Origin of the sequence: Halorubrum amylolyticum (genome assembly GCF_004114995.1) — an archaeon.
Lineage (GTDB): Archaea > Halobacteriota > Halobacteria > Halobacteriales > Haloferacaceae > Halorubrum > Halorubrum amylolyticum.
In genome coordinates, this window is record NZ_SDJP01000024.1 from 1 (window position 1) to 45696 (window position 45696).

Sequence of the window (45696 nt, forward strand, 5' to 3'; positions counted from 1 at the left end):
CCATACGAAGAACTTCGTCGAGTCGTCAGCAATAATGAGGTTATCTCACGGGCTCACGCTGTGCCGGCTGTCGAGACCTCGGGGTAAACACATACAGAAACGTTATAAGTACGGATTGCTTTTTAACAGCCATGTCAGAGGCACAATCAGTCACTGATGGCTCAGCGGCGCGGTCCGCGGCGGACCTGACGGCGTTCCAACAGAACATCCTCGCGATCCTCGCGGAGGAGCCGATGTACGGGCTCGCGATCAAACGCGAGCTCGAGTCGTACTACGGCTCCGAGGTGAACCACGGGCGGCTCTATCCGAACCTCGACGACCTCGTCGAGGACGACCTCGTCGAGAAGAGCGAGCTCGACAAGCGAACCAACCAGTACGAGCTCACCGAGGCGGGCCACGACACGGTCCTCGGGCAGCTGGAGTGGGTGCTCGACCGGTTCGTCACCGACGAGGCCCGCGCGGACGAGGTACGCGCCCTACTCGGCGAGTAACGGCGGCCCCGATCGACGGCGTCCCGGGCGGCAACCGACATTTTGGCACACGCACGCGGCGAAAGCCGCGTACGCTCGACGCGCCGAGCGACGGCCACGTCAGCCCCTCACCTACGACTCCTCGGGGCCGTCCACGTCCGCCGCGACCGACTCGATCACGTCCAGCGACTCGCCGACGACGGCCAGCTGCTCGTCGCTCGGCCAGCCGTTCCGCGGGAGGTACTCCTCACGGAACTCCGCGCGCACGTCGGGGGGCGCGTCGTCGACCGCGCGCACGTAGTGGTTGCTCATGAACGCCGCGAAGCTCCGGGCGGTGTCGGCGTGGACCGCGTCGTGCGCGTCGGCGACCGCCTCGGCGACCGCGTCGTTGTACGCGGCGATCTCGCGGTAGCGGTCGGCGTCGCCCGGTCCCGACAGCGACACCTCGACGGCCCGGTCGGTGGTCTCGATCCGGTCGAGCCGGACCGTCCCGTCGTCCATCCACTCGTCAGGATACAACACGAGCGTGTCGTCCTCCTCGCGGAGCCGCGGAACGTAGTCGTGCTCCTCTACCAGCTCGTCGCGGCGTTCGCGGTAGAACGCGGCGGCCGCGTCGTCCTCGGTCCGCCGGGCGAGCCGGGTGAGCCGCTCCGCCTCGTCGACGGTCTCGGCCGGCACGTCGGGGACGCGGTCGTCGTCGTCGCCGTCGGCTCCGTCCGTCCCCTCGTCCTCCTCCGGCTCCTCCGCAGCCATCACTTCGCGAGCCCGTTCTTTCGCCCACTCCGGGGGCTCGTCGTTAGTTCGCGTCATCGAGTGCCTCGTTCGCCAGATCGTCGGCGCGTTCGTTTATCTCCCGCGGAACGTGGCCGATCGACCATCGGTCGAACCGCTCCAACAGCTCCCGGACGCGGACCCGCCGCTCCCGAAGTTCGGGATCGTTGGCGTTCCACTCGCCACGCACCTGCTTGACGATCAGCTGGGAGTCCCCGCGGACGTCGATCTCCTCGAAGCCGTACTCGTCGGCGGCCTCCAGCGCTCGGATCAGCGCGGCGTACTCGGCCTGGTTGTTGGTGGCGCGGCCGATCCGCTCGCCGCCCTCGGCCGCGATCCCGTCGGACGTGACCAAACACCAGCCGACCGCGGCCGGACCGGGGTTCCCGCGCGAGGCGCCGTCGAAGTAGACGTGCGCGCGTCCGCCACCCTCGCTCAGCAGGGCCGTCAGGCGGGTCGGGTCGCTCCCCTGCACGACGACCTTGTCGTCGTAGGCGACGGCGACGGCGCCGTCCCGCTCGGCGCGCCACCGCTCGTGGGCCGTGTTTCCCTCGTCGATCCGGACGCCGGCGTCCTCCAGACGGGCTCGCGCGGTCGCCGGATCGCAGTCGATCGTCGGCATTCGATCGGGTTCCGCGCCCACGGGACAAAGGGCTGTCCGTCCGGCGCGGGGGGCGCGCGATCGCCCGCCGGCGGCCCTGTGTGACAACCCACCACCCTCACGAACTTTTAAGTCAATTCGTTTGGATAGTATATAAATGCGATGACACGGCCAACCCGGCAACGGGATCACGACCGGCAGCGTGTGCGGGACGAGGACGCCGACGAGTCTGAAACCGACGCCGAGGGGGTCGAGGGGGTCGACGCCGACGAGTTGGACCCCGAGGAGTTCGACCCGGAGGAGCTCACCCGAACGGCCGACGGGGAGCTGATACACGAGGAGACGGGACTCATCGTCGAGGAGGAGCAGATCGATCCCGGTCCGGAGTGGCGTGCGTTCAACCACTCGGAGCGACAGGAGAAGTCGCGCGTCGGCGCCCCGACGACGAAGACGATGCACGACAAGGGGCTGACGACGACGATCGACTGGAAGGACAAGGACGCCTACGGCCGGTCCATCTCCTCGAAGAAGCGGTCGCAGATGCACCGCCTGCGCAAGTGGCAGGAGCGAATTCGAACGAAGGACGCCGGCGAGCGCAACCTCCAGTTCGCGCTCTCGGAGATCGACCGCATGGCCAGCGCGCTGGGGGTTCCCCGCTCCGTCCGCGAGGTCGCCTCCGTCATCTACCGACGCGCCCTCAACGAGGACCTGATCCGCGGACGATCGATCGAGGGCGTCTCCACCGCCGCCCTCTACGCCGCCTGTCGCAAGGAGGGGATTCCGCGCTCGCTCGAAGAAATTTCCGACGTGTCTCGGGTCGACCGCAAGGAGATCGGCCGGACGTACCGCTACATCTCCCAGGAGCTCGGACTGGAGATGCGCCCCGTCGACCCGAAGAAGTACGTCCCTCGCTTCTCCTCCGAACTCGAACTGAGCGAGGAGGTCCAGTCGAAGGCCAACGAGATCATCGAGACGACCGCCGACCAAGGGCTGCTCTCCGGGAAGTCCCCCACCGGATACGCGGCCGCCGCGATCTACGCCGCGTCGCTGCTGTGTAACGAGAAGAAGACCCAGCGCGAGGTCGCCGACGTCGCGCAGGTCACTGAGGTCACCATCCGCAACCGGTACCAAGAGCAGATCGAGGCGATGGGCATCCACAGCTAGGCGTCGCCGGCGCACCCGTCTTTGCCTCGCGTTGGCTCGCTCGCCAGCAACGTTCAAGCCGCCGCGTCGCAAACGATCGACGAATGCGGCTCGACGAGTTCATCGAATTCGAGGCGAACGAGCGCGCCGAGCGACGGCGCCTCGCGGCCGAAAAGGACTACGGCATCCTCGATCACCTCGACTCCTTCGAGCGGCGCTTCGAGGAGCACGTCTCCGACGACGCCGTGGTCGGCAGCGTCTCCCCCTCCATCTTCGTCGGGCGCTCGAACTACCCGAACGTCTCGACCGGGTTGCTCTCGCCCGTCGGGCGCGAGGAGCGCGCCGAGCGCTTCGAGACCTCCGCGGCGTGGTACGACGAGGGCGTCTCCATCAGCGACGTGTTCGACCGACGGACGAGCCTGCTCAACTCGACCCGCGGGGTCGACGTGGCGGACGCCGGCGCGACGGGCGGGGTGAAGTCGGTGGGGGGCGACGGCGGCCCCACCGGGAGCGTCCACGACGCGTGGGACGGCTGGCTCGGCGTTCAACGCGAGGTCGCGATCGCCGACCGCCCGGTCGACGTGGAGATCGGGCTCAACGGCACCCCCGACCTCGACTTCGATATCGGCACGCGGGACATCAAGACGCCGACCGGCCCGCGCGCCGCGGCCCGGACCGCCGACCTCGGCGAGAACCCGCACGTCCCGCGCCCGGTGAAGAAGACGCTCGAAGACGACGACTGGCGCGCCGAGGGCGCGATGACCTACCTCTACCGCCGCGGGTTCGACGTGTACGAGATCAACACCATCCTCTCCGCGGGCGCGCTCGGACGCGGGGAGAACCGCCGGCTCGTCCCGACGCGCTGGTCGATCACGGCGGTCGACGACACGGTCGGACAGTTCCTCCGCGGCGCGATCCGCGACAACCCGACGGTCGACCGGATCGAGGTCCACCGCAACGAGTACCTCGGCAACGCGTTCTGGGTGATTCTCGTGCCGGGCCGGTGGGAGTACGAGCTCGTCGAGATGAAGTCGCCCGGCTCGATCTGGAACCCCGACCCGGAGGCGGGCGTCTACCTCGCGGCCGCCAGCGAGGGCCGCGAGGGCCGGACCGGCTACGTCGAGGAGACCGCGGGCGCCTACTACGCGTCCCGGCTCGGCGTCCTCGAACACCTCGACGACCGCGGGCGACAGGCGAAGGCGCTCGTCTTACGCCACGTCTCCGACGACTACTGGGGGCCGGTCGGCGTCTGGCAGGTGCGCGAGGCGGTCCGGAACGCGTTCGAGGGCGAGTTCGGGACCGCCGAGACGTTCGGCGAGGCGGTCCGCGGCGTCGCCGAGCACCTGCCGGTCCCGCTGGGTCGCCTCCGCAGAAAGTCGACGATGGCGGCCGGACTGCAGGCGAACCTCGGCGACTTCGTCGACGCGGGGTAAACAAGCGAACGGCGCCCGATCCGGTTCCGTCGCGTTCCGATTCCACACGTACTTACCTCGCTCCGTCTCAGGAGACCGGTATGGACCTCACCGATTCGACCGCACTCGTCACCGGCGGCGCGGGGCTCGTCGGGAGCCACCTCGCCGCGCGGCTCCGCGACCGCGGCGCGACGGTCCGCGTGGCCGACGACCTCTCGAAGGGGGACCGCGACCGCGTCCCGGACGGCGTCGACTTCGTCCGGACGGATCTGACCGACTCCGACGACGTCGCCGAGGCGGTCACGGGGGACCTCGACGTCGTCTTCCACTTCGCCGCGTACACCGACACGAACTACGACGACGACCGAGAGCTGTTCGAGGCGAACACGGCGATGACGTACAACGTCTTGGAGCGAATGCACGAGGTCGGCGTCGACCGGCTCGCCTTCACCTCCTCCTCGACGGTGTACGGCGAGGCGCCGCGCCCGACGCCGGAAGAGTACGGCCCCTTGGAACCGATCTCCATCTACGGCTCCTCGAAGCTCGCCGACGAGGCGCTGATCTCGACGCACGCCCACTCGTACGGGGTTCAGTCGTGGGTGTTCCGGTTCGCGAACATCGTCGGCCCGCACCAGCGCGGCAACGTGATCCCCGACTTCGTCCAGAAGCTCGACGCCGATCCGAGCGAGCTGGAGATCCTCGGCGACGGGCGACAGGAGAAGTCGTACATGCACGTCTCCGAGTGCGTCGACGCCATCCAGCACGTCGTCGAGCACGCGGACGCGGACCTGAACGTGTACAACCTCGGGACGCGGACCACCACGTCGGTCACCGACATCGCCGACATCGTGAGCGACGAACTGGGTGTCGATCCCGAGTACGCGTACACCGGCGGCGACCGCGGCTGGACCGGCGACGTGCCGAAGATGCGCCTGTCGATCGAGAGGCTCACCGACCTCAGCTGGGAGCCGTCGATCGAGAGCGACGAGGCCGTCCGGCGGAGCGCGCGCGAACTGATCGACGAGATCGTCTGAGACGGATACGTCGTTGACGTTGATGACTGCAGGGTGAACTGCTCCACCTTCTCGGTCGCTCGCTTATACGTAGTTGATGCCGGATCGACGGTGAACACCGCCAAAGCCCCACCCGCACCGCAACCGCACCACCGGAAGACGTTCCTGCCCGCTTCGCAGCGCAGGCTGCGACTTCCGTGCTCCCGCTCGCTTCGCTCGCGGGACCGCAGCCTCACCCTCCCCAGCCTCGCCGCTCGCGCTTATCAGCGCTCGCCGGCACGCGCCACCGCAAGTCTAGCGCGCGCCCTGTCCGTCCTCCTCTCGCGCCACGCTTCGGAAGGGCCTTTTAGGCCGACCCACGAACGGACGGTATGTTCCGGCAGTTCCGGTCGGAGGTGGCCGACGCGCTCGGCGCCGCGCTCGACGCGTTGGACCTCCCGACCGACGACCTCGGCATCGAACGCCCGCCCGACGACATGGACGCGACGCTCGCCTCCAGCGTCGCCTTCCGGCTCGCGGGCGAGGTCGGCGACGCGCCCCCGAACGTGGCCGTGACGGTCGCCGACGCGATCTCCGTCGCCGACGCCGACTACCTCGATTCGGTCGACACCGCCGGCCCGTACGTCAACTTCCACGCCGGCGAGCGCTACCTCGCCGACACGCTCGACGCGGCCGCCCCCGACCCGGGCTACGGCGCGCTCCCCAACCGCGACACCTCCGTCGTCGTCGAGCACACGAGCGCGAACCCGACCGGCCCGGTCCACGTCGGCCGCGCACGTAACCCCGTCGTCGGCGACGCGGTCGCGAACCTCATGGAGTACGCGGGCTACGACGTGGACCGCCACTACTACGTCAACGACGCGGGCCGCCAGATGGCGGTGTTCACATGGGCGTACGAGCGATTCGACGAGTCGGACTTGGAGGAAGAGCCCGCCCGCGACCGCGCCGAGTACGACCTCGTGCGCTACTACCGCAAGGGGAACGCGTATCTGGAGGAGGCGGAGCCCGACGCCGTCGAGGCCGCGGAAGAGGAGATTTCCTCCATCCTGCAGGGGCTCGAAGCCGGCGACGAGGAGACGTACGAGCGCGTCGGCGAGGTCGTCGACACGGTGCTCGGCGGGATGAAGGACTGCCTCGCCCGCCTCCCCGCGGAGTTCGACGAGTTCGTCAAGGAGACGCGGTTCATGCGCGACGACTCGACCGACGAGATCGCGGCCCGGCTCAAGGAGACCGACCACGCCGTCTACGAGGAGGACGCGTGGCAGTTGGAGCTCGACGACTGGGGGATCGACAAGAACCTCGTCTTCCTGCGCTCCGACGACACGAGCCTCTACACCACCCGCGATCTGGCCCACCACGAGTGGAAGTTCGACAATTACGACCGCGCCGTCACCGTGCTCGGCGAGGACCACAAGCTGCAGGCCGACCAGCTCGACGCGGCCCTCGAACTCCTCGGCAACGACGTCGACCGGCTCGGCCACGTCATCTACTCGTACGTGAACCTCCCCGAGGGGAAGATGTCCACCCGGAAGGGGACCGGCGTGATGCTCGACGACCTGCTCGACGAGGCGATCGACCGCGCCCGCGAGGCGGTCGAGAGCCGGATGGACGACCGCATCCGCGACGACGACCTCACCGAGGCGGACGTCGAGCGCATCGCCCATCAGGTCGGCATCGGCGCGGTCCGGTACGACATCGTCTCGAAGCAGCCCGCGAAGGCGATCACCTTCGAGTGGGAGGACGCGCTCGACTTCGAGGGGCAGTCCGCCCCGTTCGTCCAGTACGTCCACGCGCGCTGTTGCGGCATCCTCAACGAGGCGGCCGACGCCGGGGTCGAGGTGCCGGGCGTGACGGGGGGCGCTGGCGGGGTCGACGACGTCGTCGACGCCGACGCCCTCGACGTCGACGCCGCGGCCTTCGAGACCGAGGCGGCCCGCGACCTCCTCCGCGAGGTCGCCCGCTTCCCGGCCGCGATCGAGGCGGCGGCGGACGATCTGGAGCCGCACACGATCGCCACGTTCACCCGCGAGTTCGCCGACGCGTACAACGCGTTCTACCGAGAGTGTCCGGTCGTGACCGCCGACGACGCGGAGCTCCGGGCCGCCCGCGTGGCGCTCGTCGCGGCCGCGAAGCACACGATGGCGAATGCCCTCGACGTGCTCGGGGTCGAGGCGCCGGAGTCGATGTAGGAGCGGTACTACTGGGTTCGGTTCTGCTCGGATACTGACGGATCGACGGCAAACACCGTCAAAGCCCCAGCCGCTCGGCTATACATATCTGACCGAAGATCGACGGCAAACACCGTCAAAGCCCCAGCCGCTCGGCTATACATATCTGACCGAAGATCGACGGCAAACACCGTCAAAGCCCCAGCCGCTCGGCTATACATATCTGACCGAAGATCGACGGCAAACACCGTCAAAGCCCCAGCCGCGAGGCCGCAGTACGCTCGTTGCGCTCCTCGTTCGCTCCGCTCGCTGCGGTGCTTCCGTCGCCTACTGCGGCCTCGCGGCTGCCCCTTTGAATCCCACCCGACCGCACAGCACCGCAGCCTCACGCCTCCCCAGCCTCGCGGCTCGTTCGGGGCTCCCTTCGGTCGCCCGCATCACTCGCCGCGTCCCTCGCGCGTGCACCTCGCGCCCGGTGGGCGCTCGGCGGCACGCGCCACCGCAGTTGGTTCATAAACAATCGTGCGTTTAGTGATCCGTGCGACCCGGTACCGTCGCGCTGACGGGGAGGTCAAAGCTTACTTACACGCACGCCGCCGTATTTAGGGTAATGAGTAGCGACGCCAAAGAGGCGAGCGAGGACCGGCGGAAGTACGAGTTCCGCAAGGTCATCGAGGAGCTCCGCGATTTCGAGGGCTCCGGCACGCAGCTCGTCACCATCTACATCCCCGAAGACCGGCAGATATCCGACGTGGTCGCCCACGTCACACAGGAGCACAGCGAGGCGTCCAACATCAAGTCCAAACAGACTCGGACGGCCGTCCAAGACGCGCTCACGTCGATCAAAGACCGTCTCCGCTACTACGATACCTTCCCGCCCGAGAACGGGATCGTGATCTTCTCCGGAGCGATCGACGCCGGCGGCGGCCAGACCGACATGGTCACCAAGACGCTGGAGTCGCCGCCCCAGCCCGTCGAGTCCTTCCGGTACCACTGCGACTCCGCGTTCCTCACCGAGCCGCTCGAACACATGCTGGAGGACTCCGGACTGTTCGGGCTCATCGTCCTCGACCGCCGCGAGGCCAACGTCGGCTGGCTGAAGGGCAAGCGGGTCGAGCCCGTCAAGTCCGCCTCCTCGCTCGTCCCCGGCAAACAGCGGAAAGGGGGCCAGTCCGCCCAGCGGTTCGCCCGCCTCCGCCTCGAAGCGATCGACAATTTCTATCAGGAGGTCGCGGGGATGGCCAACGACCTGTTCGTCGACAAGCGTCACGAACTCGACGGTATCCTCGTCGGCGGTCCCTCGCCGACGAAAGACGAGTTCCTCGACGGCGACTACCTCCACCACGAACTGCAGGACACGGTGCTCGGCAAGTTCGACGTGGCGTACACCGACGAGTCCGGGCTGAAGGACCTCGTCGACAACGCCAGCGAGGCGCTGGCCGATCAGGAGATAGTCGAGGACAAACGCCACATGGAGGAGTTCTTCGAGAACCTCAACACCGGCGAGGAGGCCACCTACGGCTTCGAGCAGACTCGTCGGAACCTCATCATGGGCTCGGTCGACCGCCTGCTCATCTCCGAGGACCTCCGGTCCGACGTGGTCGTCTACGAGTGCCCGAACGACCACGAGGAGTACGAGGTGATCGACGCACGACACTCGACGCCGTCTCACGAGTGCTCCGAGTGCGGCGAGGAGTCCGACGTCGACGAGCGCGAGGACGTGATCGAACATCTAATGGCGATCGCCGAACAGCGCGGAACCGACACCAAGTTCATCTCCACCGACTTCGAGAAGGGCGAGCAGCTTCTCGACGCGTTCGGCGGAATTGCGGGTATCCTCCGCTACTCGACTGGCGTGTAAACAGACGAGTCAAAACCTCCTCTCTTCGCTCTCTCCCGTCTACTGCTCCGGCTCGGCGGGCGCCGCCGCGATCTCCAGGCACGCGCAGGCGTCCGTCTCGGGGTCGAAGCAGTCGGGGCACTCCGGCTGGCGGTCGATGATCGTGTCGAGTCGCTCGGCGACGGTGTCGTCGATGACCGCCTCCAGCTCGCGGGCCTCGTCGCGGAAATCCTCGACCGCGAGCACGTTCGCGAGGAAGCGCTCGATGATACAGTAGGTCTGGAGCGCGTCGCGCGCCCGCACGATCCCGTCGTCGGTGAGGCGGACCCCCTTGTACTTCTCGTGCTCCGCGAGCCCGCGCTCCTCGAGCTTCCCGATCATCTCGTTGGCGCTCGCCGGGCTGACGCCGAGCGAATCGGCGATCGATCCGGTCGATGCGGGACCGTCCTCCTGCTTCTGTACGACGTATATCGTCTTGAGGTACTGGTCTGCGGTGTTCACGGCTTCCCTCCGTCGGCGCTCGTCGTCGGTTCGGTCCTCCGATTCATCGTCGCTCCATGACCGCCGTTACCTCGCTGACTCCCTCGGCCTCGTCTTCCCGGATCGTCCGCAGTTCGTCGACGAGCGCCGCGCGGTCGATCGAGAACTCGGCGTCCGACTCCTCGATCGCCTGAATGAGGTCGTCGTAGAACTTGTAGGCGGTCTCCTCGTTGCATAGCTGGTCGTACAACACGCCGTCGAAGTCCTCGGGGCGCGTCCGGCCGTACCGCGCGTCCACGAGCGACTCGATCTCGTCGAACGGGACGCTGTCGACGCCGAGCCCCTCGATGAGCGACTCCAGGCGTTGGCGGTGTTCGGCCGACTCCTCGGCGGCGTCCGCGAGCAGCGCCTCGATCTCCTCGTCCAGTTCGGCGTCGAGGCTCTGGTAGTGGTGGTGCGCCCGCGCCTCAACCACTTCCTCCAGCACGATCCCGATCTGTAGCAGCCGGGCGAGCTGGTCGTCCGAGGCGATCCGCTGGCTCACGCTCACGGCGACCACCCGTCACCGTTCGATACGACCCTTCGCATACACGTCATCTCTAACGTAGTCCGACTTAAGGGGTTCCCCTTCGATCGCCGTCTGATCGCGAGTGACGCGCCTCGGGGCCCTTGGACGCGGAAAAACAGCAAACGGAAATCGACCCGTCCCGTGGCGTCCGCGATTACTGCAGACGCTCGAAGACGAGCTCCTCGACGTCGTCGCGGAACTCGTCGACGGCGATCTCCTCTAACACGGGGACGAAGAAGCCCTCGACGAGCATGTTCCGCGCCGTGTGTGAGTCGATCGAGCGACTCTCGAGGTAGAACAGGTCCTCGGCGTCGACCTGTCCAACCGTCGCGGAGTGGGACGCCTCGGTGTCGTGGTTGTGGATGATCAGTTTCGGCGACGCGTCGGCTTCGGCGTCGTCCGACAGCATCAGCGTGTTCTCGCGCTGGTAGCTGGAGGTGTTCCACGCGTCGTTGCCGACGTCCTGAACCCCCTCGTACACGGAGCGGGCCACGTCGTCGAGCACGCCGCGCGTGACCAGGTCGGCGGTCGTGTGCTCGGCCTGGTGCCAGACGCGGGCGTTGATGTCGAAGTGCTGGTCCTCCGTGCCGAAGAACGTCCCGACGATCTGACTCTCGGCGCCGTCGCCGTTCAGCTCCGACTCGACGTCCGAGCGGGTCAGCTTCGATCCGAAGTTGCTCTCGATCCAGTCGACGGTGCCGTACGTGCCCACGTCGGCGCGCTTCAGCGAGTAGGTGTACGTGTCGTCGTCGAGGTTCTGGAGCGAGCCGAACTGGACGCTCGCGTTCTCGCCCGCCGCGATCTCGACGAGGTTCGAGAAGTACCGGTCGTCGCCGACGCCCTCCGAGGCGGCGGCGTCGCGGTCGCCCGACTCGATCGATTCGAGGATCGTCACCGACGACGACTCCTCGGCGACGACGAGCGTCTGGCTGAACAGCGAGCGGGAGTTCATCTCCGCGCGCACCGTCACGTCCTCGACGTCGACGCCCTCGGGGACGTAGACGAACGTCCCGGTCGTGAACAGCGCGACCGACAGGGCGGTGAGGTAGTTGTGCTCGGGGTCGAGCACCGAGCCGAAGTTCGCCTCGATGATGTCGCCGTACTCGTCGAACGCCTCGGTAAAGGGGAGGACGACGACCTCGTCGTCGCCGACCGACCGCTCCGTGGCGTCCGACTGGTTCAGCGGATCGACCAGCGACTCGAAGTCGAGCGCCTCCAGATCGGTCCAGCGCCGCCCGGGCGTCTGGATCACGTCCGGCAGGTCGGCCGTCTCCAGCGCCGAAAGCGCGTTCAGACGGGTCTCCAAGAGCCACTCGGGCTCGTCGCGTTCCTCGGCGATGCGTCGTACCGTGTCCTCAGAGAGGCTCTCGATTGCTTGCGTGCTCATGTTATCCGAGCGAGCCCTCCATCTCCAGCTCGACGAGCCGGTTGAGCTCGACGGCGTACTCGATGGGCAGCTCCTCCGTGATGGGCTCGATGAAGCCCGAAACGATCATCTGCTTGGCGTCGTCGTCGTCCAGCCCGCGCGACTGCAGGTAGAAGATGTCTTCGTCGCCGATTTTCCCGACGGTCGCCTCGTGGGCGACGTCGACCTTCGACTCGTTGATCTCCATGTACGGCATGGTGTCGGAGGTCGACTCGTTGTCGAACATCAGCGCGTCGCACTCGACGGCGGTCGAGGAGTTCTCGGCGCCGTCGGCGATGTGGACGAGCCCGCGGTAGTTCGTGCGGCCGCCGTCCTTCGAGATGGACTTCGACTCGATGGTCGATTTGGTGTCGGGCGCGTTGTGGTACACCTTCGCGCCGGTGTCGATGTCCTGGCCCTCGCCCGCGAAGGCGATGGTGATGTGGTTGTCGGAGGCGCCGCGTCCCTTCAGGATCGTCGAGGGGTACAGCATCGTCGCCTTCGACCCCATCGACCCGGAGATCCACTCCATGCGCCCGCCCTTCTCGGCGATGGCGCGCTTGGTGTTCAGGTTGTACGTGTTCTTCGACCAGTTCTGGACGGTCGAGTACTGGACGTGCGCGTCCTCGCCGACGAACACCTCGACGCCGCCGGAGTGGAGGTTGAACGCCGAGTACTTCGGGGCGGAACAGCCCTCGATGTAGTGGACCTCGGAGCTCTCCTCGGCGATGATGAGCGTGTGCTCGAACTGCCCCATCCCCTCGGAGTTCATCCGGAAGTACGCCTGCACCGGCATGTCGACGGTGGTGTTCTCCGGCACGTAGACGAACGAGCCGCCGGACCAGATCGCGCCGTGGAGCGCGGCGAACTTGTTGTCGCTCGGGGGAACGCACTTCGTCATGAAGTGCTCGCGGACGATCTCCTCGTGCTCCTGGACGGCCTCGTCCATGTTACAGAAGATGACGCCCTTCTCCTCCCACCGCTCCTGCATGTTCTGGTAGACGACCTCCGACTCGTACTGCGCGCCGACGCCGGAGAGCGCGTTCTTCTCGGCCTCCGGGATGCCCAGCTTGTCGAAGGTGTCTTTGATCTCGTCCGGGAGTTCGGTCCAGTCGTCGACGCCGGCGCGGACGTCGACATCCGGCCGGATGTACGGGATGATCTCGTCGACGTCGACCTCGCTCAGGTCCGGCTGTCCGGGCCAGTCGGTCGGCATCGGCATCTTCTGGAACTGTTCCAGCGCGCGCAGGCGCCGCTCCAGCATCCACTCCGGCTCGTCTTTGTCCTCCGAGATGACGCGGACCGTCTCCTCGGTGAGACCCTTCTCGGTCTGGAAGGCGGATTTCTCCTCCTTCTTGAACTCGAAGCGGGCCTCGGTGTCTGTCTCCTTCAGTTCGTCCTGTTGTGAGCTCATAGTATGGTGTTACGTTGTTCCGGACTTACGTGTATCGCGTGACTGGATTCGGTTACGCGGCCTCGAACGCGTCCTCGCGGACCCAATCGTACCCCTTGTCCTCGAGCTTCTCGGCGAGCTCCGCGCCGCCGCTTTTGACGACCTCGCCGTCCAACATGACGTGGACGTGGTCGGGCTCGACGTAGTCGAGAATCCGCTGGTAGTGCGTGATCTGGAGGACGCCCGTCCCCTGCTCGTCGCGGAGCGCGTTGATCCCCTTCGAGACGTCCTGCAGCCGGTCGATGTCCAGCCCGGAGTCGATCTCGTCGAGCACCGCGACCGCGGGCTCTAACATCGCCGCCTGCAGCACCTCGTTCTGCTTCTTCTCGCCGCCGGAGAAGCCGGCGTTGAGGTAGCGCTGCATGAACTTCTCGTCCATGTCGAGCAGCTCCATCTTCTCCGAGAGGATCTCCTGGAACTCGGCGACGCCGATCTCGCCGTCGTCCGCGGGACCCTCCATCGGGGAAGTCTCGTAGCCCTCGTCGTCCTCGTCCGCGTCCGCGTCGGTTTCCGCTTCCTCCTCTTCGTCTTCGAACAGCTCCTCGCGCTCGTCCGCTTTGGCGTTGAGCGCCTGCCGGAGGAAGTTCGTCATGGTGACGCCCTCGATCTCCGCCGGGTACTGGAACCCGAGGAAGATCCCGAGCGCGGCGCGCTCGTTGGGTTCGAGCTCCAGCAGCTCCCAGTGGTAGTCCTCGTCGTCGAGCTCGGCGTCGATGTCGGCGATGTCCTCCTCCTTGAGATGAAGGAGGATCTCGCCGCCGGTGACCTCGTACGCGGGGTGGCCGGCGATGACCTTCGCGAGCGTCGACTTCCCGGAGCCGTTCGGACCCATCAGTGCGTGGATGTCCCCGGACTCGACGGTCAGGTCGACCCCCCGAAGAATGCGTTCGCCGTCCTCTTCCGCCACTCGCGCGTGAAGATCGTTGATTTCGAGAGTTGCCATGTGTATTCTCGTTCCTCGTGTTCGAACAGTGGTGACTTGGCGGGTTAATGGTTACGCATCTCCCCGTAGAATCTCCCGAGATCGGCAAGAATTTTTCTCGACGATCGAAAATCGGTTTTAAGAAGTCGTTTTAGACTCCAGACCGGATCACATGAAGGAGCCGAGTCCGGTCTGCTCTTGGCCCGTCTTGACCTCCTCCCACGACATTCCGAGCGCCTCGATGACGCGCTCGATCGGCCCCTGAAGCGTCTTGTCCAGCATCTTCTCCCAGTCGACCTCGAACTCGTCGGGGACCTGATCGGCGTACTCGAAGCAGATCACGTCCGGATCGCGCTTGAACTCCCCGTACAGGTGGTCGCGCTGCGGGTCGAGCCCCTTCTCCGCTTCCATCCGCTCCCAGAAGTCGGGATGGACCTTCTCGATGTACAGCCGCTTCGGCTTCGACCCGCTGCCGAAGTTGGTCCCGAGCATGAGGTTCGCGTACTTCGCCCCGCGCACCTGCGCCGTCGGCGTCTCGTAGGCATCGAGCTTCTTCCCGATTCCGCCCGGGATCCCGATCTCGTCGAGGTCGATATCGCCGTCGAGCACTTCGGCGATCACGTCCACGAGGTACGACTTCACCTCCTCTAGGTCCTCGTCGATGTCGTCGCCGGTCACGATCGTCTCGATGACGCTCTGTTGCACCTCCTTCGTGATCTGTGCGATGTCCGAGCGCTTGTACTCGAAGCCGGTGATGTCGATGTCGTCGACGTCTTTCCCCTCCTTCCAGACGATGTGGCCCGCGTACCGCTTCTTCTTGCCGGCCTGGAAGAAGCGCCGATAGAGCTTCTCGAACTCGATCTGGAAGCGGTGATCGTCCGCGTTCAGCTCCTCCCGCGCGAAGTCGTCGTACCGCTCGTTGATGTGGTCCGCTATCTCGAAGGAGGTATCGATCGCCTCTTGTTTGTCCACCTCTTGGCCGAGAGACAACATGACCGAATCAGTGTTGTGGAGGACGATACCGCCGACGCCATCGACGAAATTCTCGTTGTCGGCGACGCTGAGATCGTACACGTAGCCGTCGTGATCTACCTCCTCGACGACCGGGTCTCGTCCGCCCCGGTAGTAGTCACACGCTCGAATCGTGTAGCTGTCCTTCGCATCCCGGTACTTGAGCGAGTGTTTTCTCTCGCGCTGGGTGAGCAGCATGGACAGGCCGGCGGCGAGTTCCCGGCTAGCCGTCTCGAAGTCGAAGTTCCGCTCGCAGTACTCGGCCGAGTACCGCGGGAATTCGCGTGAGCCGTCGCCCTCAACGAGTACGTCGACGAAGAGCTGTTGGAGATCGTCGGGGAGATTGAACACGAACCCGGGAATACGTTTCCCGCGTGATGTCCGTCCAGCAAACCCGCGGAAGAAGACCGCCGACAGCTCGTTCATCATCTGGAGCTTGCGGGTGGTGTCGTCGTACGTGACGGACTGCTCGCCGTCCTCGGTTTCGTACGCTACCGTGCGCTCCGGTGCCGCGTCGGATGCGACGATACCTGCGGTCGCTCCCTCGAACAGTCGATTGTAGTCCTCGTGAAGACCTTCCAACCACTCCTCGCGCGACTCAGCGATACTCGCACCGAATTTCGAATCAGTCGTCTCGATGGTCGAGGCGCTTCCCTCGGTTACGTACGCCGCGAGTAATCGGACGAGAGATCGGCCCTCTTTCGAGCGGAGATCGATGTGTCGGCGCACCTTCACTCCCTTCTCGATGGCGTCGTGGTGCTCGTGTCCGAACCAGACCCACTCGTCGTCCGCGTGAACCCGTTTGGTTTTCGACTCAGCGTTTTCACTGCCGACGCTGCGGCCGTCCTCGTACTCTCGAACATAGCCGTCTAACACCTCGTACACGTCGATCGTGTCGACGGTGTCTACCTCTGGGAGGCCCGGGACTCGAACCGGCTCTTCGACGTCTTCGGGAGCCGTCTCGACGAACTCGCCACCGTCGTCGACGACGTAGGAGTGGTCCCGTGTCGTCGTCGATTCACCGAGCTTGTGTTGGAGGTTGACCACTGGTTTGTCCGTCTCGTGCCGGATCGCCCGTTCGATCGGCTTCCACTCCGGTTCGCCGTCGGCGGAGAGGGACAGCGCCTCCCACCCCGGAAGCTGTCTCCTGTCTTTTTCGAGGGTGTTCGACGCGACAGGTCCTCCGTCGGCCGTGACGACGACCTCCGCAGTCACGTCCCGGTCGGCTCGCTCGAAGAGATCTTCGATGGGAAGGATTCGAACGCTCCCGTCCGGATCTCGGACGACGACTGGCCGATCGCCGGTGACGCTGTCCCCATATGTAACTTCTCTGTTGAGTTCACTGGTTACGTCGGCGGTGAAATCGATCACCTCACGATTGGTAGAAGTGACGCCAGCGCTCATCTCGCGGTCGTACAGACGGAATCGATCCCATCCGAAAACGCCGTATAAGCTGTTCATCAAAACCTTGACAGCTCCCTGCTGACGGTCGTACTGTTCGTACGCCTCCGTCCCCGGTTCGTGTTCGTTTCGGAGGGCCTTCTTTTCCTCTCGCTCGTCGAGCAGTTCGTTCACCATCTCCCGAATGATGCCGTCGGGCGTCTTGCGGAAATGAACGCCTGTCGGCGTCTGATACGTCTCCCCGTCGTACTTCTCGGGATCGACCTTCGTCTCGGGCGACGCGTTGATGGTCACCATCGACATGGGGTATAAGGACTGACCGACCCACTGTAGATGGCCGTTCCGCCCCGCTAACACAACGTGATTGTCCGCTGCCGTGATACAGTGGACCTGACCGTCGTGCTGTTCTGTTGTTGTGTTCCGCTTGTGCATCGATCCCTCCTTCCCGATCGATACGTACCAGGTTCCGTCCGATTGTTCCGAAACAGTTGGCTTCTCGCCGCATCGTATCGCGAGCCGGACGATATCCGTCTTCAACTGATCGCTTTTCGTCCAGAACTTTCGGAGACCGCTCTCGGTTCGGCTGCCGTCGCCGTTCACCATCGTTTCGAGGAGAACCTCCAAGTGGCTCGCGTCGAGTTCGAAGACCCACTGGGGGAGTCGTTTTTCGTCGTAGCCGTCGCCACAATGCTCGATAAACCAGTCGTGAAGATTGCGATTGGAGACGGTGTAGCGGTCCTCGCCGACGTTGTAGTTCAACCGCATTCGATCCAGAAGCTCCTCGATCGCCGATCGCCCGGCCTCGTTCTGCTGGTGGAGAACGATCCCGGGAACGCCTCGAACGAAGCTACCCTCGGTCACGAACCATCCGATAAGTTCGAGCCAGTCGTCCATCTCGAACGAGAGCGGCGTTTCCGCGTGTCCCCTATCGTACTTCAGAAACACCTCGTCAGCCTGTGTCTCGATCTGCTCGCGATTGTCTCGAAACGCCTCTAGTGGGATCAGATATTTTCCGGTCCTCTTGTCGGTCGCTGCGAGTCGTGACGTACCGTTCGCCCAGTCGAGTTCGGACTCGACGCCACCGGGTATCGCAGCGCGAAACGCGGAGAGTCCGTCGTGTGCGTAGACCACCACGTTCCCGTCGTTAAGGTCCTCGAACAACCGGAACCGGTCACGCTTCGCGCCGGCCATCGGCTGGTGATTGGGGAACGCAAACCGCTCGGTATCCGGGATGTCCCTGTACTCTCGGAGTTCGAAGTCGTCGGGATCGAGACCATCCCACCCGCGGTTTTTCGAGACGAGGAACCGGTGGTTCTCGGTTAGTTTCAAATCGTGGGTATTCCCTGAGACGTGGTGTAGCTCGCCGTACTGATTGTTGTACGATTGCGTGTCGACGACCGGTTTCACCTCGCACTCGAACGTCTGGGGATTGAGCGTGTACACCCGATCGCCCACGCTCAGGTCCCGGATGTTCCGAAGCCCTCCCGGAGTCGCGACATCGGTGTCGCCGCTGAAGCACTTCAAGTCCAGTACGCTCACCATCTCTCGGACCCCGGAGATCGGGTCGAACACCGCGCCGCCCTCGAAATCCTCGCTTTCCTGCTGTCCTTTCGACGGGAGCGCGAAGGTTCCGTACGCCATGTGGAGTACGTACATGTCGACCGCGTCGCCCGGCGTCGTCGCGTCTTCCAGTTTACAGCCGACGATCTTCCTGGCTTCGTCCCAGAAGGCGATCACGTCCTGCTTTCGGTCGATCTCGACGCACAGCTCCACGTCGCGGATGCTGTACTCCAGTAAGCGCTCGGGGTCCTGCTCCCAGAGGTCGCCGATGTCGCCGGTGTAGCGCTCCTTGCCGACGCCGAGTTCGCGCTCGCCGACGGCGTCGAGGCGATACGACTCCAGCTCCGTGAACATCGTGCGCTTGTAGGCGTACAGGAGGTCGAAGACGACCCGGCCCTTGATGTCGGGGCCGCCCCACCCGGAGCGCCACACTTCGCCGATCCGGGAGAGGCGGTCGACGGAAAGGTCGTACTGGCTCCCGTCGTCGAGCACCTCCAACCGGTCGAGGACGTACGGCGCGTCGAAGTCCTCGAAGTTCCACCCCGTCAGCAGGTCCGGATCCGTCTCGTCGAGGTACTCGACGAACGCGTCGAGCATCGCGGCCTCCTCGTCGAAGGTGCGGACTTCGAAGTCGATCTCCCCGTCCTCGTCGTCCACGATCCCCTCGTAGCCCGGGAGGTCTTCGGGCGGCGGGATCTCGGCCTCCGGCGCGTCGTACAGCCAGACGACGTACTGGTCGTCGTAGGAGTCGTGGCTGGTGAGACAGATGATCGGCTCCTCGCCGTTCTCGGGGAAGCCGCGCCGGTCGTCGACCTCGATGTCGAAGGTGTTCACCCGCATCTCGGCGTCGACCTCGGCGGGTTCGAGGTGCCCCTCGTGGACCTGAATCGTCCCCTCCTCGTCGTCGAGCCGGCGCTCCTCCACGCGGATGCCGCCGTTGAGCCCGTTGTCGATCAGGAAGCGGTTCGGGAAGAGGATGTCCGCCTCGAAGGTCGTCGCGAAGTCGTCGCGGATGCTCCCCACGTCGCGGGGCGTCCGGGTGACGATCCGGGTGAGCGACTCGCCGCGGATGCTCTCGTACCCCTCGCCCTCGACGTTCTCCTCGCGCGTTCCGATCACCACGTCGTACTCCTCGACCGGGTCCCGGTCGAGTTCGGCCGTGGGGACGTAGAAGTACGGCTCGACGCCCAGCACGCGGAGGTGTTCGACGGTGTCGTCTTCGGCGTCGTCGACGTGCTCCGCCGGTCGCCGGCCGAACACGTGGACGACCGGGTATTCGTCGCTCCCGTACCCCTCGACGGCGTAGTCGATCTGCGTGATCATCAGCTCGACGGTCCCGGTCGACTTCGGGAACTTCGCCTCGTCGACGTCGACCACGTCGCTGACGTGTCCGCGTCCGCCGCCGGCGACGGCGGCCGCCTCCTGTGCGGCCAGCTCCTCCCGTTCGGCCTCCGTGCTGTCTCCCGCCCCGTCGTCCGCCTCCCCGGACGACGAGAAATCCGACAGCCCCGACTGAGTCATACCAGTGCTTCGGCGCACCCGGCTAAAAAACTCGGCTTTCGGGTGCGGCGAGGAGTCCCGGCACGGAAAGGCATATAATGTGTGACGGCATACCACGCTCTATGTCTTCGGACCCACGTTCCGAACCGAGGGTGGCTCGCCCGGTCGATCGCGACGAGGTCGACGCCGAGGTGGAGGTGTACGAGGACGACGGGAACGTGGTGCTTTTCGACGCCGCGAACCCCCTCGCGTGGGTCGAGGCGAGCCGAACGGTCCGGCTGGCCGATGCGATCTGACGGCGGTCGTTCCTCTCGTCATCTCGCCCGTCACCGACCCGTAGCCGCGGCTCGCGGGTCGAATTGGGACGGAACCCCTTTGCCTCGTCCCCGCGTACCCCCTCCGTGTTCAGCCTCGACGAGGACGACGAGGGCGAGGTCTCCTTCGGCGAGAGCTCCGACGCCGAGCGGGAGATGACGCCCGAGGTTCCGAAGGCGCCCTCGGTGAAGACGTTCGACGACGGCGGCGACTTCGAGGACGCGAGCGACGTCGACTCGGGGACGCTCCGCGCGTTCGTCGTCGCCGTCATCTACGCCAACGCCGCCGTGCTCCTCGTCGCGCTCGGCCCGATGCTGTGGTTCTTCGAGGGCCGGTCGCGGATCGGTCCGGCCCTGTTCGTCGCCGGGCTCCTCGCGGGCGTTCGGACCTACCAGACGTATCGGTCGTGGAAGCGTTCGCGGGATGCGGACGACGCCGACTCTGCCGACGATCCGGACGCCGACTCCGCCAGCGATTCGGAGCCCGCCTCCGGTTCCGACGCGGAGCCCCCGGAAGCGTAATGCCCGCGCGACCGCTTTTCCCGATCCATGCAGACGGTTCGTGACGCGGCCGGCGAGACGTACCTCCTCGTGAAACGCTCCGCCGAGTCGAGCCGTATTCGGGACCCGGCCACCGGCGAGGAGCGGTACGTCGACAACGACCAGCTTTCGGTCGTCGACGGCGAGTCGCCGCTCGCGACCGCGGCCTCGGGCGTGCCGGCCCCGGTCCGGCGGACGCTCGGGGCGGTCCGCGACGACCGGTCGCTCGGCCTCCTCGCGGTGGTCGTCGACGAGGGACCGATCGCCGCGATCGACCTCCTCGACGCGGTCGACATGTGCGAGTCCGACCTCCACGGGACGATCGCGGAGTTCCGCGCGGCTGGCCTGATCGAGGAGGTCGACGTTGCGGGCCGGCGCGGCTACGAGGCGGCGCCGGTCGCGGTCGACGCGCTCGGGTTGTTGCGGGGCGACGCGGGCGACGAGTAATTCGCGCCCGAGCGCGATCTGTCGCTGTTCGGTGGTGTTAGTTCCTTATCCCTGCTCGGCCGAGCGCTCGCCTCGCGCCTCCCCAACCTCGGCGGTCGGGTCGGCGCGGCACCGCCCGCGCCGACCCGCCGCCTCCACCGGAAATCAGAGATTTCCGAGCCCCCGTTCGCTCCGCTCACGGGGACCTCGCGGGCTGTCTCGCGGCCGGTGGGCGCTCGCAGGCGCGCCAACGTGGCTGAACTGGATTCGTCGTCAACAGTGGTGAGTCCGCGCTCAATCGTCGGCGAGCTCGGCGACGTCGAGCGTAGCGGCGTCCTCCCGGCGCACCGTCGACCGGTTCGAGCGCGGGTCCTTCTCCACCGTCACCAGCTCGTCAGCCGCGCCCACCAGCTCGTCGTCGTGGCTGACGATGAGGATCTGGCGCACGCCGAAGCCGCGCATCTCCTCGACGAGGCGGACGAGCCGAGAGACGTGCCCCGAGTCGAGGAAGACGGTCGGCTCGTCGAGGATGAGCGGCGGGGTCGGCGCCGCGCCCTCGATCCCCTCCGAGAGCAGCCGGTAGATCGCACAGCGTAGCGAGAGATTGAACAGCGCGCGCTCGCCCCCGGAGAGCTGCTCGGGGTCGAGGGGCTCGCCGTCCTTCTGGTAGACGGTGAGGACGTACTCGCCGTCCAGCTCGATGTGCGAGTAGGCGTCGTTGCCGTAGACGAGGTCGAACGTCTCGTTGAGGGTGCGCTCCAGCTCGGCGACGTTGCGCTGGCGCAGTTCCGCCCGGAGGTCGCCGTACATCGCCTCCAGCTCGCTCGTCTCCTCGTGGAGCCCTTCGAGGGCGTCCACCCGCTCTGCGAGCGACTCACGCTCGTCGCGGAGGGTCTCCAACTCCCGGATCTCGCCGTTGACCCCGCCGATCGCGTTCTCCAGCTCGGTTCGGCGCTCCGCGAGCCGGTCGATCTCGCCGTCGACCTTCTCGAGATACTCCTCGGCCGTCTCCTTTTTCCCCCTCGCCTCCTCGACCGCGCCCTCGTCGACGGCGTCGGCGAGCTCGTCGCGGCGCTGGCGCTTGTCGGCGAGCCGGTCGCGACGCTCGTCGTTCACCTCGCTCAGGTTCTCCCGCTTCTCGCGGCGCCGCTCGATCTCGTCTTCCGCGTCCGCGACCGCTGAGAGCCGCTTTTCGGTCGCGGCCACCGCCTCACGGGCGTCGTCGACCGCCGCGAGCGCGTCTTCGAGTTCCGCCACGCGCGCCGCGGCCTCCTCGGCCTCCCCGCGCTTCCGGGCGGCGACATCGCGGGTCTCTTCGGCCTCCTCGCGGAGGTCGGCGGCGCGCTCGCGCTTCTCCGCTACCGCCTCCCGCTTCCGCTCCGCCGCCGCGCGCTTCTCCTCGACCCGCTCTTCGAGCATCTCGACCGTCTCGTCGATCTCGTCGAGCCGATCCGCCGCGTTCACGAGCTCATTCAGCTCCGCGATCCGGTCGTCGAGGTCGCTCTCTCGCTCGCGAGCGTCCTCAAGCTCCGTCTCCAGCTCGGCGACGCGCTCGCGGTCCTCGTCGATCCCGCTCGCGTGCGGCGAGTCCTCGACCGGCTGGCCGCACTCGGGACACTTCCCCGCCGCGAGCAGCTTTTCGGCCTCCTCGACGCGCTCGCGGGCGTTCTTCAGCTCCGCCGACAGCTCTGCGATCCGCTCTCGGACCTCGCCGCGCTGCTCGCGAAGCGCCTCGCGCTCATCCGCCACGCCGTCGCGGTCGATGTCGGCGGCGGCGGCCGCGAACTGCTCGCGAAGTGACGCCGCCTCCTCGCGAAGCTCCTCGATCGAGGACTCGCGCTCGGCGGCCTCGTCCGCGGCCGCCTCGGCCTCGTCATCGAGATCATCGGCCTCGGTCTCGACCTCTGCGGCGCGTTCGGCGCGGTCGTCGGCCTTTTCTGCGAGGTTCGTCGCTTGATTGCGGAGCGCCTCGGCGCTCACTCGCTCGTCGTCGAGCTCTTCGCGGACCGTCTCCTCGCGGTCGTCGAGTTCGGCGCGCCGGGCCGCGATGGCCTCCTCGCTCGCCGCGTCGAGCCCGGCGTCGTCGAGCCCGGCGTCGATCGCGGTCTCGATCTCCTCGATCCGCTCGCGGGCCTCGCGGATCGCGTCGCGGTGCTCGTCGCGCTCGCGTTCGGTCGCCCGGATCGTCGCTTCGATCTCGGAGATCGCCGACTCGACAGACTCCAGCGTCTCCCGCTTCTCCGCGTGGGTCGACAGCGTCTCGGCGGCCGCCTCGCGGGTCTCCTTCGCCTGTTCGCGCTGGGTCTCGTAGCGATCGATCTCGTCGGTGACCTCCGAGAGGTCGCTTTCGAGTGCGTTGAGCCGATCGTGGAGGTCCTTCTCTTCTTTCTCGGCGATCTGGTCGTCGAGCTGGTCGAGCCGCCCGCGGCGATTCTCCAGTACGTCCTCGACGCCGAGCCGGGCGTCGCCGGCGCGCTCGCGGTACTCCTCCAGCTTCCCGAGCTGGAGCAGGTCGTCGATAGTGTCCTGCCGCTCGCGGGGGGTGGCGTTGATCAGCTTATTCACCTCCCCCTGCCGGACGTACGCGCAGTTGACGAACGCCTCGGCGTCCATCCGGAGGAGCTCGGTGACGAACTCCCGCACCGCCCGGGCGCCGTCGCGGGTCACGTCGCTCCCGTCCGTCGCTTCGAGCGTGCACTGGTGGTCGATCCGGCCGTCGTACGCCTTGAGCCGCCGCTCGATGTGGTAGGAGACGCTGTCGTGGGTGAACCACAGGTCGACTTCGGTCTCCTCCTCGCCGTTCGTGATCACGTCTCCGAGGGTCCCGTCGAGCGCCTTCGACCCGTAGAGCGCGAAGAAGCAGGCCTCCAACAGCGAGGACTTTCCGCTCCCGTTGAGCCCGTGGATAACCGTGACGCCCTCGGTCAGCCGGAGGTCGGCGTCGCCGTACGGCTTGAAGTTCGTGAGTCGAATGCGGTCGAAGTTCACAGGTAGTCCTCCATGGAGACCTGCCCGTCGGTGTCGTCGCCGTCGGCCGTCGCGGTGTCGTCGTCGCCGGTCTCATCCTCGCCGTCGGTCTCGTCGCCGTCAGTTTCGTCGTCCGCGAGTTCGGCTCCGTCGCTGTCGGGTTCGGGCTCATCGCCATCGGATGCGCCCCGGCCGTCGAGTTCGCCGACCCGCTCCTCGACCCGGCGTTTCACCGTCTCCCTGACGTTCGTGTCGGGAACGGTATCGGCGCGAACCGCCTCCTCCACGTCGAGCGCGGCCTCGGAGAGCCCCATCTCGTCGACCCGCTCCCGGACGGCGTCCTCGGGGTCGGCGAAGCTCACGTCTACCTCGGCGTCCGTCTCCACCTCGCGGCGGTCGGTGACGCGGGCGATCAGCGCTCCCTCGTCGGTCGCGAACTCCTCGATGGCGGCGGGCGTGACCGAGTCGCCCTCGCCAGTCACGTCGACGAGGACGACCGCGTCGTCGAGGTCGTGCTGGCGGACTTTCTCGCGCACCCGCGCCGCGCCCTCGCCCTCGCGGAGGTCGGCCTCCACGAAGACGAACGGGCGGGTGTCGAGCGCGCGTCGCCGGATCTCGACGCGGTCGTCGCCCCCGGCGGCGTCGGCGTCGAAGGTGACGAGGTTGTACCCGCGCCCCTCGCGCTCGCTCGCGCTCGCGCGCTCGGTCGACCCCGGGTACGTGACCCACGTGCCGTCGACCTCGGCGGAATCGGGCGTGTGGTTGTCGCCGAGCAGCAATGCGTCGAACGCCACGTCGCTCTCCGCGAGCACTTCCTCCGTGTCCCAGTCCGCGTAGCCGAACGGCTCGAAGAGGCCGTGGGCGACGAGGGCGGCGTAGTCGGCGTCGTGGTCGGCGAACGCGTAGTCGAGGTCGTCGCGGCGGGAGACGGGGACGTGATCGAGCCCGTAGAAGGCGGTGTCGCCGACGACGGTCGGCTCGTCGTCGAGCCGGGTCGCGAGGCCCAGCCGTTCGAACAAGTCGAGCCACTGGCCGCCGCGCGTCGACTCGTGGTTTCCGACCACGGCGAGGAAGGGGATACCCGCGTCGTCGAGCCGGCGGAGGACCGAGATCGTTCCCATCAGGTCGGCGAGTTCGGGCCGGCGGTCGTGGAAGAGGTCGCCGGCGTGGACCACCGCGTCGATCTCCTCCTCGATCGCGTCGTCGATCACGGCTGCGAACGCGTCGAGGAAGTCCTGCTGTCGGACCGGTGAGTGGTACTGCGCGTACCCCACGTGGGTGTCGCCGGTGTGGATCACCCGTGTCATCTGCCCGGCTCTTGGCCGGTATCGGGTTTAGGGGTTCCGGGGGCGGGGCGGAAGTGGTCCGGCGGGTTACCGGGCGCGTTTGTCGTCGTCACCGCCCCGGCCGTCGTCATCGCCGCCGCCAGCCGCTTCCCGGAACCGCCGGAACGCCGCGCGCGCCTCGCGTCCTCGGTCGACGGCGTCCTCGTCGCCCGCGCGATCGGCGGCGGCGATGGCCTCGTCGAGGCGGTCGAGCCCGTCGGCGTCGACGAACGCCGCGGCCCGCCGGAGGTCGGACCGCGCGGCGTCGGCCTCGTCGATCACGGCGACGGACGGTCGGGTCGCGGTGTCGGTGCGCGTCGCCAGCGCGGAGAGCGCCCGCTTGACGGCGGCGGTCGAGACCATGGGCGGGCTGGGTCGCCATCGCTCATAAGGAGTGGCTCTGCGGGGAGAGAAAGGGGACTAGAACGGGAGCGAGAGGGATGCGATCGGCCCCGGATCGACTCTCACACCGACAGGGTGTACAGCCGCTTCCGGGCGTCGGCGAAGGAGAATCGGGAGTCGACGACGTCCTCCTCCTCCAGCCGCGAGAGGGCGTACCTGACGGTCCGAGGGGGGAGCAGCGTCTCCTCGGCGAGCTCGCTCTGCGTGAGCGTGTCGTTGTAGTCGAGGACCTTCGCGACGAGCTTCGCGCTCGGCGGCAGGTCTCGGACGGCGCTCCAGCGGTCCGTGACGTCCTCCTCTGCGGTGACGGCGTCGGTGGTACTCATGCGTGAGTCGTCCTATGTAATGCCGTTAGATAATATTTACTATCCTATTTCATTACCATTACGAATATATTGGCGGCGATCGCTCGACGACTCTCCCCCACCCGAAACCTCTTACGCGCGAGACGCTTTATTACGCACAATGACCGATACCGTCGACGACGTCGAGCTGCCCTACGACGAGGGGTCGGCGTCGAGACAAGAGAAGATCGAGTCGCTCCAAGCGGAGCTCGACGAGCTGGAGTCGCAGAACGCGGAGATGCGCGACAAGCTCCTCGACGCGAACGCCGAGAACAACAAGTACCAACAGAAGCTCGAACGGCTCACCCACGAGAACAAGAAGCTGAAGCAGTCCCCGCTGTTCGTGGCGACGGTCCAAGAGATCACGCCCGACGGCGCCGTCATCAAACAGCACGGGAACAACCAGGAGGCGCTCACCGAGATCACCGCGGAGATGCGCGACAAGCTCGACCCCGACGACCGGGTCGCGGTGAACAACTCGCTGTCCGTCGTCAAGAAGCTGGAGAAGGAGACCGACGTGCGCGCCCGCGTGATGCAGGTCGAGCACTCCCCCGACATCACCTACACCGACATCGGCGGGCTGGACGACCAGATGCAGGAGGTCCGCGAGACCGTCGAGATGCCCCTCGAACATCCCGACATGTTCGAGGACGTGGGCATTCAGCCGCCGAGCGGCGTCCTGCTGTACGGGCCGCCGGGCACCGGGAAGACGATGCTCGCGAAGGCCGTCGCCAACGAGACGGACGCCACGTTCATCAAGATGGCCGGCTCCGAGCTCGTCCACAAGTTCATCGGCGAGGGCGCGAAGCTGGTCCGCGACCTGTTCGAGGTTGCCCGCGAGAACCAGCCCGCCGTCCTCTTCATCGACGAGATCGACGCGATCGCCTCGAAGCGGACGGACTCGAAGACCTCGGGCGACGCCGAGGTCCAACGGACGATGATGCAGCTGCTCTCAGAGATGGACGGCTTCGACGAGCGCGGCGAGGTCCGGATCATCGCCGCGACGAACCGCTTCGACATGCTCGACCCCGCCATCCTCCGGCCGGGCCGCTTCGACCGCCTCATCGAGGTGCCGAAGCCGAACACCGATGGACGCGAGATCATCTTCCAGATCCACACCCGGAAGATGAACCTCGCGAGCGACATCGACTTCACCGAACTCGCGGAGATGACCCCCGACGCCTCCGGCGCCGACATCAAGGCCATCTGCACGGAGGCCGGGATGTTCGCGATCCGCGACGACCGCACCGAGGTCACCCTCGACGACTTCCTCGGAGCCCACGAGAAGCTCCAGAAAGACGACGAGACCGGCGCCGACGACTCGCTGGCGTTCGCCTGACGCGCCTCGATCGCTTCCCCTTTTCTTGCCGCTCGTTCGGTGTCTGCCGCTACAGCGCCCGCACGATCACGTACGGGACGACGAAGAGGAACACGAAGATCAGTCCGGTCGCGATCGCGTAGCCGACGCCGACGCCGGCGAGCGCGCGCCAGCCGTCGTCGGTGGGGAGGTCACTCAGCGAGAGATCGGTGTTCATACTCGTTGCTCCGCCGCCGTCGACTTAACTGTCGGTGGCCGGTTCGCGCTGTCGCTCCTGCCGCGCCCTGTCCCCCCCTCTCCTGTCCGCCGGGCCGCCTCTCGCTCACACGTCGCCCGCCATCGCGCGGAACAGGTCGTCGGCGAGCGCGTCGCGGTCGATGGTCTCCGGCTCCTCGTCGCCGGTCGGGTCGATCGTCGGGGCGATCGTCCCGCCCCCCATCCGCGAGTGACCGCCGCCGCTGCCGTTGTCGCGGTCGGACAGGACCGAGTCGATGGCGTTGCCCATGTGGACGCGATCGTCCCGCGACCGGCCGGAGAGGTGGACCGTCCCGTCGCGCTCCCCGATCACCACGACGGCGCTGACCCCCTCCAGCTGGATCAGCTCGTCGGCGGCCTGCGGGATCGCATCGACGTTGTTCACGCCCCCGATGTCGGCGACCGCGAACGATCCCTCGATCCGACGGCCAGCGATGGCCCGCGCCTTCACCTCCAGCACCTCGGCGTCGACCGCGGGGTTGGCGATCCGGTCGAGCCGGTCCTGGTCGACGCCGGGGTACACGTACGCCGCGGCCGCGAAGTCGGGCTCGCTCGCGCCGACCGTGAGATGTTTGGTGTCGGTGAGAATCCCGTACAAGAGTCCGGTCGCCGTGTCGGTCGGGAGGGTGAGGTCGCTGTCCGTCTCGCTGGCGTGCTTGTCCGGCGGCACCGGCGTGGCGTCGTTCTGCTGGAAGTACTCCGCGACCACCGAAGCCGTCGCGCCGTAGTCGGTCCGCACGTCGGTGAACGCCTCGCCGGCGCCGTCGCCGGGGTGGTGGTCGACGACGGCGAGCGGGAGCACGCCGTTGGCGCCGGCGAACCCCCGCGGCTCGTTGTGATCGACCAGCACGACGGACTCGGCGGCCAGGTCGCTCACGTGCTCGATCGGCTCTAAGTCCAGATCGAGCACCGTTCGGAACGCCCGGTTCTCCTGATGGCGGATCTGTCCGGGGTACTGCACCGCCGCGTCGACGTCGAGCTGCTCCGCGAGCGAGGCGACGCCGAGCGCCGCCGACATCGCGTCCGGGTCCGGGTTCGGGTGCATCAACACCACGATCTCGTCGTGCTCGGCCAGCAGCCGACGGAACCTGACGCCGGGCGTCCTGCGAGCGCGGAACAGCACGTACGCGCCGACGAGCGCGACGAGTGCGACGACCGCGGCGGCGACGACGAGCTCCGGGTTCTCCCGCGCCATCGCCTCCGCCTGCGAGAGCCGGTCGTCGGCCGCGCTCAGAGACCACATACGTGCCCGCCGACTCGCTCCCGGTACATCAAGGTTCGTTACCGTTTCGACCCGCCGACAACGACGCGATGACCGAGCCTCAGGCAGTCGCGGCGGTCGGCGAACTCACTCGCTCGCCGCCCGAAACGCCCGCACCGCGTCGCGGTACCCCTCTCGAAAGGTCGGATAGGCGAACTCGTAGCCGAGCGCCCGCAGGTGGTCGTTCGAGCAGCGCTTGCTGGTCCGAATCCGCCGTTCGGCCGCCGCGGAGAGGTCTCCCTCCGCGACCCGCTCTTCCTTCGACCGCTTTGCCGGCCGCGGCACGCCGCACGCGTCGGCCAGCCAGTCGGCGAACGCGTGTTTGTCGGCCGGCTCGTCGTCGACGACGAGAACGGCGTCGTCGCGGGCGCGGTCGGCTTCGAGGAGGTACCGGACCGCCCCGGCGGCGTCGTCGCGGTGGATCATGTTGAGGTAGCCGGCGGTGACCGGCCCGTCGAGGTAGCGGTCGAGCCGGTAGCGGTCGGGACCGTACAGTCCCGCGAAGCGCGTGACGGTGCCGTCGATCCCGAACTCGGCCGCCCTCTCCAGCGCGGTCCGCTCCGCCTCGGCGAGGACGCGGGTCTTCTCGGTCGTGGGCTCGATCGGCGTCTCCTTATCGACCCACGCGCCGTCGTGGTCGCCGTACACGCCCGTCGACGAGGTGTAAACGAGCCGGTCCGGCGTCGCCGCCCGCGACCCGTACGCCTCGATCACGTTCCGGAGGCCGTCGACGTACACCTCGCGGGCGGCCGCGGCGCCGCGGCCGCCGGAGCTGGCCGCGAACACGACCGCGTCCGCGTCGGGGAGCGCGTCGAGCGACGCCGGATCGGTCGCGTCCGCGCGGACGGCGTCCACCTCGCCCTCGTCCCCGCCATCCGCGCCCACGTCGCTGTCCATCTGCTCCCCGATCGACTCGATCGCGTCCAATCCGGCGTCCGACCGCCGAACTCCCGTCACGGTATGGCCGCGCGCGGCGAGCTGTCTGGCCAGTTCGAGGCCGACGTAGCCGCAGCCGACGACGACGGCCCTCATGGCTTCCGCCGCTCGATGACCGCCATGATCTCCGCCAGCTGGCCGAGGGTCATCGCGGCGCGTCCCTCCAGCGCCTGCTGGACTTCCTGTCCCGTGAGGTCCGCGTCGATCGCGGCGGCGATCGAGTCGACGTCGAGCACCGCCGCCGCCATCCCCATCAGCAGGTGGTCTCGGATCTCGGCGACGATCGCGGCGCCGTCGCGGTCGGTCGGTCCGGCGACGATCGCGGCTCCGTCTTCGAGCCGGAGTCCCGCGGCGTCGCCGTCGAGGGCCGCGTCGACGGCGGCCCCGTCGACCCCCGTCTCCTCGTCGATCCGGTCGCGGCCGACCTCGGCGGCCGCCTCGCTCACCAGCGTCTCGAACGCGGCGAGCATGGTCGCCGGGGTCACCTCGTCCGCGTCGCTCTCGGCGCCCGCCGCGCCGTCAGCGACGACCTCGTGAAACATGGTCGCCCTCGGTCGTCGCGTCTCAAAACGGCTGCGGTCGACTCACGACACCGCACACGCCCCCTCGCCATCTCCGTCCGACGGCGCCTCTCCCAACGGCCCGGGACACGGCCATCCGCCGGAGGTCTCGTCGCGGGTCCCGTCCACGTCGCCGACGCCCGGCGGGCCGGCCGGGACCGCGACGACGATCACGGTCTCGGTCTCGAACGCGATCGGTTCCGTCTCGCCGAGCCGCACCGTCTCCCCGTCGACGTCGACGGTCGCGTCGCCCTCGGTCCGTACGTACGCGAACTCCTCGCCGGGCACGCCCACGTCGGCGCGTAACGCGAACCGCGGGTACTCCCCGCGGACCTGCACGCGCCAGGCGTTCACCGTCGTCACCCAGTATCCCGGGACGGGCGCGACCGGGAGCCCGGCTCCGACCGCTCTGGCCGGCTTCATCGACCACCGGTCGCCGAACCGCTCGACCGCCGCGTCGCTCACCTTTCCGGCGGCCGCCTCGCCCGCCCGCGCCGCTTCGTTCTCGATCGCCGTTTCCATCCGGTCACGGAGCAGCACTCGCGCGCCGCTCGTCGCGTCGTCGACGAACCGCGTCGGGACCCGGACCGTGTTCGTCTCGGCCGCCGTCCGCGTCGCGACGCGCAGGCTCGCCGCGAGGGACGCTTCGGCCGCCCGCGACAGTCCGCCGACGGTCGCGGCCTCGGCGGCGACGCGTTCCGGATACGACCCGTCGCCGACGGCGACGGCGCGCTCGCCCGGCGACCCGTAGCTCGCGGCGGCCGCATCGAGCGCCCTGCGTCGCTCCTCGCGCGACAGCGAGGTCCGAACGCGGAGGACCGGTGCGATCTCTTCGTCCACCTCGTCCAACCCTCCGGAGATCTGTCGAGAGAGCGCGTCCCGGTCCGCCCGCAGGTCGGGATCGCTTCCGGCGTCCAGCGCGTCGTTCGCCAGCAGGAGCGCCCGGCCGGCGGTCCCGATCCGCACCGTATCCTCGGTGCCCAGAATCCGGTCGACGATGCCGCTCGACACCTCCCCGTACGGAACGGTGACGTAGTTCACGTTGCGGACCGTGAGCGGTCGCGTCGTCGTCCCGTTCACGCCGTCGACCGCTTCCCCGTCCACCGTCGTCCGCGGAAGGTACCCCGGAGAACCGGTCGGAGCGAACGTCACGTCCCCGCCGGGGCCGCCCTCCCCCACGGCGTACGTTCCGGAGTCCCGAGCGGCCTCGCGGCTGGCGATCACGTCTCCGACGTCGGGACCGTCGAAGGCGCCGTTCACGCGGTCGAGGAACCCGTCCGACGCGCGTTCGCGGTCGGCCGCGGCGGCTTCGAGCTCGTCGATCACCGCCTCGACGTACGCGTCTCGGGCGGCGGTCGACGCGCGGTCGACGGCGCCGTCGTAGGTCGCCGGCGCGCCGACGAGCGCCGAGCGGCGGTCGCGGATCGCGTCGGCGAGATCGGCGTACGGTTCCGCCTCTCCGAGTGCCGCGTCCTCCATCGACGCCTCGGTCTCGATGTCGCGCACCTCGCCCGCGAGCCCCGCCACGTCGGACGCGACACGATCGCTGGCGGCCTCGGACCGGACGCCGAAGACGGTCGCCGATCGGGTCACCGATCCGCTGCGGACGGCGTCTCGGGCGATCCGATCGACGCCGTTCTCGGTGTCGACTCCGAGGTCGGACCGCGCGGCCGGCGGTGTATCGCGCAGGTCCGCCCCGTCGGCTATCCCGCCCGCGCCGAAGGTCGCGGCCGGACGGGCGGGCGCTCGGTCGGTCGGTGCGTGCCGTCCCGAGACGGACACCCGAACCCGGTAGCGATCGGTCGCCGCGTCGCGCGTCGTCGTCCGGTAGACGGTCTCGTCAATCACGCTCCCGTTCGGTCCGCGTTCGACGACCACACGCTCCCACTCCGCGACCGCGACGCGCTTCACCGACGCCTCGCGGACCGCGGACCCGAACGAGACGCGTTCGCCGGGAGCGACCGTTCCGCTCGGGAGCCGGTCCGGAACGCCGTCACCGGCGACCGACGAGATCCGTTCCGTGCGTGACACGTCGGTGCGGTCCCAGCTCCCGCTCGACGCAGGGCCGGGGTCCGGCGGGTCCAACCGTCCGCCGTCGACGGTCCGGGTCGCCGACGCGTCGAGGCGTCCCTCGACCCGGTACGCCCCCTCGGTGATCGCGTCGAGGTCGTCGTGAACCCGGACGGCCGCCTCGTCGGCCGCCCGGCCGATCCGGACCGTCGTTCGTTCGTCCGTCCGGTCCGCCCCCGTCTCGAAGGCGGCGTCCTCGGTCCCGGATCCGGTCGACCCGTCGCCGCCCCCCGGCGTCGGCGCGCCGAGCACGGCCTCGGTCCACGACGCCTCGTCGACGCCGGTCGGTTCGAGCAGGTCTGTGACGCCTGTCCGCGCCGTCGCGCGCGCCACCCCGCCGCGGGCGTCCGGATCGCTCGTCCCGAACACGTCGCGCTGGGTCCGGACGATCCCCGCGTTCGTCGACAGCTCCACATGGCGGTTCGCGAGCACGTTCTCGACCGGCGCGCCGCCGAACTGCGCGTATCCCCGCGCCCACGTCATCGGGTAGAGGCTCGCGGTGATCTGGCGACCCAGCCCCGGCCCTTCGACAGGCCCCCGGTCGAGCCGATCCTCGAACCGCGTCGTCCGCTCGTGCGCCGCGAGCGTCGGGACGGCGACCACGACGGTCCTATCTTCGGTCCGATCGACGACGGTGCGTCCGTTCCGCGTCGCGGTCGTTTCCACCCCCTCGAACGTCACCCGCGTCGCCGTTCCGTTTGCGGCCGATTCGACGCGAACGCGGTCGCGCGCCGCCGCCAGACCCCCCGGATCGTTCACCGCCGGCAGCGACGCCGTCGCCGTTACGCCGCCGATGTCGGCGTCGACGGCCGACAGCGCCTCGGCGCCGGCGAGCGCGAGTCGGATTCGGAACGCGTCCTCGAATGCCGATCCCTCTCTGACCGCGGTCGTTCCTCGCTCGTCCGTCCCGTCCGGCGCCCGGGTCACCGGCTCCGCCGCGGCGTCGTGCGCCGCCTCCCGCGCCGCAGCCCTGAGAGCGGCGGTCGAGTCGGCGTCGACGCGCTCGACCGCCCGCTCCACGCTGCGGTCCTCGCCGACAAGGCCCTGATCCGCGATCCCGGCCGCGTACGTCGAACTCGTCACCAAGAGGAGAACGCCGATCAGCGCGAACGGAACCCGAGCGCGCTCGTCGACGGCGAGGCTTCGGTCGCGCGTCCGTCGGTCCGACGCCTTCCCGCTGATGAGGTGCTCCCGCACGCTCACCACCGCCTGACCACGATCGTGACCGGTCCGTCTGATCCCTCGGCGTCCGGGGCCGGATGCGTGACAACCGCGGCCGTGACGTCGGCGCTTCTCGGCGGGTCGCTCCCGACCGCCACCGAGTCCGTCGGATCGACGGCGTCCGCACGTCGGTCGGAGCCGGCGTCAGACGCCTCCCGATGACGGTGCGCGACGCGTCTCGGAACACCCGATCCGGCGGCGGTCGCCCGACGACCGCCGCCGGTCCGCGGCACCAATCGCCGCAGCGTTACTCCCCGGATCGGGACCTCGGTCGCGTTCTTCGACCGGCGCCCGCGCTCGCTCTCGGTCGCGTCCGTGTCGTCGGTGGTCTCCCCGGCGACGGGCGCCGGGTCCGCTCCCTCCGCCTTCGCGTCGATCCGCGTTCGGGGTCCCACTTCCCGCCCGATCGCCGTCCGCGCTGCCGACTCGAACGACTCGTTCGCCGCGTCGCTTCCGCCGTCTCCCTCGCCGCGGGCGACCAGCAGCGCCAGCAGCTCGGCGCGCGTCGCGTGAACCGTCCGGGTGTCGGTCGGCGCCTCGGCCGAGCCGTACGTCACTGTCACCGTCTCGGTCGCGATCCGGTCGGCGACCTCGCCGGCCGACCGTCGCTCCGCACCCGGATCGCCCCCGGCCGCCCCGAGCGCGACGACGCTCGCGGAGACGCAGAGGAGAAGCACCGTCACGTCGAGCACGGTGCTGGTCATCGACGCACCGCCGCTCGGAGGGTTCCACGCGCGTTCATCCCGGGGCCGACCCTGACGGTCACCGGCCGTTCAGCCACCGCGATCGAGTCGGAGCGGCGGGCGACCGTCGCCGTCGGCGCTCCGTCGCCGGACCGAACCCGCCACGTCTCGCCGTCGACCTCTATCGCAACGGTCGCGGCGAACCGGAGGTCGCCGACGCCGCGCAGTTGCTCCGGGTCGACCACGCCGCCGGTCGTCAACGCAGGTTCGATCCGATCGAGGGTCGCCTCGGCCGTCGGTCGCTCCCGCTCGGGCGCGGCGTCGTCGAGGACGGCGACGTACAGACCGAGCGCCGCGCCGACGGCCAACACCGCGACGAGCGCGGCCGTCGGCTCGACCGCGGCGCGCTCCTCGTCCCGAGCGCCGAACCGCTCACCCGACGAGCGTGACATGGACCCCTCCGTAGTGTACCCGCCGCACCGTGAGCCGGTCCGGTGCCGAGCGCCAGCCTCGATCGGTCGTCCGAGCCCGCTCTGCCGCGGACTCGAACGACGCGGGATCGTCGAACGCGGAATCGGGCGGGACGCCGTCGAGCACGCGCCGGAGCCGGTCGTCACGGGACGTCCCTCGTCCGCCGCTCGGTACGGGCGTTATCCGAGGCGCATGCAGCGCCGCCCGCGCGGTTCCGCCGCCACCGTCGAGCGCGACCACCCGTTCCGTGAGCCGAATCCGATCGGCCGCGAGTCCGTGTTCCGCCGTTGCTGGGTGGTTTCCGTCCGCGACCGAGTCGATCGTGTGCGCGACGCCGGCCGCGTCCGGCGGCGGGGAGGCCGGGAGCGCCGCCGCGACGCCGGCGGTCGCAACGCTCACCGCCGCCAGACCGATCCACGCGTACGTGGCGTCGAGGTGAGTCTCGAACACGGGGGCGCTGGCCGCGGCTTCGCACTTAACGGATCGCCCGGAGCGCGCCGTCGTTCCGCTACAGGAGGAGCCCCGCGCCGACGAAAGATACGAGGTACGTCGCGGCCGCGGTCGGCAGCGCGATCCCGACCCGATAGGCGACGAGCGTCCGGTCGAACCCCCGCTCCAGTCCGGTCGCCAGCGCGGTGAGCAGCCCCGCGAGGATCAGGACGTACGCGCCAACGATCCGGCCGAGGACCGGCACTGAGAGCGACCCGGACCCGTCCGATCCCGGGGTCGTTCCGGCGGTGCCGGCGGTGCCGGCGCCGAGCGCGTCCGCACCGGCCGTCGCGCCGGCGCCGAGCCCCCCGGCGTCGACCGCGTCGATCCCGGTGGCGAGCGCCACCGTCGCCCCGCCGACGAGCGGCGCGAACACCGCGGCCGTGTTGGTTAGGGTCCCGATCACGGTCGCCAGCTGCCGCCGCGCGTCGGATTCGAGGCCTCGAAGCTCCTCCAGTTGGTCGGCGAGTTCGAGCAGCACGTCTCCCGCGGGACGCCCCTCGCGCGCGGCGACGGCGAGCAGCGCGACCGCTCCTCGGACCCGCGGCGACGGCACCGGAACCGCCGGGCCGCCGCGGCCGAGGAACGCCTCACGAACGCCGACGCGAAGCGTGTCGCTCCGTCGGCCGGCGCGTTCGAACAGCTCGCCGGTGGCCCCGTCCAACCGCTCGCCCGCGTTCGCGATCGCGGTCTCGACGGCGACCCCCTCGGCCACGTCGCCGCCGATCACCGTCATCGCGTCCGGGAGGCTGCGCTCGACGGCCCGGACGTTCGACAGCACCGCTCTGCGGCGTCGGACGACGACGAACAGCCCGACGCCGACCCCGATGCCGACCCCGGCGACGCCCCCGGCCCATCCGGCGACCAGCCGCGCCGCGAGAGCGGCGGCGACGCCCCCGGCCCCCAGTCCGGCGACCGCGGCGTGGACGCCTCGCTCCGGAACGTCCGGGTGGTCCCCGCCGATACTCGGCGGCGCGAACGCGACCGGCCGACGGGAGAGCAGCCACGCCGACGCCGCGAGCAGTCCCGCCGGTAGCACGACGAGGTACAGCGCGGAGACGAGGGCCGGACCGATCGGGACGCCCGCCGCCGCGGCCGCGGGAAGGAGAGCGATCAGCGCGAGAGGGAGGAGCACGCCGAAGGCGTACAGCGCAGAGACGGGGCCGCGGACCTCGCCGACGAACGCCGCGAGCCGGTCGGTCGTCCCGGCGATCGTCGCGTCGAGCGCCCGGTCAAGGCACCGCCCCCGGCGCTCCGGCGGCGCCGACGCGGCTGTTCGGACCAGCGCGGCCGCCCGGTCGATCGCCGGGAACCACGGCTGCCACTCCCGGGCGAACGCCCGCAGTCCGCTGGTCGGCCCGTCGGCGCTTCCGCGCTCGTGTCTCGCGAGCCCGTCGGCCAGCGGCCCGTCGCCGGTCCGAGCGGCGAACCTGACTGCGCGCTCCGTGGACGGATCCAACCGCATCCGCAACACGAGCCGTCCGACGAGCCCCGGCGCCGCACCGAGCGCCCGGGTCCGTCGGAGCGAGGCGAGCCACACCGGCCCGCGATGGACGGCGTGCGTGGCACCCAAGCCGCCGATCAACCCGGAGGAGACCCCCGCGACTGGTCCCGCGACGACGGCGGCGACGACGGCGCAGACGAGGCCGGCGCCGACGCCGACCCGGTGTCCCGCCTCGATCACGCGCTCGCTCGTCGCGTCCCAGCCGAGGAACGCGACCGATCGACGGAGCTCCGCCGACCCCTCCCCGTCGTCAGTCGCGCCCCGGCCGGCCGCTTCCGATCGGCCGCCGTCCGGCCCCGTCATCGCCCCTCACCACCGCGATCGCCGGTGTCCTCCTCGTCGCCGTCGAGGTAGCGGCCCGGGGCGACCCGGCCGGTCCTCGCGGCCTCGCGGACCCGGTCCGCCCGCCGGTCGACGGCCTCGCGGACGGCCGCGTACGGCTCCCCCGGCCTCGCGAGGGATTCGACGAGTCGGCTCTCGCCTCGGTCGATACGGCCCGAGGCGGTCAGCCCGGTTTCCGTCCGCTCGAACAGGGGCTCGAACGCCGCCTCGCCGTCGTGGCCGACGATCTCGGCGACCGTCCGAACCCGGTGGTCGTCCAGCACAACGATCAGGTCGGTCGCGGCGAACGAGGCGAGCGGAACGCCGAGGTCGGTGACCACGCGCTCCCTGACCGCCGGGGGGTCCTCGCCGTGGATGGTCCCGAGCACCGTCTCTCCCGCCGCCCCCACGCGCATCGCCTCGTACAGCGCCCGCGCCTCCTCGCCGCGGACCTCGCCGACGACGATCGCACCGCCGCCGAGCCGAAGCGCGGTCCGGACCGCCTCGCTCGGAGACGGCTCCGCGCCGTCACCCACCCGGAGCCGCTGCGCGTCGCGCCCCGCGGCAGTCAACGCCCCGCTCGGTAGCTCCGGCGTGTCCTCGATCAGCACCGACCGCGTCTCGGCCGGCAGCTCCCAGAGGAGCGACCCGAGCGCGGTCGTCTTCCCCGCCCCGCGCCCCCCGGCGATCAGGCCGGTCACCCCTCGCTCGACGGCTACCGAGAGGAGCCCCGCGGCCGCCGGCGTGACCGTTCCGGCGTCGACGAGCCGTGCGAGGGTCCACGCGTCCGGATCGCCGCGTCGGAAGGTGAACGAGAGGCCGTCGCTGGCGGGGGCCGTCGTCGCGGCGACCCGAACGCGACCGGATTCGGTCTCGATCGTCGCGTCGAGCGTGGGACTCGCGCGGGAGAACCCCCGTCCGCTCGTCCGCCGGAGTCGGGACGCCAGCGTCGCCGCGCCCTCCGGCGGCAGCCTGACGTTGGTGCGGCAGCGCTCGCCGTCGACGACGACCCGGAGCGGGTTCTCGGTGACGGGCGCGGACAGCGTCGCGTCGCTCACGCGGTCGTCGGCGAACACGTGCTCGAGCGCGCCGTAGCCGCGGGTGTGTCGGCGGAGCACGTCGACGAGCGTCGAGACGGGGTCGCCGGCCGTCGCGACCGATCGCACCGCCCGTCCCGGCGCCCGCTCGCCGCCGGTCGGGTCGTCGAGCAGCCGGTCCTTGGCGACGGCGAGCCGCGCGACCGCCTCGTCGTCGAGCCGCGACGAGGGCGGCGTGAGGTGGTACGTGCGGAGCGCCCCCTCCCCGTCGTACAGCCGCACGGTCGCGCCCGTGTCGACCTCCCACCGGTCGACGAGCGTCGCTTCCGGCGGCGGTGCGGATGCGACGCGCGTGGCCGCGATCGTCGGTCCGGCGTGCGCCCGCAGCGCGTCGGCCGGTCCCGCTGCGCCCGCGACGGTCTCGGCCAGCCCGGTCTCCGCGGCGATCCGCTTCGGCGGCCCCTCGCGGCCCCCCGCCTCTCGGGCCGCCGCGACCGGCTCTCGGGTCACGCGCTCCGCGAGCCGCGTCTCGTGGAATCCGATCCGCTCGCGGAACCGGCCGGCGGCGATCAGACACGCCGCGGCCCGCCCAGCGTAGGTCCGCTCCCGCCCCGCGTGGCGCGTCCGGATCACGTCGGCGTCGCGTTCTGTCAGGGCCTCGACGACCGTCGCGAGGCAGTCGGGGCTCGCGGCGAGGTCGCCGCGCCCGGGACAGCCGTCGGCGTCGACCGCGAGGACCACGCGGTCGTCGACGCCGGTTCCGACGGGCTCTCTGAACGACGGGTCACACCGGCAGCCGTCCCCGTCGTCGCCGAGCCACGGGAGCGAGGACAGCGGTGCGTCGCCGCCCTCGAGTCGCGACAGCCAGGGGCGATCGAATCGCATGGCGGCCGTGGCCGCGGCATCCCGTATAAGCGCTCACCCGAGTCGAGAGATCCGGACCGTCGGGCCGCCGTCGTCCACGAACCGGAACTCCAAGCGGCTCTCGCCCGCGGTCCGGAGCGCGATCGGTCCGTCGACGACCGCGACGGCGGCCGTCACCGCGTCGGGCACGACGGGAACGGTCCGCTCGCGGCCGCCGTCGATCCGGTACCGGAGCGCGGCGCCGGAGCCGACTCCCGATCGCGTCGATCCGACGAGCACAAGGCGGTCGATCGGCGCCGCGGAGAGCCCCGTCGGGGCGCGGACGGTCACCGTCGTTCGCGCGGCGAGCGCGGGATCGCCGACGCTCGTCGACCCGGCAACGAGCCGGCCGACCGCGCGCTCGACGCGGTCGGACTCGGCGTCGAGCCGGTCGACGGTCGTGGCGGTCCGGGCGTCCTCAAGCGCCGGCATCGCCGCCCCGAGGAGCGCGACCGCGACAAGGACCGTGAGTACGACGCGGATCACGCGCGTCCGCCGGCGCGCGACCGGTTACAGCCCGTCACGGAGCCGGTTCAGCGTGTCGTCGTACCACGACTCCCCCTCCCCCTCCCCATCGGCCTCCGCGCGGTCGATCGGCCCCTCGGCCGCGGCCCCGCCGTCGCTCTCGCGACGGTGGCTCGGGGGAACGGCCGCGTCGAGAGCGGCCCCGCTCGGTGCGCCGTCGGGGCGGTCGATCGCATCGCCGTCGGAGCGGTCGATCGCATCGCCGTCGGGCGTTCCGGCGTCGGCTGCTTTCGCGGCCGCGCCGCCGGTCGCCCTAGCCAGCGCGAGGTCGGCGCGGCGCTCGACCTCGCGGTTGACCGATCGGACCGATCCCACGTATCCTCTGATCGCTTGCGTCGCGGCCTCCAGCTCCTCGACGCGCGCTTCGAGGTCGTCGAGCCTCGCACCGAGCGCCTCGCGCTCGGCGCTCGCGCCCGCCCCGTCGGCGAGGTCGGCGACCGCCTCGTCGGTGCCGGTCACCGCGCGTTCGACCGCCCGGAGCCGTTCCCCGAACCGGCCGCGGCCCGGGCCGGCGTCGCCGTCCCGGCCCCCGCCGTCGGTCGGACCGGGCGCCGTCCGTCCCGCCTCCGTACCGCTCGTCTCCGCCGTGCCGGCCCTCCCGCGGTCGGGACCGCCCGCTCGCTCGGAGCCGCGTGCGCGTTCGGGGTCGCGAGTGTGATCGGTCACGCGGGCGACTGGCCGCGGCTCCCTACTTAAACGCCGGGGGAAAAGGTATTACGACCGGATCGGGTAGTACGGATCATGAAGGCGGTCCTCCTCGGCGTCGGACAGGCGGGCGGGAAGCTCACGACCGCGCTCGCCGAGTTCGACGTCGACGCCGGATACGGTGCGGTGCTCGACGCGCTCGCGGTGAACACCGCGTCGGCGGACTTAGAGCCCCTCCCGCTCGACACGGTCCTCGTCGGTCAGTCCTGGGTGAACGGACACGGCGTCGGCGGCGACAACGAACTCGGCGCCGAGGTGATGGAGGAGGACGCAGTCGAGGTGCTCGACGCGCTCGCGCCGAAGGTGAACGCCGACGCCGAGGCGCTGCTCGTGGTCGCGGGGCTCGGCGGCGGCACCGGCTCCGGCGGCGCGCCGATACTCGTCCGCGAGCTGAGCCGCGTGTACGACGTGCCGGTGTACGCGGTCGGGATCCTCCCCGGCCGCGACGAGGGAGCGATGTATCAGGTGAACGCCGGGCGCTCGCTGAAGACGCTCGTCCGCGAGGCGGACGCGACGATCCTGCTCGACAACGACGCGTGGCGCTCCTCGGGGGAGTCGGTCGAGGGCGGCTACGCGGCGATCAACGCCTCGATGGCCAAGCGGGTCGGGCTCCTGCTCGCGGCCGGCGAGTCGGTCGAGGGCGTCGCGGAGTCGGTCGTCGACACGAGCGAGGTGATCAACACGCTACGCGCCGGCGGTATGGCCGCGGTCGGCTTCGCGTCGGCGCCCGCCGCAGAAGACCCCGAGGAGAACGTCACGACCGTGATGAGCACGGTCCGGAGCGCGGTGATGACGGGGATGTCGCTCCCGAGCGCGACCGAGGCGGACGCCGCCCTCGTCGCCATCGCGGGCGACCCCGACCGGATCTCCCGGAAGGGCGCGGAGAAGGCGCGCAAGTGGCTCCAAGAGGAGACCGGGTCGATGCAGGTGCGCGGGGGCGACTTCCCGCTGGACTCCGACCGGGTGGCCGCCTTGGTCCTCCTCGGCGGCGTCGAGCGCTCGCGCCGCGTCGAGGAGTTCCTCGAACGCGCGCGGCAGGCGGTTCGTGACGAGCCGGAGGAACAGCCCGACCCGGCCGACGCGTTCCGGAACGACGAGCTCGACGACCTGCTCTGAGCCCCGTTCGCGCGGACGGGTGGTGTCGCCCGCTCGCGAGACAGGTTCCGCACCTTTTTGGTTCCGCCCGGTGGAGTCGCTTCCGATGAACAACCCGTGGGACGACTGGGACCACGTGCTGAAGGTCGACCCGGACAAGGAGCTGCACGGGGACGACACCTTCGAGGACGTCTGCCGGACCGGGACCGACGCGATCGAGATCGGCGGGACCCTCGACGTCACCGCGGAGAAGATGACCCGCGTCGTCGACGCCGCCGCCGAGTACGACGTGCCGCTCTACCAGGAGCCGTCGAACCCGGGCGTCGTCATCGACTCGCCCACCCTCGACGGCTACCTGATCCCGACTGTCTTCAACGCCGGCGGCCCGTTCTGGATCACCGGCGCGCACAAGGAGTGGGTCCGCATCGACGACCTCGACTGGAGCCGGACGCACACCGAGGCGTACATCGTGCTGAACCCCGAGGCGTCGGTCGCGCAGCTGACCGAGGCCGACTGCGACCTCAGCGCCGACGACGTGGCGGCCTACGCGAAGGTGGCCGAGCGCATGTTCGGCCAAGAGATCGTCTACGTCGAGTACTCGGGCGCGTTCGGCGACACGGAGAAGGTCGCCGCCGCCCACGACGCGCTCGACGAGGCCACCCTCTTTTACGGTGGCGGGATTCACGGCTACGAGTCGGCCAACGAGATGGCCGCCCACAGCGACGTGATCGTCGTCGGGGACCTGCTCCACGACGAGGGCGTCGACGCGGTTCGCGAGACGGTGAAGGGCGCGAAGGACGCGTAGGATTCAGCGGAGTTTCGACCGCGTCAGTATCCTTCGACCATGTTCTCGACGTACTTCGCGATCACGTCCACTTCGAGGTGGATCGGGTCGCCGACGGACTTCTCGGAGAGCGTCGTCAGCTCGTAGGTCGTCGGGATAATCGCGACGTCGAACTCGTCGGCCCGCTTCTCGGCGACCGTCAGCGAGATGCCGTCGAGCGTCACCGACCCCTTGTCGACGAGGTAGTCGCCGTGGCCGTCGGGGATCGCGAAGGTGAACCGCCAGTCCTCGCCGACGCGCTCGATCCCGGTCACCTCGGCGACGGTGTCGACGTGGCCCTGCACGACGTGGCCGTCGAACCGCCCGTCGGCGGGCATCGCGCGTTCGACGTTGACCGCGTCGCCCGCGTCGAGTTCGCCGAGGTAGGTCTTTTCGACCGTCTCGCTCGCGAGGAACACCTCGAACCAGCGGTCGGTGTCTCCGCCGTCGGTGTCTCCGTCGTTGGTGTCGTCCGCGTCCGCGTCGGCCCCGTCGTCGGCGCCGGTGTCGTACTCCTCGACCGTGAGACAGACGCCGCTGACGCTGATCGACTGGCCGTGGTGGAGGTCGTCGAACCCGTTGACGGTGATCCGGAGCCGGAGCCCGTCCTCGGTCTCGGTCCGCTCGCAGACGGTTCCGGTGTCCTCGACGATGCCGGTGAACATACCGGAACTGGGTGCGCGCGACACATATCGGTTCGGTGTTCGGGTGGGTCACGCCGCGATCGCGTCCCATCGCCGCGCTCAGCCGACGCCGCGCCCCTTTTGACCCCCCGGAGCCAACGCGGTCGCAATGAGGCTCGGACTGACCGACATGGTCGGGTTGGCGGCGTCGCTGATCTTCGCCCTCCCGCTCGGGCTTTTCGCCGTCAATCGACTATTCGCCGGCGAGATCGCGCTCGGCGTCGGCCTGCTCGTCGTCGCCGCCGCGATGGTCGTGCTCCCGCAGTACTTCCTCGATCCGGCCCGAATTCTCCGCGGGCTGGTCGTCGGACTGCTCCCCCGCCAGATCCGCGGACTCATCGCTCTCGATCCAGCGGAGGCAGGATCTTCCGATTCGGACCCGTCCGCGGAACCGTCGATCGACGAGGAGGAACAAACCGACGCGCCGTCCGAAGACGCGACCCCGGTCGAGAAGTAGGTACTCCGTCCGAATTCACTCGCGTGCGGTCGGGGCGATCCCGAACGGGTACTCGGCCAGCACCTCGGAGCCGTCCTCGGTGACGACGACGAGGTCCCCCAGCCGGACCTCGCCGGCCGACGGATCGGAGACTCCGGGCTCGACGGCGATGACGTGACCCGGCCGTAGCTCCGTCCCGCTCGACAGCGACGGCGACTCGTGGAGGCTCACGCCGACGCCGTGACCGGCGCCGCGGATGAAGCCGGCCTCGCCTTCCTCCGCGTTCGGGTCGAATCCGTACGCGGCCAGCTCGGCGACCGCCTCGCCGTGGACGGTCTTCGCGGGGACGCCCGGTTTGATCTCGCCGAGCGCGACCGCCCGGGCCGACTCGACCGCGAGGTACGCCCGCCGCTCCCAGCCGCCGTCGCCGTCGACGACGAACGTTCGGGTCAGGTCGCCGCGGTAGCCGTCGGGGCCGCGCGGCGAGACGTCGACCAGCACCGTCTCGCCCGGTCGGATCGGGTCGTCGCCGGCGTCGTGGCGGTCGGCCGCCGACGGGCCGACGCCGATCGCGGTGTCGCTGGCGTCGCGGACGCCGCGGGCGGCGAGCGTCGCGTTCACGGCCCGCCGCAGGCGCTCGGTCGTCAGGGGGGCGCCCTCCCAGCGGAGGGTCGGTCTCTCTCTTTCGTCCCCGCCGACCTCGCTTGCGGCCAACACGGTCTCGGCGCGCGCCATCCCCGCGACCGCCGCGCGCTGGACCCGGCGGAGGCGGTCGATCTCGGCGTCGGTCTTCCGCGCTCGGGCGGTGGTGACCGCGTCGGTCGACGCGAGCCCGTTGCCGGCGCGTTCGAGGTACACGGCGGCATCGTGCGGGATCGACGGAGGGACGAGAATGGTGGGGTCGCCGTCGTCGAGGCCGTCTCGGTCGCCCTCTCCGTCGCTGTCCTCGTCGCCACCGCGCTCCTCGCCGCCGAGCAGGTCGCGCACGGCCGCCGCAGCGCGCTCGCCCGCGTGGTCGCCGGCGCGCTCGGTCCGCACCTCGCGGGCGACGCCGTCGTGGAACTCTCCGTCGCCGTCGCCGTCGTCCCGGTCGTGCGCGCTCGCCACGAACTCCCGCTCGGCCTGCGCGCGGAACAGCGAGGGGGCACAGCAGACGGCGCGGGCTGTGGCGTCGTCGTCGCCCGGAACGACCGCCAGCGCGTACGCCCGGTCAGGCCCGGCAAAGCGCGTGAGGTACCGGAGGTCGGCGTCGAACCGGTCGCCGACCGCGACGAAGGCGTCGGCGTCGGCGGCCGCGACCGCGTCGACGATCGGGGTGAGATCCGTTCGCAGCGGTCGACGCGTGGAGGCGTCCCCGTCGCTCACGGCTCCGGTTCGGGGACGGCCAGCTCCGCCTGCACCTCCTCGACGAGCTCCTGTGCGGGCTCGTCGCGGAGCTCGTTGAACAGGAGCACGCTGATCGGGAGCGTCGGCGCCCCGCTGATGAGGCTCTCCATGATCACGAGCCGCTCGCGGGCGCGGGACATCCCGACGTAGAACACGCGGCGCTCGTTGTCGGTGAGGACGGGGACCGGGCTCGTGGTTTTCGTGAACTCCTCGACGCCGTCGACGTCGGTCGGGTCGTCGAGGGAGGCGGCCATCTGCTCGACCACCTTCTCGGTGAGGTCGGTTGCGACGAACACATGGTCGGCCTCGCGGCCCTTCGCGGAGTGGATGGTGCCGACGCGGACGCGGGTCGGGTCCATCCCCTCGTAGTCGCCGCCGAAGTAGGCGCCCATGGACTTCCGCTGGAAGCTCGTCACCTTCCGGACCATGTCGTCGGCGCTCGCGGCGTCCGGCATGAACGGGATGAACTCGTCGAGCTCGTCGGTGGTCACCTCTATCTGGGCGATGTCGTCGGCGTCGGCGGCCTCCTCGCGGTCGTCGAGGAAGTCGTAGAACTCGTCGCGCTCGTGGGTGCCGAACGCCGAGTCCTGCAGCATGTCGGCGAGCCGGCGGGCCTCCAGTCCGTTCACGGGGTCGCCCGCGTCGGCCTTCTCGATGGCGCTGACGTAGTCCTGCACGCGGTCGGTCCACATCCGGCCGTCGGTCAGCATCGTGAACGGAATCCCGTGGTCGATGAACTCGTCGATGAAGTCGAACATCTGGTAGCGCGCCCGGAACAGACACATCACGCTGCCTTCGTCGTCCTCGACGGTGTACCGGACGTTCCGGACGAGTTCGAGCATCGACGGCGACTCGATCGCCTCGACGGTGCCGCCCTCCTTTCGGGGGTGGAGGTCCTTCTCCTGTCGCTTGTCGATGTGGCGGATCTCGGCGTTGACGACGTTGAGGATCTCCGAGGGGAGCCGGTAGGAGTTCGGG

Annotated in this window: 40 protein-coding genes; 13 read left to right on the forward strand and 27 right to left on the reverse strand. The window is 69.3% G+C overall.

Annotation, left to right across the window (positions count from 1 at the left end):
* The first annotated feature begins 131 nt into the window (after positions 1–131).
* Positions 132–491 carry a PadR family transcriptional regulator gene (locus ESO89_RS14130; protein ID WP_128906113.1) on the forward strand — a complete coding sequence of 120 codons (360 nt, stop codon included), beginning with the start codon at positions 132–134 and terminating at the stop codon, positions 489–491.
* Positions 492–602: 111 nt separating this feature from the next.
* Here ESO89_RS14130 and ESO89_RS14135 read toward each other — a convergent pair whose 3' ends face one another.
* Positions 603–1280, reverse strand: a complete 678-nt coding sequence (locus ESO89_RS14135) for a DUF7108 domain-containing protein (protein WP_128906114.1) — start codon at positions 1278–1280, stop codon at positions 603–605.
* A complete protein-coding gene (gene rnhA, locus ESO89_RS14140) occupies positions 1267–1863 on the reverse strand; it encodes a ribonuclease HI (RefSeq protein ID WP_128906115.1) in 597 nt (198 codons plus the stop codon). The genes ESO89_RS14135 and rnhA overlap by 14 nt, the downstream gene beginning before the upstream one ends.
* Before the next feature lie 141 nt (positions 1864–2004).
* Between rnhA and ESO89_RS14145 the strand changes: the two genes are divergently transcribed.
* From ESO89_RS14145 to prf1, 5 genes are all read left to right on the forward strand, one after another.
* The gene (locus ESO89_RS14145) at positions 2005–3006 is read left to right on the forward strand and encodes a transcription initiation factor IIB (protein WP_128906116.1); all 1002 of its coding nucleotides are present in this window, start codon (positions 2005–2007) and stop codon (positions 3004–3006) included.
* Positions 3007–3089: 83 nt separating this feature from the next.
* Positions 3090–4418 (forward strand): DNA repair protein NreA, encoded by a 1329-nt coding sequence (nreA, locus tag ESO89_RS14150; protein ID WP_128906117.1) that lies wholly within the window; start codon positions 3090–3092, stop codon positions 4416–4418.
* A gap of 80 nt (positions 4419–4498) precedes the next feature.
* Positions 4499–5431 (forward strand): NAD-dependent epimerase/dehydratase family protein, encoded by a 933-nt coding sequence (locus ESO89_RS14155; protein WP_128906118.1) that lies wholly within the window; start codon positions 4499–4501, stop codon positions 5429–5431.
* Between the two features lie 350 nt (positions 5432–5781).
* Positions 5782–7599: an arginine--tRNA ligase gene (gene argS / locus ESO89_RS14160; protein ID WP_128906119.1), complete on the forward strand. Its 1818-nt coding sequence runs from the start codon at positions 5782–5784 to the stop codon at positions 7597–7599.
* 589 nt (positions 7600–8188) lie between these two features.
* On the forward strand, positions 8189–9439 hold the full coding sequence (gene prf1 / locus ESO89_RS14170) for a peptide chain release factor aRF-1 (RefSeq protein WP_128906121.1): 1251 nt from the start codon (positions 8189–8191) through the stop codon (positions 9437–9439).
* A gap of 39 nt (positions 9440–9478) precedes the next feature.
* Here the strand turns inward: prf1 and ESO89_RS14175 are convergent, their stop codons facing one another.
* The 6 genes from ESO89_RS14175 to ESO89_RS14200 form a co-directional block, all read right to left on the reverse strand.
* Complete coding sequence (locus tag ESO89_RS14175) at positions 9479–9919, reverse strand: metal-dependent transcriptional regulator (RefSeq protein WP_128906122.1); 441 nt, start codon at positions 9917–9919, stop codon at positions 9479–9481.
* Between the two features lie 43 nt (positions 9920–9962).
* Complete coding sequence (locus ESO89_RS14180; protein WP_128906123.1) at positions 9963–10448, reverse strand: ferritin family protein; 486 nt, start codon at positions 10446–10448, stop codon at positions 9963–9965.
* A 172-nt stretch (positions 10449–10620) separates the two neighbouring features.
* Complete coding sequence (sufD, locus tag ESO89_RS14185; RefSeq protein ID WP_128906124.1) at positions 10621–11853, reverse strand: Fe-S cluster assembly protein SufD; 1233 nt, start codon at positions 11851–11853, stop codon at positions 10621–10623.
* A gap of 1 nt (position 11854) precedes the next feature.
* A complete protein-coding gene (gene sufB, locus ESO89_RS14190) occupies positions 11855–13285 on the reverse strand; it encodes a Fe-S cluster assembly protein SufB (protein ID WP_128906125.1) in 1431 nt (476 codons plus the stop codon).
* A 52-nt stretch (positions 13286–13337) separates the two neighbouring features.
* Positions 13338–14267, reverse strand: coding sequence for an ABC transporter ATP-binding protein (locus tag ESO89_RS14195; protein ID WP_128906126.1), 930 nt, complete (start codon positions 14265–14267; stop codon positions 13338–13340).
* A 147-nt stretch (positions 14268–14414) separates the two neighbouring features.
* Entirely contained in the window at positions 14415–19739 is a 5325-nt protein-coding gene (locus ESO89_RS14200) for a DNA polymerase domain-containing protein (protein WP_128906127.1), read from the reverse strand.
* Between the two features lie 101 nt (positions 19740–19840).
* Here ESO89_RS14200 and ESO89_RS18615 point away from each other — a divergent pair, with 101 nt between their 5' ends.
* The 3 genes from ESO89_RS18615 (at position 19841) to ESO89_RS14210 (ending at position 21019) form a co-directional block, all read left to right on the forward strand.
* Entirely contained in the window at positions 19841–20014 is a 174-nt protein-coding gene (locus ESO89_RS18615; protein WP_164932805.1) for a DUF7331 family protein, read from the forward strand.
* Between the two features lie 105 nt (positions 20015–20119).
* Positions 20120–20554, forward strand: coding sequence for a DUF7322 domain-containing protein (locus ESO89_RS14205; RefSeq protein ID WP_128906128.1), 435 nt, complete (start codon positions 20120–20122; stop codon positions 20552–20554).
* A 27-nt stretch (positions 20555–20581) separates the two neighbouring features.
* A complete protein-coding gene (locus ESO89_RS14210; RefSeq protein ID WP_128906129.1) occupies positions 20582–21019 on the forward strand; it encodes a DUF7346 family protein in 438 nt (145 codons plus the stop codon).
* Between the two features lie 273 nt (positions 21020–21292).
* Here ESO89_RS14210 and rad50 read toward each other — a convergent pair whose 3' ends face one another.
* The 4 genes from rad50 to ESO89_RS14230 form a co-directional block, all read right to left on the reverse strand.
* Positions 21293–23986 carry a DNA double-strand break repair ATPase Rad50 gene (gene rad50, locus ESO89_RS14215; RefSeq protein WP_128906130.1) on the reverse strand — a complete coding sequence of 898 codons (2694 nt, stop codon included), beginning with the start codon at positions 23984–23986 and terminating at the stop codon, positions 21293–21295.
* Positions 23983–25272 (reverse strand): DNA double-strand break repair protein Mre11, encoded by a 1290-nt coding sequence (mre11, locus tag ESO89_RS14220; protein ID WP_128906131.1) that lies wholly within the window; start codon positions 25270–25272, stop codon positions 23983–23985. The genes rad50 and mre11 overlap by 4 nt, the downstream gene beginning before the upstream one ends.
* 66 nt (positions 25273–25338) lie before the next feature.
* Positions 25339–25653, reverse strand: coding sequence for a hypothetical protein (locus ESO89_RS14225; protein WP_128906132.1), 315 nt, complete (start codon positions 25651–25653; stop codon positions 25339–25341).
* A 101-nt stretch (positions 25654–25754) separates the two neighbouring features.
* Positions 25755–26018 carry a MarR family transcriptional regulator gene (locus ESO89_RS14230; protein WP_128906133.1) on the reverse strand — a complete coding sequence of 88 codons (264 nt, stop codon included), beginning with the start codon at positions 26016–26018 and terminating at the stop codon, positions 25755–25757.
* Positions 26019–26157: 139 nt separating this feature from the next.
* Here ESO89_RS14230 and pan1 point away from each other — a divergent pair, with 139 nt between their 5' ends.
* The gene (pan1, locus tag ESO89_RS14235; RefSeq protein WP_128906134.1) at positions 26158–27375 is read left to right on the forward strand and encodes a proteasome-activating nucleotidase Pan1; all 1218 of its coding nucleotides are present in this window, start codon (positions 26158–26160) and stop codon (positions 27373–27375) included.
* A 49-nt stretch (positions 27376–27424) separates the two neighbouring features.
* On the opposite strand, the gene ESO89_RS18620 is transcribed toward pan1, so the two are convergent.
* The 12 genes from ESO89_RS18620 to ESO89_RS14290 all read right to left on the reverse strand — a co-directional run bounded on the left by ESO89_RS18620 (position 27425) and on the right by ESO89_RS14290 (position 40256).
* On the reverse strand, positions 27425–27571 hold the full coding sequence (locus ESO89_RS18620) for a hypothetical protein (RefSeq protein WP_164932806.1): 147 nt from the start codon (positions 27569–27571) through the stop codon (positions 27425–27427).
* A 105-nt stretch (positions 27572–27676) separates the two neighbouring features.
* Entirely contained in the window at positions 27677–28852 is a 1176-nt protein-coding gene (locus ESO89_RS14240; RefSeq protein ID WP_128906135.1) for a DHH family phosphoesterase, read from the reverse strand.
* Positions 28853–28957: 105 nt separating this feature from the next.
* Entirely contained in the window at positions 28958–29902 is a 945-nt protein-coding gene (locus ESO89_RS14245; RefSeq protein ID WP_128906136.1) for an SDR family oxidoreductase, read from the reverse strand.
* Positions 29899–30348 (reverse strand): DUF5791 family protein, encoded by a 450-nt coding sequence (locus tag ESO89_RS14250; protein WP_128906137.1) that lies wholly within the window; start codon positions 30346–30348, stop codon positions 29899–29901. The genes ESO89_RS14245 and ESO89_RS14250 overlap by 4 nt, the downstream gene beginning before the upstream one ends.
* A gap of 42 nt (positions 30349–30390) precedes the next feature.
* Complete coding sequence (locus ESO89_RS14255) at positions 30391–33642, reverse strand: DUF7286 family protein (protein ID WP_206731770.1); 3252 nt, start codon at positions 33640–33642, stop codon at positions 30391–30393.
* Positions 33636–34361, reverse strand: a complete 726-nt coding sequence (locus tag ESO89_RS14260; RefSeq protein ID WP_128906139.1) for a DUF7284 family protein — start codon at positions 34359–34361, stop codon at positions 33636–33638. Before ESO89_RS14260 ends, ESO89_RS14255 begins: the two co-directional genes overlap by 7 nt.
* Entirely contained in the window at positions 34358–34792 is a 435-nt protein-coding gene (locus ESO89_RS14265; protein WP_128906140.1) for a DUF7285 family protein, read from the reverse strand. Before ESO89_RS14265 ends, ESO89_RS14260 begins: the two co-directional genes overlap by 4 nt.
* Positions 34773–35261, reverse strand: coding sequence for a DUF7283 family protein (locus tag ESO89_RS14270; RefSeq protein ID WP_128906141.1), 489 nt, complete (start codon positions 35259–35261; stop codon positions 34773–34775). The genes ESO89_RS14265 and ESO89_RS14270 overlap by 20 nt, the downstream gene beginning before the upstream one ends.
* Before the next feature lie 58 nt (positions 35262–35319).
* Positions 35320–37107 carry a type II secretion system protein gene (locus ESO89_RS14275; RefSeq protein WP_128906142.1) on the reverse strand — a complete coding sequence of 596 codons (1788 nt, stop codon included), beginning with the start codon at positions 37105–37107 and terminating at the stop codon, positions 35320–35322.
* Entirely contained in the window at positions 37104–39047 is a 1944-nt protein-coding gene (locus ESO89_RS14280) for an ATPase, T2SS/T4P/T4SS family (protein WP_128906143.1), read from the reverse strand. Before ESO89_RS14280 ends, ESO89_RS14275 begins: the two co-directional genes overlap by 4 nt.
* Before the next feature lie 33 nt (positions 39048–39080).
* Positions 39081–39551, reverse strand: coding sequence for a DUF7311 family protein (locus ESO89_RS14285; RefSeq protein WP_128906144.1), 471 nt, complete (start codon positions 39549–39551; stop codon positions 39081–39083).
* A gap of 24 nt (positions 39552–39575) precedes the next feature.
* On the reverse strand, positions 39576–40256 hold the full coding sequence (locus ESO89_RS14290) for a DUF7310 family coiled-coil domain-containing protein (protein ID WP_128906145.1): 681 nt from the start codon (positions 40254–40256) through the stop codon (positions 39576–39578).
* A gap of 75 nt (positions 40257–40331) precedes the next feature.
* Between ESO89_RS14290 and ESO89_RS14295 the strand changes: the two genes are divergently transcribed.
* Together ESO89_RS14295 and ESO89_RS14300 are read left to right on the forward strand one after the other, a co-directional pair.
* Entirely contained in the window at positions 40332–41411 is a 1080-nt protein-coding gene (locus tag ESO89_RS14295) for a tubulin/FtsZ family protein (protein WP_128906146.1), read from the forward strand.
* An 85-nt stretch (positions 41412–41496) separates the two neighbouring features.
* Positions 41497–42195 (forward strand): phosphoglycerol geranylgeranyltransferase, encoded by a 699-nt coding sequence (locus tag ESO89_RS14300; protein ID WP_128906147.1) that lies wholly within the window; start codon positions 41497–41499, stop codon positions 42193–42195.
* A 23-nt stretch (positions 42196–42218) separates the two neighbouring features.
* Here ESO89_RS14300 and ESO89_RS14305 read toward each other — a convergent pair whose 3' ends face one another.
* Positions 42219–42878, reverse strand: a complete 660-nt coding sequence (locus ESO89_RS14305; RefSeq protein ID WP_128906148.1) for a riboflavin synthase — start codon at positions 42876–42878, stop codon at positions 42219–42221.
* A 127-nt stretch (positions 42879–43005) separates the two neighbouring features.
* Here ESO89_RS14305 and ESO89_RS14310 point away from each other — a divergent pair, with 127 nt between their 5' ends.
* The gene (locus ESO89_RS14310; RefSeq protein ID WP_128906149.1) at positions 43006–43353 is read left to right on the forward strand and encodes a DUF7533 family protein; all 348 of its coding nucleotides are present in this window, start codon (positions 43006–43008) and stop codon (positions 43351–43353) included.
* A gap of 15 nt (positions 43354–43368) precedes the next feature.
* Here the strand turns inward: ESO89_RS14310 and ESO89_RS14315 are convergent, their stop codons facing one another.
* On the reverse strand, positions 43369–44697 hold the full coding sequence (locus ESO89_RS14315; protein ID WP_128906150.1) for a M24 family metallopeptidase: 1329 nt from the start codon (positions 44695–44697) through the stop codon (positions 43369–43371).
* A partial coding sequence (locus tag ESO89_RS14320) for an ATP-dependent helicase (RefSeq protein WP_164932807.1) occupies positions 44694–45696 on the reverse strand: 1003 nt, incomplete at its 5' end. The genes ESO89_RS14315 and ESO89_RS14320, both read right to left, overlap by 4 nt.

Coding starts and splice junctions, on each gene's coding strand:
- ESO89_RS14130 (WP_128906113.1), top strand. CDS start 132: ATGTCAGAGGCACAATCAGTCACTGATGGCTCAGCGGCGCGGTCCGCG.
- ESO89_RS14135 (WP_128906114.1), bottom strand. CDS start 1,280: ATGACGCGAACTAACGACGAGCCCCCGGAGTGGGCGAAAGAACGGGCT.
- rnhA (WP_128906115.1), bottom strand. CDS start 1,863: ATGCCGACGATCGACTGCGATCCGGCGACCGCGCGAGCCCGTCTGGAG.
- ESO89_RS14145 (WP_128906116.1), top strand. CDS start 2,005: ATGACACGGCCAACCCGGCAACGGGATCACGACCGGCAGCGTGTGCGG.
- nreA (WP_128906117.1), top strand. CDS start 3,090: ATGCGGCTCGACGAGTTCATCGAATTCGAGGCGAACGAGCGCGCCGAG.
- ESO89_RS14155 (WP_128906118.1), top strand. CDS start 4,499: ATGGACCTCACCGATTCGACCGCACTCGTCACCGGCGGCGCGGGGCTC.
- argS (WP_128906119.1), top strand. CDS start 5,782: ATGTTCCGGCAGTTCCGGTCGGAGGTGGCCGACGCGCTCGGCGCCGCG.
- prf1 (WP_128906121.1), top strand. CDS start 8,189: ATGAGTAGCGACGCCAAAGAGGCGAGCGAGGACCGGCGGAAGTACGAG.
- sufD (WP_128906124.1), bottom strand. CDS start 11,853: ATGAGCACGCAAGCAATCGAGAGCCTCTCTGAGGACACGGTACGACGC.
- sufB (WP_128906125.1), bottom strand. CDS start 13,285: ATGAGCTCACAACAGGACGAACTGAAGGAGACAGACACCGAGGCCCGC.
- ESO89_RS14195 (WP_128906126.1), bottom strand. CDS start 14,267: ATGGCAACTCTCGAAATCAACGATCTTCACGCGCGAGTGGCGGAAGAG.
- ESO89_RS14200 (WP_128906127.1), bottom strand. CDS start 19,739: ATGACTCAGTCGGGGCTGTCGGATTTCTCGTCGTCCGGGGAGGCGGAC.
- ESO89_RS18615 (WP_164932805.1), top strand. CDS start 19,841: ATGTCTTCGGACCCACGTTCCGAACCGAGGGTGGCTCGCCCGGTCGAT.
- ESO89_RS14210 (WP_128906129.1), top strand. CDS start 20,582: ATGCAGACGGTTCGTGACGCGGCCGGCGAGACGTACCTCCTCGTGAAA.
- mre11 (WP_128906131.1), bottom strand. CDS start 25,272: ATGACACGGGTGATCCACACCGGCGACACCCACGTGGGGTACGCGCAG.
- ESO89_RS14225 (WP_128906132.1), bottom strand. CDS start 25,653: ATGGTCTCGACCGCCGCCGTCAAGCGGGCGCTCTCCGCGCTGGCGACG.
- ESO89_RS14230 (WP_128906133.1), bottom strand. CDS start 26,018: ATGAGTACCACCGACGCCGTCACCGCAGAGGAGGACGTCACGGACCGC.
- pan1 (WP_128906134.1), top strand. CDS start 26,158: ATGACCGATACCGTCGACGACGTCGAGCTGCCCTACGACGAGGGGTCG.
- ESO89_RS18620 (WP_164932806.1), bottom strand. CDS start 27,571: ATGAACACCGATCTCTCGCTGAGTGACCTCCCCACCGACGACGGCTGG.
- ESO89_RS14240 (WP_128906135.1), bottom strand. CDS start 28,852: ATGTGGTCTCTGAGCGCGGCCGACGACCGGCTCTCGCAGGCGGAGGCG.
- ESO89_RS14245 (WP_128906136.1), bottom strand. CDS start 29,902: ATGAGGGCCGTCGTCGTCGGCTGCGGCTACGTCGGCCTCGAACTGGCC.
- ESO89_RS14250 (WP_128906137.1), bottom strand. CDS start 30,348: ATGTTTCACGAGGTCGTCGCTGACGGCGCGGCGGGCGCCGAGAGCGAC.
- ESO89_RS14260 (WP_128906139.1), bottom strand. CDS start 34,361: ATGACCAGCACCGTGCTCGACGTGACGGTGCTTCTCCTCTGCGTCTCC.
- ESO89_RS14265 (WP_128906140.1), bottom strand. CDS start 34,792: ATGTCACGCTCGTCGGGTGAGCGGTTCGGCGCTCGGGACGAGGAGCGC.
- ESO89_RS14275 (WP_128906142.1), bottom strand. CDS start 37,107: ATGACGGGGCCGGACGGCGGCCGATCGGAAGCGGCCGGCCGGGGCGCG.
- ESO89_RS14280 (WP_128906143.1), bottom strand. CDS start 39,047: ATGCGATTCGATCGCCCCTGGCTGTCGCGACTCGAGGGCGGCGACGCA.
- ESO89_RS14295 (WP_128906146.1), top strand. CDS start 40,332: ATGAAGGCGGTCCTCCTCGGCGTCGGACAGGCGGGCGGGAAGCTCACG.
- ESO89_RS14300 (WP_128906147.1), top strand. CDS start 41,497: ATGAACAACCCGTGGGACGACTGGGACCACGTGCTGAAGGTCGACCCG.
- ESO89_RS14305 (WP_128906148.1), bottom strand. CDS start 42,878: ATGTTCACCGGCATCGTCGAGGACACCGGAACCGTCTGCGAGCGGACC.
- ESO89_RS14310 (WP_128906149.1), top strand. CDS start 43,006: ATGAGGCTCGGACTGACCGACATGGTCGGGTTGGCGGCGTCGCTGATC.